Below are 56973 nucleotides of genomic sequence, written 5' to 3' on the forward strand. Positions count from 1 at the left end.
CCTGCTGGTGGCTGAACTTGCCGGCCAGCGCAACCGCTTCGACATTGCCCTGGCCAACTATGTCGACCAGGCACAGAAAACCCAGGACCCGGCCGTCTCCGAGCGTGCCTACCGCATCGCCGAGTACCTCGGGGCCGATGAACCGGCCCTCGACACCGCGCTGATCTGGGCCCGCAACGACCCGCAGAACCTCGACGCCCAGCGCGCCGCGGCGATCCAGCTGGCCCGCTCCGGCCGCTACGACGACGCCATGGCCTACATGGAGAAAGTGCTCCAGGGCCAGGGCGATACCCACTTCGACTTCCTCGCCCTGTCTGCCGCCGAAACCGACCAGAGCACCCGCGACGGGCTGATGCAAAGCTTCGACCGCCTGCTGGTCAAGTACCCGGACAACAGCCAACTGGTCTTCGGCAAGGCCCTGCTGCTCAACCAGGACGGCAAGACCGAACAGGCACTCGAACTGCTCGAAAGCCATCCGCCACGCAATGGCGAAGTCGCGCCGATCCTGCTGCGCGCGCGCCTGCTCCAGGCCCTGGACCGTGGCGGCGAAGCACTGCCACTGCTGCGCGGGGCGATTCGCGACAATCCGGACGACAAGCGCCTGCGCATCACGTATGCCCGCACGCTGGTCGAACAGGACCGCATCACCGACGCCAAGGCCGAGTTCGAAAGCCTGCTGCAACAGTACCCGGATGACGACGAACTGCGTTATTCGCTGGCGCTGGTGAGCATGGAGAACAAGAACTGGGACGAGGCCGAAGGCTACCTGCAAGAGATGGTCGAGCGCGACAGCAACGTCGACGCCGCGCACCTGAACCTCGGGCGCATTCGCGAAGAACGCGGCCTCCCGGCAGCGGCCCTGCGCGAATACGCGCTGGTCGGCCCAGGCCCGGACTACCTGGCCGCGCAATTGCGCCAAGCCGATATCCTGATCGCCAACGGCCGCAGCGCCGAGGCCTCGCGCCACCTGGCCGAAGCCCGCGAAGCACAGCCCGACTATGCGATCCAGCTCTACCTCATCGAGGCCGAAACCCTGGGCAACAATGGCAAGGAAGCCCAGGCCGACCAGGTACTGCAGCAGGCCATCAAGCGTTACCCCGACGATCTCAACCTGCTCTACACCCGCGCCATGCTGGCTGAAAAGCGCGACGACCTGCCGCAGATGGAAAAAGACCTGCGCGCCATCATCGCCCGCGAACCGGAAAACGCGATGGCCCTCAACGCCCTGGGCTACACCCTGGCCGACCGCACCACACGCTATGGCGAAGCAAAAGCACTGATCGACAAAGCCCACCAGCTCACCCCGGACGATCCAGCAGTGCTCGACAGCCTGGGCTGGGTCAATTATCGCCTGGGCAACCTGGACGAGGCCGAGCGCCTGTTGCGCCAGGCGCTCGAGCGCTTCCCCGACCATGAAGTCGCCGCCCACCTCGGCGAGGTGCTGTGGGCCAACGGCAAGCGCCGCGAAGCGCGCCAGGTCTGGGCCAAGGCCTTCGCCGAACAACCCGACAGCCCTATCCTGCGCAAGACCGTCCTGCGCCTGACCGGATCCGAGAACCTTTAAATCATGCGTTTGCGTCATCTCATCACCTTCACCCTGATCGCCCTGCTCACCGGCTGCGCCGGTTTCGGCACCCGTGAAGCCGTCCAAGGCAAGGGCAGCCCGCAACAGTGGCGCGAGCACAAGCAACAGCTGAGCACCCTCGACGGCTGGCAGATCAACGGCAAGGTCGGCATCCGCGCCCCGCGTGACTCGGGCAGCGGCACGCTGTTCTGGCTGCAGCGCCAGGACTACTACGACATTCGCCTGGCTGGGCCCCTGGGTCGCGGCGCCGCACGCCTGACCGGCCGCCCCGGCGGCGTGGTGCTGGAAGTGGCCAATCAGGGCCGTTACGAGGCAGCGACCCCCGAAGCCATGCTCGAAGAGCAGCTCGGTTGGCGCCTGCCGGTATCGCATCTGGTCTGGTGGGTGCGCGGTCTTCCGGCCCCGGACAGCAAGAGCCAACTGACCCTCGACGGCGACAGCCGCCTGGCCCGCCTCACCCAGGACGGCTGGGAAGTCGAATACCTGAGCTACATCGAACAGAACGGCTACTGGCTGCCCGAGCGCCTGAAGCTGCACGGCGAAAACCTCGACGTCACCCTGGTGGTCAAGGACTGGCAACCCCGCCAGCTGGGACACTGATCCGATGCAAAGGCTCACCCTGCCCGCCCCGGCCAAGCTCAACCTGTGGCTGCACATTACCGGCCGACGCGACGACGGCTATCACGAGCTGGAAACCGTGTTTCAGTTCCTCGACCACGCCGACCAGCTGAGCTTCGAGCTGCGTGACGATGGCCTGATCCGCCTGAACACCGAGATCGCCGATGTCCCCCACGACAGCAACCTGATCGTGCGCGCAGCGCGCAAGCTGCAGGAACAGTCCGGCGCACAGCTGGGTGTCGACATCTGGCTCGACAAGGTCCTGCCCATGGGCGGCGGTATCGGTGGCGGCAGTTCCGATGCGGCCACTACCCTGCTCGCCCTGGATCATCTGTGGCAGCTCGACTGGCCGGTCGACCGCCTGGCTGCGCTGGGGCTGACACTGGGGGCCGATGTGCCGGTGTTCGTACGTGGTCATGCCGCCTTCGCCCAAGGCGTGGGCGAACAGCTGACCCCGGTCGATCCGGAAGAACCCTGGTATGTCGTGCTGGTGCCGCAAGTGTCTGTCAGCACAGCGGAAATTTTTTCGCATCCAGAGTTGACACGTGATTCCCTCCCCCTTAAGATGCGCCCCGTTCCCGAGGGAAACAGTCGAAATGACTGCCAACCGGTGGTAGAGCAACGTTATCCAGAAGTTCGCAATGCGCTGAATTCGCTGGGTAAATTTACGGAAGCTCGAATGACCGGCACTGGAAGTTGCGTGTTTGGGGCCTTCCCAAGCAAAGCCGAAGCTGATAGAGTTCTGGCCCTTCTTTCAGAGACCCAAGCAGGGTTTGTGGCAAAAGGAAGCAATGTTTCGATGTTGCATCGCAAGCTGCAAAGTCTGATCAAGAAGTCGAGCGCATAAGCGTTCGCAGCAACAGATACAGGGGCGTCGCCAAGCGGTAAGGCAGCAGGTTTTGATCCTGCCATGCGTTGGTTCGAATCCAGCCGCCCCTGCCATTTTCCTTATACTCATCCAGGTTACCCTCAGCCTTCAGGTACTGCGCGTGTCCAAGATGATGGTCTTCACGGGGAATGCCAACCCCGATCTGGCTCGGCGTGTCGTACGTCAGCTGCATATCCCACTGGGTGATGTTTCTGTCGGTAAATTCTCCGACGGCGAAATCAGCACTGAGATTAATGAAAACGTCCGCGGTAAAGACGTCTTTATCATTCAGCCGACCTGCGCTCCGACCAACGATAATCTGATGGAACTGGTAGTGATGGCCGACGCCTTCCGCCGCTCCTCAGCTTCCCGAATCACCGCCGTGATTCCTTACTTCGGATACGCCCGCCAGGATCGCCGTCCGCGTTCGGCACGTGTAGCCATCAGCGCCAAAGTCGTCGCTGACATGCTCACTGTCGTGGGTATCGACCGTGTTCTCACCGTCGACCTGCACGCTGACCAGATCCAGGGTTTCTTCGATATTCCTGTCGACAACATCTACGGTTCGCCCGTACTGGTCGACGATATCGAAGACCAGCGTTTCGATAATCTCATGATCGTCTCCCCCGACATCGGTGGTGTGGTGCGTGCACGCGCCGTCGCCAAGTCGCTGGGTGTCGACCTGGGTATCATCGACAAACGCCGCGAGAAAGCGAACCACTCCGAGGTGATGCATATCATCGGCGACGTCGAAGGGCGCACCTGCATCCTGGTAGACGACATGGTCGACACCGCCGGCACCCTGTGCCACGCGGCCAAGGCCCTGAAAGACCACGGCGCTGCCAAGGTCTACGCCTATTGCACTCACCCGGTTCTGTCGGGTCGTGCGATCGAGAACATCGAGAAGTCGGTGCTCGACGAGCTGGTGGTGACCAACACCATCCCGCTGTCCGCCGCTGCTCAAGCCTGTGACCGTATCCGCCAACTGGATATAGCACCGGTAGTCGCTGAAGCGGTCCGCCGCATCAGCAACGAAGAATCGATCAGCGCGATGTTCCGCTAAGCGGAACGCACGCTGACGAAAAGCGCCCCGCCCCGGCATCGATGTCGGGGCGGGGCTTTTTTGCCATCCCCGTCCGGCGCTGGTCGCAAACGCCCTCGGGGGGCTATTTTGGAGAAACAAAATGACTGATTTCACCCTGAACGCCCAAGCGCGTACTGACCTGGGGAAAGGTGCGAGCCGCCGCCTGCGTCACTCGCTGAACATCCCTGCCGTTGTCTACGGTGGTAACAAGGACGCCGAGTCCCTGACCATCCTGGCCAAGGAAATCACCAAGCTGTTCGAAAACGAAGCTGCCTTCAGCCACGTTCTGGAACTGAACGTCGACGGCAAGAAGCAGAACGTCATCGTCAAGGCCCTGCAGCGCCACCCGGCCAAAGGCTTCATCATGCACGCCGACTTCGTTCGCGTCGTTGCTGGCCAGAAGCTGACCGCCAAGGTTCCGGTTCACTTCGTTGGTGAAGAAGCCCCGGTCAAGAAAGGCGGCGAGATCTCCCACGTAGAATCCGAGATCGAAGTTTCCTGCGAAGCCAAGGACCTGCCTGAGTTCATCGAAGTCGACCTGTCCAAGGCCGAAATCGGCACCATCATCCACCTGTCGGACCTGAAAGCTCCGAAAGGCGTAGAGTTCGTCGCTCTGGCCCACGGTGATGACAAAGCCGTTGCCAACGTTCACGCTCCACGCGTGTCCGCTGAAGCTGCTGAAGAAGGCGCTGCCGAGTAATCCACTCGCACGCCGGCGTTGATCGGGTTACAGTGCCGCGCGCACCGTAACCCACCAACTCCAAGGAAAGAGCCCCTGACGTGACCGCCATCCAGTTGATCGTCGGCCTGGGTAACCCCGGCCCCGAATACGAACAGACCCGGCATAACGCAGGGGCTCTTTTCGTTGAACGCATTGCCAGCGCCCAGCGCGTTTCGCTGTCCGCTGACAAAAAGTATTTTGGCCTGACGGCTAAGTTCAGCCATCAGGGCAACGATGTTCGCCTGCTGATTCCCACCACCTACATGAACCGCAGCGGCCAGTCCGTGGCGGCATTGGCCAATTTCTTCCGTATCAAGCCGGAAGCGATCCTGGTGGCACATGACGAACTCGACCTGCCTCCCGGCGTCGCCAAGCTCAAGCGTGGCGGCGGGCATGGCGGGCATAACGGCCTGCGCGACATCATCGCGCAGCTCGGTAACCAGAACGACTTCCACCGCCTGCGGCTTGGCATTGGCCACCCGGGCGACGCCAAACTGGTCTCCAACTTCGTCCTGGGCCGCGCGCCGCGCGCCGAGCAGGAGAAGCTCGACGCCAGCATCGATTTTGCCCTCGGCGTGCTGCCGGACGTGCTGGCCGGCGACTTCGCCAAGGCCATGCGCGAACTGCACAGCCAGAAGGCCTGACTTTCTAGAAAGGGGAATTCCCATGGGTTTCAATTGCGGCATCGTCGGCCTGCCCAACGTCGGCAAGTCCACCCTGTTCAACGCCCTGACCAAATCCGGTATCGCGGCGGAGAACTTCCCCTTCTGCACCATCGAGCCGAACAGCGGCATCGTGCCAATGCCCGACGCACGCCTGGCGGCGCTGGCCGAGATCGTCAAGCCGAACCGCATCCTGCCGACCACCATGGAATTCGTCGACATCGCGGGCTTGGTCGCCGGCGCCTCCAAGGGTGAAGGCCTGGGCAACAAGTTCCTCGCCAACATCCGCGAGACCGACGCCATCGCCCACGTGGTGCGCTGCTTCGAAGACGAGAACGTGATCCACGTCTCCAACAGCGTCGACCCCAAGCGCGACATCGAGATCATCGACCTCGAACTGATCTTCGCCGACCTCGACAGCTGCGAAAAGCAACTGCAGAAGGTCGCTCGCAACGCCAAGGGCGGCGACAAGGAGGCCCTGGCACAGAAGGCCTTGCTGGAAAAGCTGATCCCGCACTTCACCGAAGGCAAGCCTGCGCGCAGCCTGATGAAGCACATGGCTGACGATGAAAAGGCCGCGATCCGTGGCTTCCACCTGCTGACCAGCAAGCCGGTCATGTACATCGCCAACGTTGCCGAGGACGGCTTCGACAACAACCCGCACCTGGACGTGGTGAAAGCCATCGCCGAGGAAGAAGGCGCGGTCGTGGTGCCGGTGTGCAACAAGATCGAAGCGGAGATTGCCGAGCTGGAAGACGGTGAGGAGAAGGACATGTTCCTCGAGGCCCTGGGCCTTGAAGAGCCTGGCCTGAACCGCGTGATCCGCGCCGGCTACGAGCTGCTCAACCTGCAGACCTACTTCACCGCCGGTGTACAGGAAGTCCGCGCCTGGACCGTCCGCGTTGGCGCCACCGCCCCGCAAGCGGCCGGTGTCATCCACACCGACTTCGAGAAGGGCTTCATCCGCGCCGAAGTGGTCGCCTATGACGACTTCATCCAGTTCAAGGGTGAAAGCGGAGCCAAGGAAGCCGGCAAGTGGCGCCTGGAAGGCAAGGACTACATCGTCAAGGACGGCGATGTGATGCACTTCCGCTTCAACGTCTGATCGCGCTGCAGGAGCATTCGGTACGCCGTCTCACTCCGAGCCAATAAAAAACCGCGCCCTTGCGCGGTTTTTTATTGGCTGTGCAAGCCTTAATAGTCAACGGGTGCCGGCTGACTGAACATCATGGCCACTGTTAATGCAACTGGAATTGACAAGTCCAATCCAACCTCTTTATCCCGCCCACATCAACCACCATCATCGACATACGGTGTGCCCCACGGCCTCAAGGACCCGCTCATGTCGATAACAAAAACCCTCAGCCCTGCCCTGCTTGCCATGTCGCTGGTCACGGCAAAGCCCGCTTCGGCAAGCGACACCGCGATTCAGCCCGTCACCTCGCCTCTGCAACTGTTCGTGACCCTGCCGGTCAAGCCCGACCACCTCGAACGCTTCCTGGCCACCATGCACAAGGAAGTGGCCGGTGCGCGCTCCGAAGCGGGCAACGTCGCGTTCGATGTCTACGAAGACGCGCAGCATCCCAGCCGCCTGTACCTGTTCGAGCATTGGCACACTGCCGAGTCGTTGGCCTCGCATACCAAGCAGCCTTACTACAAGGCGATCCGCGCCCAGGAGGCCGATGACCTGGGCGGCACGGTCGAGGAACGCAAACTGCGGGAGCTCTCCCCCGCCGCGCCTGCACGGTCTAAGGCCCCCGCCCAGTACAGCGTGTTGAGCACACTGCATCTGGCGCCAGGCAAGTTCGAACAACTCGCCACCCAGTTCGCGGCTCAGGCTGGGGCGATTCGCAGCGCCAAGGGTAATCTGGGGCTGGCGCTCTATCAGGATGAGGAAAAGCCCGATGAGCTGCTGCTGATCGAACGCTGGAGCGACCGCACCGCCCATGACGCCAGCGCCTCTTCGCCGGCCGCTCGACGGCTCCTGGCCTCGCTGAACGAGGTGACTGACACGCAGGTGCTGCAATTGCGCCTGATCGATCGCTCCACTGCCGACCATTGACGCAAGCAACGCTGCGAGGGCCCGAACATGACCAGCATTCCCCGCGACACCCCGTCATCCGCCCGCAATCTTCAGGCACGCCTGGAGCCGGTGTTCTACGCCCTGCTGCGCGGTGTACTGGGCATCGTCATGTTCACCCACGGGCTGCCCAAGCTGCAGGGTGACTCACATGGCTCGATGGCCGATCCGATGGCCAGCTCGACCCACCTCATCGGCAACGTGATGGGCCTGCCGTTCGCTACCGAACTGGCGTTTCTGGTGATGCTGCTGGAAACCGTCGGCGCGCTGATGCTCGTCGTCGGCGTGCTGACCCGGCCCGTTGCCCTGGCCATGGCCGCGGAGATGGTCGGGATCAGCTACGCCCTCGGTCCAACCTGGCCGTGGGTGGACCGGGGCATCGAATACCCGGTCATTCTCGGCAGCCTGGCGTTGTACATGGCCATCCGGGGCGGCGGACGCTTTGCCTTGGACCACAAGTTGTGGCACGGGCGCTAAGTGCAACGCGGCCCGTTCAGGCAACGCTCGCCCCCCCACCTGGCGCCTGGTCCACCGCCTGCAACAACTCGATGAACGCCTCGGCCTGGGGCGACAGCACATGACGGCGCAGGCTCACCACGCCGTCACGAATCTGCAGGGCTTCAAGGTCCGGTGAGATGTCCACCGGCTTGAGCTGATGCAATCTAGCCCCCTCCTCTGCCGCCAGACTCAGTTGCAGCTGTGATGCACAGCCGATGGCATCGGACTGCAGGACGATATCCAGCAACGGCCGCCCGTTCTCGCACTCCACCGCCGGCAGGTAATCACGACGCCCCGAGTACTGCAGCACGAGGCTGCGCACACCGAAGGAGCACACCATCGGGAAGACGAGCAGTTGCTCGCGGGTAACACCTTCCTGGGTTGCCAGTGGATGGTCGTGACGGCAGAAAAAGCACCAGCTGCGCGGCTGCAACTGACGGATGCGGTAGTTGGGGTCGAGCTCGAAGCTTTGCGAACTGGCGATGAAAAACTCGATTTCTTCGGCCATCAAGCGCCTGTTGAGGTTTTCACGGGTATCGACGACGAAATGCGCGTTGACCTGCGGTTGCAAGGCGATGAAGCGCGCCAGCGTGCGCGGCACCAGGCCGGCAGCCGGTGCCGGAGCGCAGCCGAAGTACAGCATGTCGCGATCAGCGCTGTTGAGACGGCTGATCTTCTCACCGAGCTCTTGCGCCTTGCCGAGGATGTCCAGTGCATACGACAGCAGCAGTTGCCCCTGTGCTGTCGGCGGCAATCCCTTTTGCTCGCGCTCTAACAGCTTGCAGCCGGCCTGATGCTCGAGGGCCTGGATGCTGCGGCTGAAGGCCGGCTGCGAGAGGCTCACGGCCTGTGCCGCGAGGGAAAAACTCCGGTGATTCATCAAGGCAACGAAATGCCGGAGATTCCTCAGCTCGTAATGCATTTGATGCATGACCTCTTTTGCAAAAAGCAATTGTGTATGCGGGTGGGGGATCTTAGTCTTAAAGAACCAAAACAAACAAATATTTATATTTTAATAACTTTCTGGAATATTAACTGCCGTTACTCCGGATGCAGCAGGACAGCCACCATGAGTATTGCGAAAGAAGACACTTCAGCAACTGAACGCGAATACAGCGCCGATGTGCTGGTAATCGGTGGCGGCCCAGCCGGCGCGTGGGCGGCGATCGGCGCTGCCGCAAAGGGCGCCAAGGTCATTCTGGTCGACAAAGGCTATTGCGGCGCCTCCGGGGCTACTGCGCCCTCCGGCACTGCCGTGTGGTGTGTGGCGCCAGAGGCCGAAGCCCGCAGGGTCGCCAAAGCCAGCCGCTATGCCATGGGCGGCGAGCTGGCCGAGCCGCAGTGGATGGATCGCGTCCTGGAGCAGACCTGGCGCAATCTGGAGTTGCTCGCCGAATGGGGCTATCCGTTTCCGGTGGACGAACAGGGCCGCCAGCGTTGGGTATCGCTGCAGGGCCCCGAGTACATGCGCCTGATGCGCAAGCGGGTCAAGCAGGCGGGTGGGCGCATTCTCGATCACAGCCCGGCGCTGGAACTGCTGGTCGATGAGCACGGCCAGGTCAGCGGCGCCACCGGCATCAGCCGGCAGAAGCAGCAGCGCTGGAGCGTGCGTGCCGGGGCAGTAGTGCTGGCCACCGGCGGCGTGGCTTTTCTCAGCAAGGCGCTGGGCTGCAATGTGCTGACGGGCGACGGCCACCTGATGGCTGCCGAAGCAGGCGCGGAGTTTTCCGGGATGGAGTTCTCCAATGCCTACGGCCTGGGGCCAGCCTTCGCCTCGGTGACCAAGTCGGCGCTGTACTCCTGGGCCACGTTCTACCATGCCGATGGACGTGAGATCGAAGGGGCAGGCTCGGCGCGTGGTCGCGGCGTGATCGCCAAGACCTTGATGAACGAGCCGGTGTTCGCCTGCATCGACCGCGCCGATGCCTCTACCCGCCAATGGATGCGCTCGGCGCAACCGAACTTCTTCCTGCCCTTCCAACGCATGGGGCTCGATCCGTTCAGCGATCGCTTCCCGGTGACCTTGCGCCTGGAAGGCACCGTGCGCGGCACCGGCGGCCTGCGTATCTGCAACGACCAGTGCGCCACCTCGGTACCCGGGCTGTATGCCGCTGGCGATGCTGCAACTCGCGAACTCATCTGCGGCGCCTTCACCGGCGGCGGCAGCCGTAACGCCGCCTGGGCGCTGTCCTCCGGGCTATGGGCCGGGGCCGGGGCCGCCGAATTCGCCCGCGACCAGCGCAGCAGCGCCATGCGCCGCCTGCTACAGTCCGGTACGGTCGGGCTGCGAGGGCAAGGCAAGCATGCCTTCGACCCGGAAGCGACGATCCGCGCCGTCCAGGCCGAAGTCTTCCCGTACGAACGCAACTGGTTCCGCCAGGGCGAGCGACTCGACGCTTCGCTTGGCCGCCTCGACCCGCTGTGGCAGCAGCTGCGCCAGGCCGCGCCCGCCAGCCCCGAACACCTGCTGCGCGCCCGTGAAGCGGCCGCCCTGCTCGCCACCTCACGCTGGATGTACCGCAGCGCTTTGGCACGCACCGAAAGCCGGGGCATGCACCGGCGCGACGATCATCCCCGGCTCGACCCCGAGCAGCGTCACCGCCTCATCAGCGGCGGCCTCGACGAGGTCTGGACCGCTCGCGAAACACTCGGCCCCGCCGACCACAGCCTGCTGCCGGAGAAAGCCGCATGATCGAACTGATCAGTGCCGACCGCTGCACCGGCTGCAACATCTGCGTCCTGGTATGCCCGACCGACGTGTTCGAAGCGGTGCCCGGCCAGGCACCGCTGATCGCGCGGCAATCCGAGTGCCAGACCTGCTTCATGTGCGAGGTCTACTGCCCGGAAGATGCGCTGTTCGTCTCGCCACTGGCCGATGAACAGGCCGCAGTGGACGAACAGCAACTGACCGCACAGGGCTTGCTCGGCGGTTACCGCGAAGCACTCGGCTGGGGCAAGGGACGTCACTCGACCGCTGCCCTCGACGAAAGCTACCAGTTCATCAAAGGCATCTAGAGGCTGTCGCCGCGGGATCACCTGCGCCGTTTCAGGCCGTCCATGCCGGCGGGCAACTGGGCATCGGGGAAGTGCGTCGAGAGCGTCGTCTCGCGCCACTGCTCCAGCTCTTCGGCACGCGCGCGCTCGTCGAGCCCATAAACGTACAACGCATCGCCGCCGAGCAGCAGGCGCAACGGCAGGTCGTCGCGGCGCGACAACTGCACGATCAGTTCGGCGATCTTCTGCGGGTCACCCACTTCGTTGCCACCGTAGCCCGCCAGCAGGCGCAGCACATGGCCGACGGTCACATCGTAGCCTTCCAGCATGCCCTCGAGCGGACGCTTGGCCTCGCTCGCCCAGTCGGTGCGCATGCCACCGGGCTCGAGGGTGCAGACCTGTATGCCCAGCGGCGTGACTTCCTTGGCCACCACATCGCTGAAACCGCCCACCGCCCACTTGGCCGCCTGGTAGGCCGAAAGGCCGGGCGTCGAGGTGCGCCCCCCCACTGAAGACACCTGGAAGATATGGCCGCTACGCTGCTTGCGCATCACCGGCAGAACTGCACGCGTCAGGTTGACGACACCGAACAGGTTGGTCTCGACCTGCGCACGAAAGTCATCCGCAGCCATCTGCTCGAACGGCACGGTATGGCCATAACCCGCATTGTTGACCAGCACATCGAGGCGGCCAAAGGCATCGAGCGCAAGTTGCACCGCCTCCTGCGCGGCCTGCTCGTCGGTGACGTCCAGGGCGACGACCCGCACCTGCTGCTCGCCGTACTGCGCCACCAGATCGTCCAGGCGCCGTGGGTCACGGGCGCCAGCGACCAGAACATCGCCGTTGCGCAGTACTGCTTCACTGATGGAGCGACCCAGGCCACGGGCCGCACCGGTTACAAGCCAGACTTTGGACATGATTCGACTCCTTCGTCGATGCGTATGAGTGATTAATCACTCATTTAAAAGGTATAAAAAAACCTGTCAGCGCCCTCCTAGGGCCGCCCACAGGGCATTGAATCCAGCCGTACGATAAGCCTCGGCCTGATCGGGTGACTGCTTGATGAACTCCATGGCTGTCTCGGCCATGGACACGAACATCGCGCCATAGAACGCCTGTGCCTGCTCTGCCGGCAACCCGCTGGAAGCGGTGCGCTCGCGCAGCAGTGCCCCCACCTCATCGAAACCCTCGCTGCCTGCGGCACGGTGCTCGGCATCGATGCGTCCGCTGACACTCAACTGGCGCAGAGCCTCGCGTGCCGCAGGGCTACCGATACCCCAGTCGACGTAACCGTTCCAGGCATGTCGAATAGCGGCTTCGGCCGTCGCGTTACGGGGAAAGTCAGCCATCATGGCCAGGCGCAGACCGGCCTTCAGCTCCAGGTACAAGGCGTTGAGCAACACATCCTTGTTTTCGAAGTAGGTGAACACTGTCCCCTCGGCCACACCCGCCAGCCGCGCAATGCGCGCGGTAGTGGCACTCAGGCCATCCTCGGCGAGCGCCTGGCTGGCGGCGGCGAGGATGGCGTTGCGCTTGTCGTGACTGCGGGGACGGGCCATGGCGATGCGGACACTTAACTGAGTGAGCGCTCAATCATATTCGTATTCGCCTCGAACGCAAGCCCTCCCGACCTGCGGTACCCTTGCCGACCCAGCGCAAAGAGTACCGCAGCGTCATCGATCAGCCGTTGCGGAACAGGAAGCTGTAGGCGTTGAGCGCCGGCACGCCGCCCAGGTGCGCATACAGTACCCGCGAACCCTCGGGGAACTCCCCATCACGCACCCTACCGATCATCCCCGCCATCGACTTGCCTTCGTACACAGGGTCGGTCAGCACACCCTCCAGTCGACCACACAGGCGGATCGCCTCCAGCGTGCCCTCGTTCGGCAGCCCATATTCGGGATAGGCATAGCGGGTATCGAGCACTACATCGTCCTCGGTGATCTCGCGGCCCAGGTCCACCAGCTCGGCGGTGTGACGAGCGATGCGCAGGATCTGTGCCTTGGTCTGCTCCGGCTTGGCTGACGCGTCGATGCCGATCACCCGCTGCGAGCGGCCATCGGCGGCAAAACCGACCACCATGCCCGCCTGGGTGCTGCCGGTGACCGAACAGACCACGATGTAGTCGAACTTGAAGCCCAGCTCCGCCTCCTGCTGGCGCACCTCTTCGGCAAAGCCGACAAAGCCCAGCCCGCCGTAGGGATGCTCGGAGCACCCTGCCGGAATCGGGAACGGCTTGCCGCCCTTGGCGCGAACATCAGCCATTGCCTGCTCCCAGCTGGGGCGGATACCGATGTCGAAGCCCGCGCTGTCGAGCCGCACATCGGCGCCCATGATGCGCGACATCTCGATATTGCCGACGCGGTCATACACAGCGTCGGAGTAGTTCACCCAGTTTTCCTGCACCAGCACGCACTTCATGCCCAGGTGCGCTGCCACTGCGGCGACCTGACGCGTCTGGTTCGACTGGATGCCGCCGATCGACACCAAGGTGTCACAGCCTTGTGCGAGCGCTTCAGGGATCAGGTATTCGAGCTTGCGTGTCTTGTTGCCACCAAAAGCCAGGCCGCTGTTGCAATCCTCGCGCTTGGCATAGAGCTCGACCTTGCCGCCCAAGTGGGCACTCAAGCGCTTGAGCGGGGTGATTGGGGAGGGTCCGAAGGTCAGCGGATAACGCGTGTAGCGACTCAGATTCATGGCTGTGCTCCCAATTGCGAAACGCGCGGATCGCGGGCTCCGATAGCGTCAATGCTAGGGAGGTTGGCCAAAAAACGGGTTGCAAGTTTTCCCTGAATTTCAAGCTATTGTTTTATTGAAAAATGATTTCACATCACTTTGTTGTGAGGCTCAAGCATTGAAAGCAACAAATGAACGCGAGCAAAAAAAGCCGTCACTGTCCGGCCCGCCACAGCTAGACCGTATCGACCGCGCGATCCTGCGCGCCCTGCAGCAGGACGCCTCGATCGCCAACGTGGCCTTGGCCGACAAGGTCAAGCTCAGCGCCCCGGCCTGCCTGCGACGGGTCGAACGCTTGAAGCAGGCGGGGTTGATCAAGGGCATCGTCGCCCTACTGGACAGCGAACGTCTCGATGCTGGGATGGTGGTACTGATCGGCGTGGTGCTCGACCGCTCCACCCCGGAATCCTTCGCCGCGTTCGAAGCGGCCGCGCAGAAGGTCTCCGGGTGCATGGAGTGCCATGTGGTGACGGGGGAGTTCGACTACTTCATGTTGCTGCGCACACGCGACAGCCAAAGCTTCAACCGCCTGCACGCCGAACAGTTGCTGTACCTGCCAGGAGTACGCCAGATCCGTTCGTTCATGGGCTTGCGCCAGGTGCTCTCGACGACACGAATCGTGTTGTAGAGGGGAGATTGCGCTGTTCTTTTCGCCCGCAAGCCCGCGAAGAGAACAGCGCAATCGGTGATCAACACGCCCAAGGCACTGGCGCCTCAGCCTCGATGCCATAGCGCGCGATGGCCTCGGCACACCGCTGGCGTTGCAACACACCTTCATCGGCCAGGCTCGAAAGCGCCGCCAGCACGATCTGGCGGCTGTCGACCTCGAAGAAGCCACGCAGTTGCTCACGACTGTCGCTGCGCCCGAAGCCATCGGTGCCCAAGGCAACGAAACGATCCTGCACATACGGCGCAACCAGGTGCGGCCAGGCGCAGACATAATCGGTCGCGGCGATCACCGGCGCGCCCTTGGGCAGGCACTGCACCAAGTGACTGGCCCGCGCCGGCTCCTGCGGATGCAGCCGGTTCCAGCGCTCCACCTCCCGTGCCTCGCGCGCCAGCTCGCTGAAACTGGTGGCGCTGAACACTTCGCAGGCCACGCCCCAGTCCTGCGCCAACAGGCGTGCCGCCGCCTGCACCTCGCGCAGGATCGTGCCTGAGCCCAGCAACCGTACCTTGCCAGTAGCCCCCTCCGGCATGTGTTGCTCCAGTCGGTAGAGCCCCCGGATGATGTCGCCTTCGACCCCGTCCGGCAGGCTTGGCTGTGGATAACTTTCGTTCATCAGGGTCACGTAGTAGAACGCGTCTTCCTGCGCTTCGAGCATGCGCCGCATGCCGTGGTCGAGGATCACCGCGAACTCACCGGCAAACGCCGGATCGTAGGCACGGCAGTTGGGCACGGTCGAGGCGATCAGCAGGCTGTGGCCGTCCTGGTGCTGCAGCCCTTCGCCACCCAGGGTGGTACGCCCAGCGGTAGCGCCCAGCAGGAAACCACGGGCGCGCTGGTCGGCGGCAGCCCAGATCAGGTCGCCGATGCGCTGGAAGCCGAACATCGAGTAGTAGATGTAGAACGGCAGCATCGGCAGGCCATGGGCGGAATAACTGGTGGCCGCCGCCACCCACGAGCTGATCGCCCCCGCCTCGCTGATGCCTTCTTCAAGGATCTGCCCGTCCAGCGCCTCGCGGTAGCAGAGGATCGAACCGATGTCTTCGGGCTCGTAGCGCTGGCCGACGCTGGAATAGATACCGATCTGCTTGAACAGGTTGGCCATGCCGAAGGTACGCGCCTCGTCGGCGACGATAGGCACTACCCGCGGCCCGAGCTGGCGGTCCTTGAGCAGCCCGCCGAGCATGCGCACGAAGGCCATGGTGGTGGACATTTCCTTGCCATCGGCCTGGGTGGCGAACGCCGCGTAGCTGGCCAGCGCCGGCACCGGCAGCCCCTCGGCCTGGCGTGGTCGCGACGGCAGGTAACCGCCCAGTGCCTGGCGACGTGCATGCAGGTAGCGCATCTCGTGGCTGTCGTCGGCGGGCTTGTAGAAGGCCAGGGACTCGGTCTGCTCATCGCTCAATGGCAGGTTGAAGCGATCGCGGAAGGCCATGAGTGCCTCGCGGTCGAGCTTCTTCTGCTGGTGCGTGGTCATCTTGCCCTGCCCCGCCTCACCCATGCCGTAGCCTTTCTTGGTCTGCGCCAATACCACGGTCGGGCGACCATCGCCTTGCTGGGCGGCATGGTAGGCGGCGTGGATCTTCACCATGTCGTGCCCCCCGCGCTTGAGCCGGTCGATCTGCTCGTCGCTCATGCCCTGGGCCATCCGGGCCAGCGCCTCGCTCTGGCCGAAGAAATGTTCGCGGTTGTAGCGCCCATCCTTGGCGGCGAAGGTCTGAAACTGCCCATCGACGGTAGCCGACAGCGTGCGCTCCAGCTCGCCGCTTGCGTCGCGGGCGAACAGGCCATCCCAATCCGATCCCCAGACCAGCTTGATCACCCGCCAGCCAGCACCGCTGAACAATGCCTCCAGTTCATCGATGATGCGCCCGTTACCACGTACCGGGCCGTCCAGGCGTTGCAGGTTGCAGTTGACCACCCACACCAGGTTGTCCAGGCGCTCGCGCGCCGCAAGAGTGAGCGCCGACATGCTTTCCGGTTCATCCATCTCGCCGTCGCCGAATACCCCCCACACGCGCCGCCCAGCGCCCTGACGCAGGCCCCGGTGTTCCAGGTAGCGCATGAAGCGCGCCTGGTAGATCGAACTGATCGGCCCGATGCCCATGGAGCCGGTGGGAAACTGCCAGAAATCAGGCATCAGCCAGGGATGTGGATAACTCGACAGGCCCTGCACATCGCGGCGCCGTGCAGTGATTTCCTGTCGATAGTGCTCCAGCTGCTCAACCTGCAAGCGGCCCTCGAGGAAGGCCCGGGCGTAGACACCCGGCGCCGAGTGCGGCTGGAAGAACACCAGGTCGCCAGTGCCCGGCGTATCGCCGCCACGGAAGAAGTGGTTGAAGCCGACCTCGAACAAGTCGGCAGCACTGGCGTAGCTTGCAATATGACCGCCCAGCTCACCGTAGGCCTGGTTGGCGCGCACCACCATGGCCAGCGCGTTCCAGCGCATGATCGAGGCCAGACGTTCCTCGGTCGCCAGATCGCCCGGAAAGGCCGGCTGCTGCTCGACGCCGATGCTGTTGATATAGGGCGTGCCATGCCCTGGCTGCCAGCCGACGGCATGATGCCGCGCCAGGGCCGCAAGCCTGTCGAGCAGAGCCCGCGTGCGCGGCGCGCCTTCGTGTTCGAGCAGCGACAGTAACGCGTCGCGCCACTCATCCAGGCCCTGGGTGTCGATGTCGTCCTCGGCGGACGGCTCGCGCAACGATCCTGCAGCGTGATGGATGCTCATGACAGCACTTGCACCTCGGTGTACTTGTTGGAGGGGGACGGTTTCAGACCGCCAGGAAGCGTTCCTCGAGAATTCGCTTGACCAGCATCCGCGCGACATCGACGACCTGCTCGACCTGTGTCACGGGCGAGCCCTGGCGATTGATCGCGGGATCGAGCTGCAGGCAGCGCAGCTCATGGCCACACACTGAGCCTAGCCATGCCAGGCGCACCTGCCCGTCGCTCTCGAGGTCCAGCAGGTAGCAACGCTTGGAGACCGCTCGCAACAGGGCGCTGGCCTCGCACGCCGACTCGGCGGCAAGCGTGCGCTGCCCATCACCTGCTGCCAGCCAGTTGGCCTGCAGGCCGTCCATGTCCTGCACGTGCAGATGGGCAACTTCGTTCCAGCCCTCAAGCGCAGCGTGCAACCCGATGCCCAGCATTTCTGGCGACGCTGCGCTGGACACCACCACCACCGCTACGTCCTGCGATGGCGCCTTCACCCACCTTGCGAATCTGGAAATCGCCAGCATGGCCTGCTCCCTCTCGTCGGGTCTGTGCGCATGAAACCTGCTCCAAAACGATACTCAGCGCACGATTGAATTTCATACCTATTCTTACCCTTGAACAGGAACAACCTTCCAAGCTTCAACCCCCAACTGAAGGCTATCCCGTCATGGCTTCGTAAAGCAGGCAATCATCCCGGCAGCCGCACAGACCTGACGGCAAGCGGGCTACATACCAGACCGAGGAAACGCGATGAAAGAGCCCGCCAAGCCCATCGAGGTCAACACCCACGAACGCAAGATCCTGCGTGCACTACAAGCCAACGGCCGAATCAGCAACGCGGAACTGGCGAAGAAAGTCGGGCTGAGCACCACCGCGTGCTGGAACCACACCAAACGGCTGTTCGATGCGGGCGTGATCAAGGGGGTGCATGCCCACGTCGATCCGAACGTGCTGCAGCAGGGCACCGTGGTGCTCATCGGCGTGGTGCTGGATCGCTCCACCCCCGAGAGCTTCGCCGCGTTCGAAGCGGCCGCGCGCAACCTGCAGCAAGTGCTGGAATGCTGGCTGGTGGCGGGGGATGTGGACTACTTCCTGAAGATCCGCGTGCGTGACCTGCCGGCCTTCAACCACCTGCACAATACGCAGATCATCGCCCTGCCTGGGGTGCGCCAAGTGCGCACGTTCTTCGTGCTCAACGAGGTAAAGTCCGGCGGTCTCATCTCGATCTGAGGCAACGCCACCCGCCTTGGTAAACCGTCCCAGGCGTGCATCCATTCCTTCTTTTTCGAGCTGTGCCCCGACGCTCTAATGCCGGGAGCGGTGCGTCGAAGACGCTCCGCTTCCCCCAGGAACGGAGCGTCCCATGCCACTCATCAACGCGTTCATGCAATTGCCAGGTCTGGCGGTGGCCTTGCTGTATACCGGGCTCGCCAGCGCACAGCCAGCCGACCCGCAGACCGAGACCCTGCAACTGGAAAGTCGTGCGGCACAGTGCGCACCACATCTGGAGAGTCTGGAGCGGCTGCTCGTCGACAGGATTAATGGCCTGGAGCCCGCGATGGGTGAAAGGCTACGGCAGATTCCCGAAATCGAACGTCGTATAGCACGCCTACGCCAGCAGCTGGACCAAGAGCGCCAGGACTACGAAAAACTGCCGTGGCGCCCAGAGCACCGCATACGTCTGGAAGCGCTTGAAAACGAAATCTGGAGCAACCAGAGCGCCATCCGTTCGACCCAGCTCGACGAGCGCAACCTGACGGTGATGAAACCGGCACTCAGCAGCACCCGCCAGCAACAGAGCGCCCTAATCCTGCAACTGGACGCATTCGCCGCCGCACGCCATGACTGTGAACACCCCCAACACAGCCCTCAGTGCTACGCAGAGGAGGTCGCACCGCTGCACCCTCTGCTGAAGTCGGCACTCGACGACACCCATGCGCTGCTCGAAACGCTCTGGTCACCGCTCAGCGACGTTGTCTTCTATTCGATGGCATGGATAGACGACTGCGCTGCAACAGCCCCCCCGGGATTCGGCCAACAGCCATCCCTCTAGTTCCACGCCCCCGCTGGATAGTTCCCCAAATCTCAGAAGAGGTCCACCATGTCTGAACTCACCCCATTCATCAGCCGCAGAGCCCTGATCGAAAAAAACATCCGTCAGGAACTGACAACCCATGGCGCATCCCAACCGTTGAGCCTGCCAACTGTCGACAGCCCGCTCGTGGCTCACTACGTGAACAGGATCGAAGGCTCCTATGACTCATCACGCGCGAAAATCGATACGGACCACGCCATCGAGCTGCTCTACATCGCCTACAACACCACGCCCCAGCGCAACGGCGAAATCCGCGTCAAGATCAACAGCATCATGGACAAGCTGCTCAAAGCACAGCAGGACAGCGAACGCCAGATCAGGGCCGCCAGTACTGCCGCCAGCCGTCTCACCCGAAAGCTCAACCGCGGCCTGACCGGCTGGACCGCCGCCAAGGAAACCGGTGACATCGCGCAGATCAAGCGCTTCGTAAACAAAGAACTGATGGACATGGCCAACGAGATCAAAAACTCGGCCATGGCGGTCAACGCGAGCCTGCAAACCATCGTCGACCGCTACGATGGCATCATCGATGACACCCACGAAGTGACCGCCAGCAGCGAGATGGCCTTGAGCACAACACTTGAGGCCAACGAAAAAGTTCGCCAGGAAATTCTTCAGCACAAGGCTCGCAGCAAACAACTGGAATCGCTGATAGCCGACATGCAACAACAGGTCAAGCGCTACGAGTCCCTCGCCCGCGACTATGCAGATCAAGCCAAGTCTTCCGAGGAGCGCGCCTTCTGGGCAGGCATGCTGCGTGGTGCTGCGCAGGTGATATCGGCCGCCATGCCACTGGCGGCCATGGCTGCCAGCGGCGGCAGCTCGTCTCTGGTCGCCGCGGCCTCAGTCGCCGCAGGCGTCGGAAAAGGCGCCAACGGTGCCCAGGGCAACGCCACTGGCGACCTCATCCGCCTGAAGAAAGAGCGCTCCGAGCATCGCGCCGAACTGGCGTTGATACAGGAGGAGGTGGACAAACTGCAGACGTCGATCTCAGGTTATCAGGCGCAGAAAGGCAAGGTGGCCGACACCGGCAAACTCAAGGTGCTGGAGAACCGGATCACCGAAGCCGAAGGGCTTCTGGTCAAGGCCAAGGCCAAGTACCAGGAGGCCAAGGAGCACCTTGGATCACTGGAGTCCGCGCTCCAGACTCTGGCCTCGGCAGCCGGTGATATCAGCGATGCCAGCCGGGCACAGGCCAACAACCTGCGCCAGATGCAGCTGCAGATGCTCGATAATGCCGACAAGTACGAGACCGCCAGGCGCGAACAGGCAGCCGAACTGCTGGAAGTTTCCGTGCTGATGGCAGGCAAAGGCAGCGAGCAGGAGATCATCGAGCTGGCGATCAGGTCACTGAACCTGAGCGTGAGCGCCCTCAAGCGCACCCGTGAAATCGTCGTGGAAATAGCGTTCTTCTTCCGCTCGTTCTGCGACTTCATGGAGGTCATCCGCCAGGATGCCCAAGAGCAGATCGAAGAGTTCGAAGATGCCGAAGACATCGACTCGAACCGCGACTACCTCTTTTCGCAATTGTGTGAGTCCACCGACGCATTCTTCATCAGCCAGACCGGGCAGTGGATCGCCGTCGGCATTGTCTCCGATCATTTCGCCCTGACATTCAAGGACGGCTGGAGCAAGCTCAACAAACTGTCCGGAAAGTACATCACCAACGATGAACTGCCCGCCTATCTCACCGAGGCGGCGGGCAAGCTGGACATGATCGCAGCCGATCGCAATGCCGCCAGCCACGAGCGTCAGGTGTACCTGGAAAACTACCGTAACGAACTCAACGCCGATTAATGGCCGCCCGGCGGGGGCAAATAATCAGTTCAGAAAATCGTGAACTGATTATTTGCCCCCGCCGATTTTTCCCCTTGGCACGTCTCTCCAGAATCGCCTCACCACAATCACAATAACCGTGAGGCCACTCCCGTGGACCAGACCCTTCAGGTACGGCAAGCTGCCGCCGACCTCGTCGACGCCTTTGCCAGTAACGACACCGCCCGCTATTTCGCCTGTTTCAGCGAAGACGCCACCTTCCTGTTCCATACGCTGCCCCAACCGCTGCTGTCTCGGCGCGCCTATGAAGACCTTTGGGCTCAGTGGCAAGCCGACGGCTTTGCCGTGCTCGACTGCGCGTCGAGCAATGCCCACGTGAGCCTGCAGGGCGATCTGGCGATCTTCATGCACGACGTGGCCACACGCATTCGCATTGCCGAGCAGGAACAGGCGCTGAACGAGCGCGAGACCATCGTGTTCCGCCTGCAAGGCGAGCGCTGGCTGGCGTGCCATGAACACCTGTCGGTCGCCTCCTGCGCCTGACCTTCGACAACGGCCTTGCCGCACTGCCATCGCACCCACAACAAAGCCTGCCACAGGCCAACAACACTCGCGCTGGAGCATCACCATGAGCCACTCGACCGGTATCGAGACCAATGGCGTCGAACAGATCCCCGACGATCAACGCGACGCCACCCCGCTTGACCTGTTCCGCCTGATCTTCGGCGGTGCCAATACCTTCGCCACCGCCGTGCTCGGCAGCTTCCCGGTACTGTTCGGGCTGTCCTTCCAGGCGGGGCTGTGGGCGATCCTGCTCGGCGTCGGGGTCGGTTCGCTGATCCTTGCACCCATGGGGCTGTTCGGCGCACTCAACGGCACTAACAACGCCGTCTCGTCCGGTGCGCATTTTGGCGTACACGGACGCATCGTCGGCTCGTTCCTGTCGTTGCTGACCGCCGTGGCGTTCTTTTCGTTGTCGGTGTGGAGCTCGGGCGATGCCCTGATCGGAGGCGCCAAGCGCCTGGTCGGACTGCCCGAAACCGACCTCACCCTGGGTCTGGCCTATGGGCTATTCGCAGTGCTGGTGCTGGTGGTGTGCATCTTTGGTTTCCGCTTCATGCTGTGGGTCAACAAGATTGCGGTATGGGCTTCGAGCCTGCTGTTCCTGCTCGGCATCGCCGCCTTCGCCGGCCCGTTCGACGCAAGCTTCGCCGGCAGCGTCAACCTCGGCCAGCCGGGCTTCTGGGCCGCCTTCGTTGGCGCCGCGATCCTCGCCATGAGCAACCCGGTGTCCTTCGGCGCGTTCCTCGGTGACTGGTCACGCTACATCCCGCGCCAGACCCCGAAATCGCGCATCATGCTGGCGGTAATCCTGGCCCAGGCCGCGACCCTGATCCCGTTCCTGTTCGGTCTGTGCACCGCGACCCTGGTGGCCAGCCAGGCGCCGGACTACATCGCCGCCAACAACTATGTCGGCGGCCTGCTGGCGATCTCGCCGGCCTGGTTCTTCCTGCCGGTGTGCCTGATTGCCGTGATCGGCGGCATGTCCACCGGCACCACCGCGCTGTATGGCACCGGGCTGGACATGTCCAGCGTGTTCCCACGCCTGCTCAGCCGCGCGGCCGCCACCCTGCTGATCGGTGTGCTGGCGATCGCGTTCATCTTCATCGGCCGCTTCGCCTTCAACCTGGTGCAGAGCGTGTCGACCTTCGCCGTGCTGATCATCACCTGCACCAGCCCGTGGATGGTGATCATGATTCTCGGCCTGATCACCCGCCGTGGCTTCTACCACGCCGACGACCTGCAAGTGTTCACCCGCGGCCAGCGTGGCGGCCACTACTGGTTCCTGCACGGCTGGAACTGGCGCGGCATGGGCGCCTGGATCCCCAGCGCCGCCGTGGGCCTGTGTTTCGTCAACCTGCCGGGACAGTTCGTCGGCCCGCTCGGGGACCTGGCTGGCGGCATCGACCTGAGCCTGCCGGTCACCCTCGGCATCGCCGGCGTGCTGTACCTGATCCTGCTCAACCTGTTCCCCGAACCTGCCGGTGTCTACGGCCCGCGCGGCCCGCGCTGGGTACGCTGCAAAAGCGCTCCCGTGACACCCGTGACCACTGCCGAAATGGCCTGACTGGAATCCGACCATGACCACTCCCCACTACATCGACGGCCGCTGGGTCGAAGGCCAAGGCAACGACAGCATCAGCGTCTACGATCCCTCTCTGGGCGCACCTTTCGCCGAGCTGAGATCGGCCAGCAGCGCCCAGGTGGACGAGGCGGTGCAAGCCGCACGCCGTGCCCTGCCCGCCTGGAAGAGCCGCCCGGCCGCCGAGCGCGCGACCCTGCTACGCGGATTTGCCGAGCAACTCGGTGCCCGCCGCGAAGAACTGATCGCGCTGCAGATGCGCAACAATGGCAAGCCGCGGCACGAGGCCGAAATCGATCTGGACGACGCGGTGGCAACCTTCGCTTACTACGCCGAGCTCGCCGAACAACTGCCGCAGAAGAACCGCGACGTCCCCCTGGCCGCTCCAGGCTTTACCGCACGTACCCGCCTGGAAGCCGTCGGCGTGGTCGGCCTGATCGTGCCGTGGAACTTCCCGCTGGTGACCAGCGCCTGGAAGCTCGCCCCGGCCCTGGCCGCCGGCTGCACCGTGGTGCTCAAGCCTTCGGAGATCACCCCATTGATCGAACAGGCCTACGGCCAGATCGCCCAGCAGCTTGGGCTGCCGGCCGGGGTGCTGAACATCGTCAACGGCAAGGCCGAGACCGGCGCGGCGCTGAGTGGCCACAACGGCCTGGACAAGCTGTCGTTCACCGGCAGCAATGCCGTCGGCAGCCAGGTCATGCGCAGCGCCGCAGCCCAGTGCCGGCCAGTGACACTGGAGCTGGGCGGCAAGTCGGCGATCGTTGTGTTCGACGACTGCGACCCAGACCAGGCAGTGGAGTGGATTGTCGCCGGCATCACCTGGAACGCCGGGCAGATGTGCTCGGCCACCTCGCGCCTGCTGGTGCAGGACGGTATCGCCGACACGCTGCTACCACGGCTGCAGGCGGCGCTGGAGAAATTGCGCGTGGGCAACCCGCTGGTCGAGGAAGTAGAGATGGGACCGCTGACCAGCCAGGCGCAGTGGCTCAAGGTCGCCGGCTATTTCGCCACCGCGCGCGAGGAAGGGCTGAAGTGCCTGGCCGGAGGCAAGGCGTTGGACGCAGAGGGTTGGTTCGTCAGTCCGACACTGTACGTCGATGTGCCCGAGACCAGCCGCTTGTGGAGCGAAGAGATTTTCGGCCCGGTGCTGTGCGCACGCCGGTTCACCACCGAGGAACAAGCGATCGCCGAGGCCAACGACAGCCGCTTCGGCCTGGTAGCCACGGTCTGCTCGGCGGACCTCGAACGCGCCGAGCGCGTGGCCGATGCGCTGGAGGTCGGGCATGTATGGATCAATTCGGTGCAGGCGGTGTTCGTCGAAACTTCGTGGGGGGGCACCAAGGGCAGCGGGATCGGGCGCGAGCTTGGGCCTTGGGGATTGTCGGGGTATCTGTCGGTGAAGCACGTGACGCGGTGTTTAGGGTGAGTTTTTAAGCGCTCTTTCTAGGGTTCGGGGAATGAGCTGGCCTGGTAGACATCTCTTTCAAGGTATTTGCGTAGAGGCTGACAGGTGCTCGCCGAAAGTTTTGTTGGGCCTGTGAAATCGAGCGCCGCCCGCGCGGCGCTTCGCGGGCAAGCCCGCTCCTACAGTTTGTTTCGGGCCAGTCTCTCCTGAGCTATCACCGGGTCCGCCTTGGTGATCCGACGCGGTTTCGGCGCGGGCTTTGCCGCCGCTCCACATGACTCAAGACATACACCAAAGCAGGCGCCGGTACTTTCACAGGAATAATTGGCCCGAAACAAACTGTGGGAGCGGGCTTGCCCGCGAAGCGCCGCGCGGGCGGCGCTCGATTTCAAAAGCGCTAAAAAACTTTCGGCGAGCACCTGCCAGCCCTGACGCGCTCGCATGCAGAGCCCATCGCGGGACAAGCCCGATCCCACCGTCATCATGGATGACGACCTCCCCTTACCTGTCAGACATTTCCGAAACTGAAACAAGGTGCTTCAAAGCCTCTCAGCTTGGGAATTACCCTACGCGCTCTGCAGACGCTTCGGCATTGTCGATCAGCACCAGCAGGACTAACTTCCCCGGGTCGTCGTAATGACGACCGGGTGTGAGAGCCTGAGATCTGGTTTGCAGCCTCTGCGGCAGCTGTTCGCGGGCAGGATTCGTCCTGGCCGGGTTCCCAGGTCCTCGGTCTCTCACCCCGCGTCCAGCTGCCACCCAATCCTGTGAGAGGGATCAGTGTGTAGCTCCTGACTAACCTGGGAGATTCACCATGAAAAAGCTTGTCCCTGATCCGCCCACCTCGCAGCACTCTATCCATTCCTTCTTCATCATCAACCCCGACATGCCCACCACCGACGCCCTCGTCCACCTTATCCAACTGATGCACGGAATCGAGGACACCCTCGATGAATACTGCTGCGCCAATGCCGGGCTGCCTGGGAACGGGATGCTGGTGAATGCGGCGCACAGCGTGCAGATGGGCAGGCTATTGGCTGAACATGTGCTGGGGGATGGCAAACGCAGATAACAGCTTTGCCCAATACCCGTAGGAGCGGGCTGGTCAGATTTGGAACAAGACAGCCGCTCGCAGACGCATCCCTTTCAAGGGTGTTTGCGTAGAGGCTGACAGGTGCTCGCCGAAAGTTTTGTTGGGCCTGTGAAATCGAGCGCCGCGCGGGCGGCGCTCGATCTCACAGGCGCTAAAAAACTTTCTGCGAGCACCTGTCAGTCTCTACACAATCACATGCGAACACCCTCTCCCACAAACATCTGTGGAAGAGGGCCCGCTGCCTCAAACCGACTCGTCGGCCGCCCGCGTCCCTTCCTGCAGCAACACCATGCTCTGCGGCGACGACAGTGCGATGCCTTCCTCGCGCAGCCGCCCGAGAATGGCGAACAGCAGGTCGCTGCGCGCGCCCGATACCTGACGCGGCCCGGCCACGTAGCCGCTGGCGCTGAGCACCATGCCGCTGGCGGTCAAATCCTTGAAGGTTACCGACGGCGCCGGGGCATCGAGGATCGCCTCGTGGTCGTGGTAGGCCTGCAGCAACAGCTCGCGCACGTGGTTGGCGTCGGTCTCCAGTGGCAGGGTCAAGGTCACACCGACAACACCCAGGGCGTTGGCCATGGTCACGTTGCGCACGTTCTGGGAGATGAACTGCGAGTTAGGCACGATCACCGTCGAACGGTCTGACATCTGGATCTCGGTGGCGCGCACGTTGATGCGCCGGATGTCACCCTCCACCCCCGCCAGGCTGACCCAGTCACCCACCTTCACCGGGCGCTCGGTAAGCAGGATCAGGCCGGAGATAAAGTTCTGCACGATCTGCTGCAAACCGAAACCGATACCCACCGACAGCGCACTGACCACCCAGGTCAGGCTGGTCAGGTTGATGTGCAGGGTCGACATCACCAGCATGGCGAGGAACAGGAAGCCCAGGTAGCCAACCAGCGTCACCAAAGAGGCACGCATGCCAGCGTCCATGTCGGTTTCCGGCAACAGACGCTCGCTCAGCCAACGCTTGACCACACGGATCGCGAACAGCCCGCCGAAGAAGATCGCCAGCGCCAGGAAGATATCCTGGGGCACGATGTTCAGATTGCCGAGAATCTTGCCACCGCTACCATCCCAGTCGGCCAGGCTCAGCAGCAGCTCGCCGGGGCTGGTGCCCGAGGGCATGAAGGCCAGCAACGCAGCGATGAACAGCAATACGGTCCGACCGATACCGGCCAGCACCGTGCTGGCCTGGGCCTGGTGGCGCTGCTGCAGGCCTAGCGCCGAGGCCAGCGCCAGCCCACCGGGCTGACGCGGCGACAGCAAGGTTTCGCAGAGGTCGCCGAACACGGTCACCAGCAGGTAGGCGCACACCGCAACGACGCTGATCCACAGCAACTTGGCGGTCAGGAAGTAGGCCAGGGTGAGGTAGCCGGTGAGCAGCGCCAGCAGGATCGCGATGACCCACACCACCACCACGAAGGGGATCAGACCCGCCAGGCCCGCCGGGCGCTCCAGCCCATGCTGGCGGCGAGTGCGGCGATAGCGCACCAGCACAGCGACGAACAGCAGCGATACCACCAGCGCGGTCAGGCCGTTGGTGGCCAGGGTCAGTGCCAGGCTAGTGCCGATGACGCTGTTGATGCGCTCCTGGGTCAGCAGCAGCACCAAGGCCAGGGCCAGGGCCTGCGGGAACCAGCCCAGGGCGCTGGCCACTTCGTCGGGAATTGGCGGCAGGCGCCAGGACGGGCGTTGCAGCATCAGCATGGCGCGGCCCAGGCCAGAAATGAAGGCGCTGAACACCACCAGGGTAAGGACGTGGTTGGTCAGGCTGGCCAGATCCGCGCCCAGCTCGGCACTGCTTTCCAGGCCCCAGCGCAGCAGCGACACGGAGCCGGCGATGGTCGCCAGGGTGGCCAGCGCCACACTCAAGGCCAGGGCGCTGCGGCGCAAGCGGCCTTCGGGCAGCCAGCGGATCATCGCGTCGGCCAGCAGGCGCTCAAGCACCTTGCGCACCAAGGTCCAGACCAGCACGGCAGCGACCAGCGCGGTGATGAACAACCAGCGGTGCTCGGCGCTGAGGGCACTGGCCACGGCATCTGCCGCCTCGCCGCGCAGGTCGCGCAGGCGCGCCACGTCTTCATCGGTAGGACGGATCAGGCTCGACCAGAACGCCGGGCTCAGCGGGCTGGCGGCGCGGCTGGTGATCTGCGAGTTGAACAGGCTGCGGCGCAGGTTGACGATCTGCGTAGACAGGTCACGCGCCGACTGGGTGAGCTGGGTAGCTTCGGTCTGCTCGGCCACCAGGGCCTTTTTCTGCCTGTCCAGTTGCTGGCGCTGGCGCGTCAGGCTCTCGGCCTCCTCGGGCTGCACCGGCCCGAGCACATTGAGCTGATCATCCAGCCGGGCGACATCCGCCGTACGCTGCGTGGCCAGGGCATCGGCCTGGCGCTGAACCTGCAGCGCCGACTGACGCAGTTGCGAGAGCAGATCGTCATTGGCATTGCTGGTCACGCCCTGGCGGATCTGGTCGAGCCGGTCGCTCAACTGATCCAGGCTGGCATCTTCGTCCAGCACCTGCTGTTCGGCAGCGGCCAGGCTCGATACCGGCGTGGCCGGTGCGGACCAGGCAGGCGTCGCCACCCACAGCAACAATGCCAAAATTCCTACGTAAAAACGCTCAAGGCTTATACGCCTCATCGAAATCCCCTCTATACAGCTCGACAGGCGGAGGATTCTACGCTGCCGCGGCGATCAGGTGATGACCGTTTCTCGCGCCAGCAACTGACGCTTGCGTTCCACGCCCCAGCGATAGCCACTGATATCGCCGTCACGCCGTACCACTCGGTGGCAGGGAATTGCCACGGCAATGCGGTTGGCTGCGCAGGCCAGGGCTACGGCACGCACCGCCTTGGGTGCGCCGATGCGCTCGGCGATATCGCTGTAGCTGACCCGGCCGCCCGCCGGTACCTCGCGCAGCGCCTGCCAGACACGCTCCTGGAAGGCGGTGCCCTGTACATCGAGGGGCAGTTGCAGCCCCAGCGACGGCTGCTCGACAAAACCCACCACCTCGGCAACCAGGCGCTCGAAAGCAGGATCACCACCGATGAAATGGGCCTTGGGGAACTGGTCCTGCAACTGTTCGAGCAGCGTTTGCGGGTCATCGCCGAGCAGGATCGCGCAGATGCCGCGCTCGCTTTGCGCCACCAGGATCGCCCCGAGAAAGCACTGGCCAAGGGCAAAACGAATGGTCGCGCCCACGCCGCCGGCCCGGTACTCACGCGGCTGCATGCCCAGGCGCTGGCCCGCGCTGGCATAGAAGCGACTGTTGGAGTTGTAGCCTGCGTCGTAGATCGCGTCGGTGACGCTGCCGGCCTGCTCCAGCCCTTCACGCAAGCGTCGGGCACGAAAGGCCGAGGCATAGGCCTTGGGTGTGAGGCCGGTTTCGGCCTTGAACAAGCGGTGCAGGTGGAAGGGGCTGACACCCAGTTCGGCACCCAACTGCTCGAGTTGAGGCGCGCTGTCGTGGGATTCGATCAGCCGGCAGGCACGCGCAACCAGCGCGGTACGCTTGGCGCCAGGGTCGGCGAGGGTTGCCGTGCAGCGTTTGCACGGGCGGTAGCCGGCGGCTTCGGCAGCGACGGCATCATCGAAGAACTCGACGTTTTCGCGCTTGGCCATGCGCGACTTGCAGCCTGGCTGGCAATAAATGCCCGTGGTGCGCACGGCATAGACGAAGTGACCGGCAGCTTCTGGATCGCGGGCCTGGACGGCCTGCCAGCGGGCTGCATCGGTGTTGTAGGGGGTGGCTGGCATGGGCGGGGCCTCTGGGGTGATTGGTTGTCAGCGTGGCAGGTTCTGTTGGACTGGGCTCTCCGGTTCTTGCGGGGGTTATTTTGTGCCGGCCTTTTCGCGGGCAAGCCCGCTCCTACAAGAGCCAGCACACCCTTGCCCGCGAAAAGGCCCCGCCTCAAGCCCGCCACAGATACCAGGCCGCCACCGTCCGATAAGGGCTCCAGACCCCGCCCAGCGAGCGCATCTGCGCAGGCGTCGGTGCCTTCTCCAAACCCTTCAGGCGACGGTATCCCTCGCGCACCCCGAAGTCATCCACCGGCAGGATGTCCGACCGCTCGAGGCTATAGATCAGCAACATCTCCACCGTCCAGCGCCCCACGCCACGCAAGGCCACGAGGCGCTCGATCAGCGCCTCGTCCTTCATCGTCAGCGCCTCTTCGCGCCCGGGCACTGCCCCTTCGAGGCGGGCCTGAGCGATGTGCAGGATGCTCGCCAGCTTGCTCGCCGAGAAGCCACAACCGCGCAACACCTCGGGGTCAGTGGCGAGCAACTGCTCGGGCGCAGGAAACGCCACCTGCGGATATAACGCCAGCAAGCGCCCGAGTATCGCCTCGGCCGCCCGGGCATGCAGTTGCTGGTACGCCACCGCCCGCACCAGCGCCTCGAACGGCTCACGCCCAGGCGTAGCGCGGTGCAGGCACGGCCCGACCGCGGCGATATGCCGGGCCCAGTCCGGGTCCAGCCCGCTGAGGAAGTCAATCGCCTGCTGATAGGCGTGCGGCGAGAGATCGGCATGGATCATGGCACGTTACCCGTGGAATGAGCTGAAAGCCCCATGTTAGACCAACCGTTCATCGCAAGATCGCCGAATCTTGCGCGACAAATTCCTGGTATGCCATTGCTCCGACAGCATTGCCCCGCATAGAATTGAGAACTATTCACAGTCACCTCCTCACTTCTTCGCAACCAGGGCCGCAGCCACGATGCAGATGAACGACATGCTCAAGCCTGCCGAAGTCGATCTGCTCTACCAGGCTCACCACGCGTGGCTGCGCGGCTGGTTGCGGGCACGGGTCGGCTGCCGGGAACATGCCGCGGACCTCGCCCAGGACACCTTCGTACGCCTGCTGCGCGCGCGTCAGGTTTCGCCGCTGAAAGAGCCGCGCGCCTACCTCAGCAGCGTCGCCCGCGGGCTGATGATCGATCAGTTCCGGCGCCGTGCACTGGAACGCGCCTATCAGGAAAGCCTGGCCTGCCTGCCCGAAGGCGAAGCGCCCAGCGAGGAGCATCGCCTGGTGATCCTCGACACCCTCGAACGCCTCGACCGCGCCCTGCAACTGCTCAAGCCGCGGGTGCGCCAGGCGTTCCTGCTGGCCCAGCTCGATGGCCTGAGCATCCCGCAGATCGCCGCGCACCTGGAAGTGTCCCGGGCCACGGTCGAGCGCGACCTGGCCCGGGCGCTGGGCACCTGCTATCGGTTGCGCTATGCCGACGCCTGAGCGCATCCCTGCCCAGGCCCAGGTCGACGAGGCAATCGACTGGCTGGTGAAACTGCGCTTCGACGATCCATCGGCGCACCACCAGCAGCAATTCCAGCACTGGCTGCACAGCCATCCGCACAACGCCCTGGCCTGGCAGCGGGTCAACAGCCTGGGCAACGAACTGGCCGGCCTGCCTCCCGACCTGAGCCGGCGCACCCTCGAGGGCAGCCAGCGCCAACGCATGAGCCGGCGCAACAACCTCAAGCTGTTGGTCGCATTCGCCGTTGCCGGCGGGGCTCTCTGGACTGCGCGCGAGCCCCTGGGCCTGCCAGCGCTGATGGCCGACAGCCGCACCGCGACCGGCGAGCGCCGCGACTTGCAAGGCAGCGATGGCAGCCGCATCCAGCTCAACACCGCCAGCGCCATCGACCTGCGCTACAGCGCCGACCAGCGCCTGCTGACACTGATTCGCGGCGAAGTCAGCCTGGACAGCAACGCCAGCGACAACCGCACCTTTCACATCGACACCGCCATCGCCGACATGGACACCCGCAACGGCCAGTTGCTGCTGCGCGAGAACGACGACGGCCTGCTGCTGGCGGTTCGCCGTGGCGAGGTACTGCTGTTCCCCTCCTCCGCTCGCCCACGGTGGGTGAAGACCGGCGAGGTGCTGCAGGTGAGTGCCTCGGGGCAAACCGAGGTGGCGGCCCTGCATGGCGACCCGTGGGGCTGGACCGATGGCGTGCTCAGCGTGCAGCAGATGCCGTTGGGCGAGTTCGTGGCCGAACTTTCGCGGTATCGGCCGGGGCTGCTCAGGTGCGCACCGGAAGTCGCCGGGCTGAAGGTTTCCGGGACTTATCACCTGGCAGACACCGATCAGATCCTGCTGTTGATCGCACGAAGTTTGCCGGTACGCATCGACTACCGCACGCGCTACTGGGTGAGCATCGACCTGGCCTGATCCCCGGGCGTTTGGCCAGTCACCCTGTGTCATGAAAATAAATGAGGTGGAATCTCATTCTCGTTCGGCCTGAAGGAACAAAGCCCGAAAAGTGGTCTCCCCAACCTTCAGGAGCGTTTCATGATTCGCCCGTGTTCCCCCCGCAACGACAGCCTGCGCAGCGCCATCCACGCCGCTGCCTTCGGTCTGGGCTTGGTCACTGCTGCACTCTCCGCCCAAGCCCTCGCCGCTCCGGCCAGCCAGAACCAGCAGATCGCCTGGAACATCCCGGCAGGCCCGTTGGCCCCAGCGCTGGACCAGATGGCCCGCCAGGGCGGCCTGAACCTGTCGTTCGACGCGAACAGCCTCCAGGGCAAGACTACCCGTGGCGTGCAGGGCAGCTACGACAGCGCCCAGGCCCTGTCGATCCTGCTGCAGGGCAGCAACGTGCAAGTCCAGCAACAGAGCGACAAGAGCTTCATGCTGATCCCGGCGCTGGACGTCGGTGATGCACTCGAGCTTGGCGCCACCAGCATCTCCAGCGATCGCCTGGGCGAGACCACCGAGAACACCGGCTCCTACACCACCGGCGCGGTGACCATCGGCAAGACTCCGCAAAGCATCCGTCGCACCCCGCAGTCGGTGACCGTGGTCACCCGCCAGCGCATCGACGACCAGAACATCACCAACCTCACCAACCTGCTCGAACAGACGCCCGGGGTAGTGGTCAACCTGACCGACAGCGAGCGCGTGCAGTATTACTCGCGCGGCTACTCGATCGACGCCATCCAGTACGACGGCGCCACCGTGGTGCAGAGCAGCGGCGGCGGCTCGTTCATCCAGAGCGACTCGGCAATCATCGACCGCGCCGAGATCCTGCGTGGGGCCACCGGCATGCTGCGCGGGGCGGGCAACCCTTCGGGCACGGTGAACCTGGTGCGCAAGCGCCCGACCTACCAATACCAGGGCAGCGGCAGCATTACCCTGGGCACCTGGAACGCCCAGCGCTATGTCGCCGATATCTCCGGGCCATTGACCGAAACCGGCAACGTGCGCGGGCGGATCATCGCCGTGCACGACGACAAGGACCACTTCCAGGAGTCGCGCCAGGAACGCAAGGACGTGCTGTACGGCGTACTGGCCTTCGACCTGAACGACAGCACCACCCTCACCACCGGCCTTGAATGGACCAAGCTCGACGCCACCGGCGCATGGGGCAACCTGCCCGCCAACTACGACGGCTCGCCGCTGCCGTTTGGCCGCAGCACCTACCTGGGTGCCGACTGGAACCGCTGGAACCGCAGCAACCTGCAGACCTTCGCCGAGCTCGAACATCGTTTCGACAACGACTGGAAGCTCAAGCTGATGGCCCAGCGCACCCATTTCGAGTTGGCCGACGATGGTTTCAAGCAAACCTACTTCACCCGCGCCACCGGCGCCGCCAACCCCACCAACAACCCGTACCTGATGAGCTACCAGGTCACCGAAGGCGATGGCGGCGAAAGCCTGCAAAACAACCTGAGCGCGACCCTCAATGGCCCGTTCGACCTGCTGGGTCGTACCCACGAGCTGATGCTGGGCGTCGAGCGTATCCGCAACGATTCCTACGCCTCGGCCACCAACTACGTTCAGTCGGGGGTGTTCGACATCCGCAACTGGGACCCCAAGACCAGCCTGGCCAACCCGTCTATCGACATCCTCGCCCACCCGGTGCGCACCCGCACCACCCAGGAAGGCGCCTACGCCACCTGGCGCATTTCCCTGGCCGACCCGCTCACCGCGATCATCGGCGCACGCACCAATTGGTACGACTATGAGCAGGAAAACAACACCCGCTCCAACGGCAAGTTCAGCGTCGACAACGAAGTGGTGCCCTACGCGGCGCTGATCTATGACCTCAACGACAACTTCAGCACCTACGCCAGCTATACCGAGATCTTCAACCCGCAGACCGCCACCGACGCCACTGGCTCGGTGCTCGCGCCGGTCACCGGCGAGGCCTACGAGACTGGCATCAAGGGCGAGTTCTATGACGGGCGGCTGACCACCTCGCTGGCGTTCTTCCGCATCTATCAGGTCGGCAACCCGCTGGACGACATCAGCGGGCCAAATCCCTGCCCACCGAACTACACCAGTGGCTACTGCAAGGTTGCGGCTGGCAAGAACCGCAGCCAGGGCTTCGAACTGGAGATTTCCGGCGAAGTGCTGCCGGGCTGGAACGTGACCGGTGGCTATACCTACAACACCACCGAGTACCTGAAGGACACCACCAGCAACACCGGCAATGCGATTCGCACCACCGACCCCAAGCGCATGCTGCGGCTGTTCACCAGCTACCGCCTGCCGGGTGAACTGGACGCCTGGACCATTGGCGGTGGCGTGCAGGCCCAGAGCGACATCTACAACCGCAGCGGCACTGCGGTCGCCACGCAGTCGGGGTATGCGGTGTACAACGCGATGGTCCACTACCGCTTCAACGACCACTATTCGTTGCAGGTCAACGCCAACAACATCTTCGACAAGCAGTACTACCGTCAGGTGGCACCGACACCGACCGGCTACTACTGGGGCGATCCGCGCAATGTGTCGGTGACCTTGCGCGGCAGCTTCTGACCTTCCCGGTCTGAATGGGTCTGTTCGCAAGCCAGTCGCAGCGGCGGTTCGGCGCCCCACAGGCCCTCCTCCCACGGAGATACCGCTGCTGTCCACAGCGTCTGTGGGAGCGGCGGTTCGGCGTCCTGACTTGCCCGCGAAGAACCCTCACTGGCCCGGGCTGACTTCCACGCAAACCCGCCCGGCCCGCCGCCACGCCTGCCGTGCAAAGCACACGAACAACCCTGCCATCACCGCCAGCGCCATGGGCAACCCATGCGGCGCGACGTCCATTGCAGCACCGCTGACCAGCGGCCCGACCAGGCTACCTACACCCCACAACAAGCCGACACTCGCATTGGCCGTCACCAGGTCCTTGCCCTTGAAGCGCTGCCCGATCAGCACCAGCGCCAAGGTATAGATCCCTCCGGCCACCGCCCCCAGCACCACCAGCAACGGCCACAGCAGCCAGGTCATCTGCAGCAGCCACGGCAGGGCAATACCGATCGCCATCGCCACCAGCCCACACACCAGGTGCAGCCCGGTGCGCTCCACCCGGTCCGCCAGCCAACCCAGCGGCAGCTGGAACAGCATGTCGCCAGCGAACACCACCGTCACCATCAGCGCGGCCACGCCTATTGCAAAACCATGGCTGGTGGCATACACCGGCAACAACGACAGCACCACGGCGTCGAAGAACGAGAAGAACAGCACCGCCACGCACAGGGCTGGGGCAACACGGAAGAAGCCGCCCAGGGTGAAGCTCTTGTCGTCTTCCTCGCCATGCTCGACATGATCGTTCGGCACCGTGAACAGGATGCATAGCAACGCCAAGCCATAGCAGGCGGTGACCACCCCCGTCACCCAGGGGCTGTTGGCACCGACCAGCGCCAGCATCGCCGGGCCCAGCACCTGGAAGCCTGTGAAACTGGTGGCGTACAGGGCCATGATCTTGCCGCGGTTGTGCTCCGGGCACAGCTCGTTGACCCACGACTCGCCCAGGATGATCGCGATGCCCATGCCGACCCCTAGTGCCAGGCGCAGCAGCGCCAGCAGCCAGATCGACGCGAACGACCACTCCAGCAGGCCGATGCTCAGGGCACAGAGACTGAAGCACAACAGGTAGATGGTGCGCCGGGTGAGGAGCCGGCAGCAGGCGTCGACCATGAACGCCGAAAGCATCATGCCCGCAGCGGGAATGGCCGAGACGATGCCGATTTCCAGGGTGCCAGCCCCCGCCTCGTGCAGACGCAACGACACCAGCGGCAGGCTGGCCCCCAGGCTGAAGCCCACCACCGACACGGCGAACAGAAGGCCCGCCAGCAAACGCATGTTCATGTACCACTCCAGACAACTGAAAAAGACGTGCAAACGCAGGCGCCCACGGCCACGCCGAGGCGGCGCAGCAGACAGGGGCGCAGATCAGTTCAGTGCGTGGTGTGTGGCGAGAAGGTGAAGGCGAACAGGACGCTGCGCCGGCGCTTGAGCACCGTGTCGCTCGGCCACGCGCGACGCGCTGTCGGGGGGACAGGCAGGCATGTGTGGCTGAGGGAGGGTGAGCGGCGCATTGCTTGAATCGCAGGGAAAAATGAAGGAGGCGGCACTCTAGGCCAGGGCTGATCGTTCAGTCAACTGGGCGGCCCCTTTCGCGGACGAACCCGCGAAAGGGGCGCAACACGCGCCCTGGTGTCTCAACGCTTGCCGGTGGAAGGCAGGAACACCGCCAGCAAACCGAACAGCGGCAGGAACGAACACAGCCCGTATACGTACTCGATCCCGCGCAGGTCCGCCAGATAGCCCAGCAGCGCCGCGCCGATGCCACCGAAGCCGAACATCAGCCCGAAGAAAATGCCCGCGATCATGCCGACGTTCCCCGGCACCAGCTCCTGGGCATATACCACGATCGCCGAGAACGCCGAGGCGAGGATGAAGCCGATCACCAGGCTCAGCACCGTGGTCCAGAACAGATCGGCGTAGGGCAGCGCCAAGGTGAACGGTGCCACGCCCAGGATCGAGAACCAGATCACTGCCTTGCGCCCGATGCGGTCACCGATAGGCCCACCGAAGAAGGTGCCCGCCGCCACCGCGCCGAGGAACAGGAACAGGTGCAGTTGCGAGCTGGCCACCGACAGGTCGAACTTCTCGATCAGGTAGAACGTGAAGTAGCTGGTGAAGCTGGCCATGTAGAAGTACTTGGAGAACACCAGCAGCCCCAGCACGATCAGCGCGGCGAGCACACGCTGGCGCGACAGGCCATGGGTGGCGGCACCGGCCTTGCGCGCCTTGAACTGGTTGAGGTGATCCTTGTACCAGCGGCGCAGCAGCAAGGTCACTCCAAAGAAGAACAACGCCGCCAGGCCGAACCAGGCGACGTGGGTCTGACCGAACGGGATGACGATCGCCGCCGCCAGCAGCGGGCCGAAGGCCGAGCCGGCGTTGCCCCCCACCTGGAAGGTCGACTGCGCCAGGCCGAAGCGTCCGCCGGAGGCCAGGCGGGCGATGCGCGAGGTTTCCGGGTGGAAGGTCGAAGAGCCGATCCCCACCAGCGCCGAGGCCAGCAGGATCATCGGGAAGCTGCCGACGAACGCCAGCATGACGATACCCACCAAGGTACACAGCGTGCCCAGCGGCAGCAGGTTCGGCGTCGGCCGCTTGTCGGTATAGAAACCGACCCATGGCTGCAGCAGCGAGGCGGTGACCTGGAAAGTCAGGGTGATCAGGCCGATCTGGGCGAAGCTCAGGTCGTAGTTGGCCTTGAGCATCGGATAGATCGCCGGCAACACCGACTGGATCAGGTCGTTGATCAGGTGTGCAAGTGCGCAGAAGGTGATGATCCGCATCACCAGCGGGCTGCTGCCGGAAGTCGGCGTTGCGCTGCTGGTCGCGGAGCTGGACGAGGTACTGCTGATGGCCATGGGCTCGACATCCGTGCTCAGGTTGGGATCCGATTATTAGAAACATCTCGATACGAAGCCACCCTTAATTTGTTTTTTCTGTGCTGGATGTTGGCTTTGGTCCAGGAGTGCTCGTCGAAAGTTTTTTAGTGCCTGTGAGATCGAGCGCCGCCCCCGCGGCGCTTCGCGGGTAAACCCGCTCCTACAGTTTGTTTCGGGCCAGTTATGCCTGTGCCGCAGGCGCGCGACCGCCTGGTGTGTACGACTCGGTACCGCGCCGTGCGCCAAGGGGACGCGCGAAAATGCCATAGGATTCATTGGCCCGAAACAAATGTAGGAGCGGGCTTGCCCGCGAAGCGCCGCGCGGGCGGCGCTCGATCTCACAGGCACTAAAAAACTTTCGGCAAGCACCTGTCAGCCCTCACGTAATCACATGCGAACACCTTGGAAAACACGCCTGTAAAAGCGCAAAGCCGCTCAAACCACAACACCACCCATCGCTCACACACTTGCAAATGGTTCTCACTATATTTAGCATCCTCAACCAATTCCCCCGTAGATACAGGGCCAAACCGCCCTTCTCGCGAGCAGACCGATCCCATGAACCCGATGCCCGCCGTGCAGTTCGATCACGATCCCCAACGCGAAGCACTGGAATGGTTCGCCCGCCTGCGCCAGCCGGGCGGTGATGAGCGGCAGCGCAAGGCCTTCGCCCTGTGGTGCCAGGATCCGGACAATGCCCGCGCTTTTGCGGCGCTGGAAAGCCGCTGGCAACAATTGCAGAGCCCGCCTGCGCGGCTGCGGCCACGGGAGGTGGCGGTACGTCGCAGTCACTGGGGCAAGGCGCTGGGGGCGTTGTTCCTTTTGCTGCTGGCCGCGCTCGTCTATCTCTACTGGCCATTGATGCAGCGCCTGGGCAGCGAATTGCACACCGCTGCGGGCGAGCGCCGTAGCCTGCGCCTGGCGGACGGTTCGACCCTGCATCTGGACAGCGCCAGCGCCATGAACGTCGACCTGCGCAGCCGCACCCGCCAACTGCAGTTGGTGCAGGGCCAGGTGTACCTTGAAGTGATGCTTGATGGGCGCGCGCTGGAAGTGCACGTGGACGATGCACGGATCCAGGTGTTCGGCACCCGCCTGATGATCGCTCGCCACAGCGACTACGACGAACTGGTGGTGCTCAGCGGCAAGGCCATGGTCAGCCAGGGCGGCGACCAGCGCATGGTGTCGGCGGGCGAGCGGGTCAGGTTCAACCCGGTGCGTATCGACGCGGTGGAAAAGGCCGACCTCAAGACGGCCGATGCCTGGCGTAGCGGTCAGCTGGCCGCCCGGGACATGCCCTTGCAGCAGGTGCTGGAACGGCTTGCCAGCTACCAAGGGCAGCGGGTGTGGCTGATGGGCGAGCAAACCGCTTATCGGCGCATCAGCGGTGATTTCAACCTCGACCGCGCAGGCGAAACCCTCGACAGCCTCGCCGCCGCCCAACAACTGCGGGTCAACAACCTGCTCGGGCAGTGGCTGATCGTCCGCTGAAGCGGGCCTTCCGGCTAAGTTTTTGAAAGCGTGCAGATTTTTTTTGAAATGAGTGTTGACAGAGGGTCATCACAAGAGAATAATGCGCGCCATTGGCTACATAGCTCAGTTGGTTAGAGCATAGCATTCATAATGCTGGGGTCCGGGGTTCAAGTCCCTGTGTAGCCACCAAATACGAAAAGGGCTTACCGCAAGGTAAGCCCTTTTTCTTTGCCCTCGAGAATCCCCTTCAGCGTATTCCCGCCATGGCGACGGCCACCCCCAGGCCAATCAATGCCACTCCGATCACCCGATCCACCACGACCTGTCGTTCGATCATCGCCTTGCGCAGCCCGGCGCTGGAGAAAAACACCGCCACTAGGCTGAACCACGCCCAATGGGCCAACGACATGAAGGCACCATAGGCCAGATTTATCGCCAGTCCGCTGCCCGGCTTTACCACCTGCGTGTAGGCGCTGATCACGAACAGCATGGTCTTGGGGTTCAGTGCGTTGGTGAGAAACCCCGTGCGCAGGGCCGCGAATGTGCCCGCCGCACTGACCGGCTCCTGGCTGTCGAGACGGATGCGTTGGGTATTGGTCAGCGACCGGTATCCCAGATAGACCAGATACCCCGCCCCCAGCGTTTTCATCAGCACGAACAGCGTCGGGCTGCGGCTGATGAGCACAGCGATGCCGAACAATGTGTACAGCACGTGCACCTGAACCCCCAGGGCGATCCCCAAAGCTGCCGCCAGCCCAGCTCGACGCCCTTGTGCATAACTGCTGCGGGTGACCATGGCGAAGTCCGCGCCGGGGCTGATGACAGCCAGGAGGGTGAACAGGGCAATGGCGATCAGTTCGGTCATGCGAGAAGCCTCGATAGGTGACGTCAGAACACAGGAATCACGATTATCGAAGGCGCTGATGCGGGAAAAAATCGATTTTGCCGCTACTCTATCTGCTAGTTTTCATCACCTAGCTTTTGTCGCGCATGGCGTCTTCCCACTACTGCAGCCCAGAACAGACAGCGAACGCCCCATGAAACTCCCCCACCTCACCGCCCTGCGCTACTTCGACAGCGCTGCGCGCAGCGAAAGCTTCGTGCGCGCCGCCGAGCAACTGCACGTCACCCATGGCGCGGTCAGCCGCCAGGTCCGTCTGCTCGAAGAGGGCCTGGGGATCGAACTGTTCGAGCGCCGCAACCGCGCAGTCTTCCTCACCGCGGCCGGGCGAACCCTCTTCGACACCACCCAAACGATTTTCGAACAGCTCGCCAGCACGGTGCAGCGCCTGCAGGAACACGCACAGGACAACGTCCTGGTGCTGTCGTGCGAGCCCACCCTCGCCATGCGCTGGCTGATCCCGCGCCTGCCGGACTTCCATGCCCACCAGCCGGACCTGCAACTGCACCTGGTGGCCGCGGGCGGCCCGGTCGACTTCACCCGCGGCGGTATCGACCTGGCTTTGCGCCGAGACGACTTCCGCTGGGATCGCCAACTGCACAGCCTGATGATCTGCGAGGAATGGATCGGCCCTGTCGCCCGCGCGGGCGCGCCCGCCACGCTCGACGGCCAGCGCCTGCTGCACAGCCACACCCGCACCACAGCGTGGAACACCTGGCTGAGCCTGAGCGGCCACAGCGCCACCGGCACAGAACGCAGCGACTACGAGCATTTCTATCTGTCGATCCAGGCCGCCAGTGCCGGGCTGGGCATGGCCATCGCCTCGGCGCTGATGGTTGGCGATGAACTACGCAGCGGCCAGTTGCAGGCGCCCTACGGGTTTCTGCGCGACGGCTCGGCCTATCATCTGCTCAGCCCCCAGCCCCTGGACGATGACAGCAAGCGCCAGCGCTTCGCCGAATGGGTCTTGCACCAGTGCCAGGGCAGCCTCGATCACCTGGGCCTGGCACAGAACGACGACCCCGCACTGCCGTCGCCACCCCAGGTGCGATAGCCCGCGGTATCGAGATGGATCCGGCCTGACGGATAGCGCCCCAGCCCCATGTTCCAAGCCTGTCCCTGCTGCTGCCAAAAGGTGCACAGCGGATTGGGATCGGCCCAGTCGGGCAGCAACAGGTCGACAGCGAAGGCGCGGGTATGGGCGCTGCCCACTGCGCCCCCGGCACAGGCGTTGAGCTTGGGCTCGCGGTAGGCGGACACCACCTCGAACTGGCGCAGGATGCCCTGCTGCTCGAGGGTGCGGATCAGTGCCAGGGTCGAGCGCACGGCCGGCCATTGCGCGCTCGGCGCCACGGCGAACGGCGAGGCGCGGCACAGACGCCAGTCCGATGCCGAACGCAGCAACTGATGGATCGGCACCACCCCGTACAGCCGCGCATCCACCAGCATCTGGCGAAACGCGCGGGTCTCGTGGTTCCCCGCCCAATGCGCGAACATCCGCACATCACGCTCATCGGCGCAGACCCCTGTCATCGCCAGAAGCGACGTCGCCAACAGCCATGTTCCGACGCTTTTCATCCCCCACCTCTTCATCCAGTATGAGCAGCCCGCCGACCCTGGCGGCCACTGACAAGGAGTTAAGCATGCAAAAGATGGCTGTATCGGGCCTGGCCGCCCTCGCCTTCAGCGGCCTGGCACTGGCGGATGCACAGATCGACCTGGGCGATGCGCAACGGGTCACCCGCTTGTTCGCCTTCCCCAACAACTGCCACGTGATCTGCTTTCGCGACTGGACGCTGGAGCAGACCGTCGAGCACTACCTGACCCAGAGCGTACGCCGCGACGGCTATGCCGACGCCCAGGTGCAGGTGCGTCGCGACAACGACAGGCTGCATGCCCATATCAGCGCCGTTCCAGCCAGCTATGCCGAGCCGTTGCGCAAGCTACTCGACAGCGGCGAACTGGCCTACCAGGGCGCTACCCGTCTGAACAACGATGGCAAGTGGGCCTACGACTGGTACCTGTTCCTGCCACTGGGCATGGCCCTGGAAAATCGCCGCAGCATCGAGCTGCTGCACTTCCCGCCGGATTATTCGCTGACCCAGGCCCAGGACTACCTGCGCTCCAACACCACCGATCGCTGGGCGCAGCTGCTGACCTTCAACGGTGTCGAGGCCAGCCAGACCCCGGCCTACCAGACCATCGTCGACATCGCCCCGATCGCTGCGCCCGCCAGCGCCGGCAAGGACCTGGAAGGCACCTACAGCTACTTCGCCGACTATCAGACGCGCATGGTCAAGGAGATGACCCTGCGCCACGACGCCAAGCCCCTGCCGATGGTGGCTTTCGGCGCACCGGTGCGCAGCTGGATCCAGCAGCAGTACGGGCCGAAGGTCAATGTGCTGGGGCTGGTCAGCATCAGCCCGGAAGCGGGCACCCAAGTGCCGGTGCTGGGCTCCAACCACCCGAGCGCGATCTGGTATGCGGCCGACAAGAACAACACCGGCGGGGATCAGGACAAGGCGGACGCCGCAGGCCTGAAGATGATGGGCCAGGACCTGACCGCCGCCTGCTGGCAGGCCGGCATGGGCCGCAACCCGCAGGCGGACGCCAAGCTGACACTGGAGGCCTGCTCGGCCAAGTGGCAGGTGACCCAGAAAAAACAGACCTGCGAACTGTTCTACCGCACCATCCGCGACATGACCCCGGAGCAGGCGGCGGCCAAGTGCAACACCGGCACCGTGACCCGCAGCCTGAGGGATCTGCGCAAACCCGTGGAGATCACAGCGCCGCAGGGCTGACAGGGGCCATCTAGACTCTAAAGGCCCCGATCAGCCGCTTCAGCTCCACTACCTGGCTCGACAGCGCGCGGCTGGCGTCCTCCGTCTGGCAGGCGCCCTGCGTGGTGTCCTGCGCCGCGCGGTTGATCGCCACGATGTTCTGGTCGATGTCATGGGCCACGGCCGTCTGCTGCTCGACGGCCGCGGCGATCTGCTGGTTCTGCTCGACGATACCGCCCACCGCGCCCAGGATATTGGCCAGCGCCTGCTGCACCTGCCGCGCTTCATCCACGGTACCCGCCGCCATCTGGTGGCTGCTGCCCATGGCTCGCACGGCAGCACCAACCCCTTCCTGCAGGCGCTGGATCATCTGCGCGATCTCCTCGGTGGAGTCCTGGGTGCGGCGTGCAAGGGTACGTACTTCATCGGCAACCACGGCAAAGCCCCTACCCTGCTCGCCCGCACGCGCCGCCTCGATGGCTGCGTTCAGTGCCAGCAGGTTGGTCTGCTCGGCAATACTGCGGATCACTTCCAGCACCCGGCCGATGGCCTGGCTGTCGCCGACCAGCTGGTTGACCGCAACCACCGTCTGGTCGATCTCGCCGGCCAGGCGAGCAATGCTGTCCTGCTGGTGCGCCACCAGGCTGCGCCCGTTGGCACTCTCGCGGTTGACCTGCTGCGCGCCATCGGCGGCCAGCGCCGCGCTGCGGGCCACCTCTAGGGCGGTGGCGCTCATCTGGTTCATCGCCGTGGCCACCTGCTCGATCTGTTCGCGCTGGCCACTCACGGCCTGGTTGCTGCGTGTCGACACCGAAAGCACCTGCTCGGCCTGCTCCTCGACGGTCGCCACGGTACGCCCCACCTGCTCGATCAGCACGCGGATGCGCCGCACGGTCTCATTGAAACCCTGGCCCAACTCGCCCAGCTCATCCTGGCTGCGCACCTCGAAGCTGACCGTCATGTCGCCACCGGCCACCCTGTCCATGGCCGCACCGAGGTTGCCGAGGGTACGCCGGGTCGACACATAGAAACCGCTGTAGAGGTAGAGGATCGACAGAAACACGATGGCCAGCGCCGCGACCAGCGCCAGCATGTGCAGGCGGTGCTCGCCCAGGCGTGCCTGCAACTGCTGCTGCAGGTGGGCGATCACTGCATCGTTGAGGCGGTAGGTTTCGCCCATCAGGGCACTGACCTGCTCGTAGAAGGCAGGCCAGGGCGCATCGAGGGTCTCGGCCACCACGACCTGGTCCTCGAACAGCGCCGCAGCCCGGCGCACCGTCGCCTGGCTGGCCTGGGCCTGCGCACCGAGGCTGGCCTTGGCCTGGGCATCGGCAGCCAGCGCATCCTCCACACGCAGGGCGTAGTCGGCCGACAGACGCTCCAGGCGTTGCAGCAAGTCTTCGAACCGCGCACTCCCCGCCGAATCGATGAAACCGCGCCCCAGGGCAACAGCGCCGATGGCCCGTCCTTCGCCGAGCATCTGGGTGACCTGGGCGGTGCTGGCACCGATCAGGTCGCTCAACTGGCGTACCGACGCCTGATTGTCCTGGCTCAAGCCCGCCTGGCTGGCCACCAGCTTGCCCAGCACCTGAGCCTGGGCCAGCAGCTTGTCGAACAGCGCGGTCTTGTTTTGCAGGGAGGTTTCGGCGCGAGCCTTGGCGAAGGCGTCGGCCAGCTCGACGCGCTTGGCTTCGAGTTGCGGATCCTGGCTCGCCAGGGCCTGGAGCTGGGCCTGGACCTTGTCCTCGAGGGCATCGATACGCGCTTCGACATCCCCGGCCTGGCCCGACTGGCCGAGCACGGCGTTGATCTGCAGAAGATTGCCCAGGCTTTCGAGGTCGCCACGCAGGGCCAGGCTGCCAGCCACAGGGCCAAGGCCGCTCAGCTCGACGCCTGTGACATGGAACTGGCGATAGGCATCGCGAACCAGATAGAAGCTGGTGACCAGCATGGGCAGGAAGAACAGGACGCTGATCAGGCTGAACTTCATGCCGAAGCTCAGCCGGTTCATCAACGCGATGGCCGGATGGAGCAGGCGCTTCATGGGTCACCTCCTTGGATTTTTATTGTTCTGCGGGGTAGCACAAGGCCATAACTGGCCGAGGCTCTGTATAGCGCAGAATCAATCCAAGGTTTGTAACTTAAGGTTAAGCGGCTTCGGCGTTCAGTTCACAGCAGCACCGTCCACAGCGCAAACACCGCGTACCACAGCACCGCGCTGCGCAGCAGCAGTTCCCACAGGCTGTCCAGGCGCGCCAGCGCACTCTGCGCCTCTTCTTCCTCGGGAATGTCATCGGCCACCCGCCCGACACGGGCGATCAACTGCCCCGCGCTGATGTGCCAGTTGAGCACCTCGTGCAGCATCACCCGGGCCACCGAAACGAAGTTGCCGACCAGCGCGAAGCTCAATGCCAACACCCGCACCGGCAACCAGTCCATGGCATGGCGCAGCTGCGCCGCGCGCTCCTTGAGCGCTGGTTGAAGGCTGTTTGCTGCACTCAGCGCCAGCAAGCGATACCCCAGTGCTGCGGCCGGGCCGAGCAGGAAATACCAGAAGATCACGGCAAAGAAGCTCTGGTACGCCTGCCACACCAGGTTGCCCTGCACCCGCGCCAGCAGGTCACGCGGATCGTCTGCAGCCAGGCCCAGATCGCGCTCGGCCACATGCAGCGCCGCCTGTTCATCACCCCGACGCCAGGCGTCGCGGAACGGACCGAGCGCCGCCTTGGCATCTCCGCGCCCAAGGCTGTAGATCAGCACCAGCAGGTGCACTGGCAGCGCCAGCAAGCCGTAGGCCACCGGCTGCAACACATGCAGCAGCAACGCCAGCACCAGCACCGGTGCCAGCACCAGGATCGCCAGGCTCCACCAGGGGTGCACCTTGCCGCTGCGCTCCAGACGCACCAGCTCACCGAGGAAGAACCCGTCACGCTGCAAGCGATGGCGCAGGGACGAGAACTGCTCGACCCACAACACCAGTACCAACACCAGGAAACTCATGCCTTGTCCTCGTTCAGCGCGGCGCGGTAGCGGGGCCAGTCGAAAGCTGGCCCGGGATCGGTCTTGCGTCCCGGCGCGATATCGTCGTGACCCTTGATGCGTTCGGGGCCGATCGCAGGCCAGAGGCTGCGGATCTGCCGCGTCAGCTGTTGCAGGGCCGTGTACTGGGCATCGGTGTAGGGCATATCGTCGGTGCCTTCGAGCTCGATGCCGATGGAAAAATCGTTGCATCCCTCACGCCCGTCGAAGCACGACACCCCGGCATGCCAGGCGCGGTCGAGCAACGACACGAACTGGGTGACCGCACCATCGCGCTCGACGAACAGGTGCGCCGACACGGTCAGGTGCTGGATGCTTTCGAAGTAGGGATGCTCTGCCGGGTCAAGCCGGTTCTGGAAGAACTGCTGAACCTTGCCCGTACCGAAACAGGCTGGCGGCAGGCTGATGTTGTGGATCACCAGCAGGGAAATCGCCTCGCCTTCGGGGCGGGCGTTGAAGTTCGGCGAGGGGCAGTGGGTGACACCGGAGAACCAGCCAGTGGCGCGGTCCAATTGCATGGGCAGATCCTGAAAAACGCCGGATACGAGGCTTCAGTATGCCCCGCCGACAGCGCGCTTGCATGTAAATGATTGTGGGTACCTCAACGTGCCTGGGCAATGCGCAGGCTGTCGAGCACCGCATCGAGGGCGCGCTCGAACAGCAGCCCGTCGTCCAGCACCCGTGCCTCGCCACGATGCAGGGCAAGGGCCAGGCCAATGCTGTTCCACTCGCGCACCTTCATGCCGGTGCGGTTGGCGAAGACCAGCCGATCACTGCTGTCGATACGCGCCACCAGCTTGCAGCGCAGCGGCTCGTCATCGTCGCTGAGCTCGATCCAGGTGCCCAGGCGCAGGCGCTGAACCTGGCGCAATTGCGGGCTGTGCTCGTCCAGGACCGGCGCCCGGCCACCTGCCGACTCCTCGGCGACGGCCAGGACGATATCCGTCTCCACCCGCACATCGTCAGCCTCGTCCTGCCATTGGCCGGGCTCGGCACAGGCGCGCAAGTGCAGACGCTCCAGTTGCAGGAAGAATTCGCGCAGCGCAGCCGAATCCAGTGCCACACCCGCCAGCCCATCACGCAAAGCCTTGAGCAGCCCCGGCACCTGTTCGAGCAGGGCCTGGCGCGCTTGCGGCCCCGGGTGCGGGGCGATGCTGTCCAGCAGCGCGTCCATGGTCGCCAGGCCATCGATCCAGGCCGCGGACGCCTCGCCCTGCTTGAGCCAGGCGAGCAGCAGCACCTGGCTCCAGGAGTCCACCAGCATCTGCACCACCACCCGCGGCAATACGCGCCCGCGCAGGCGTTGGTTGAGCGCGTGCTGGACCTGCTGGCGTGCCTGCAGCGTCCGCGCCCGCCCCTCTTCGGCATCGCGGGTGCGCTGCTCCAGCAGCTCGTTGCGCCGACGCTCTTCGGTGCTGAAAAGCAGGAACTCCTCGAGCACCTCGGCGAACAGCCGAGCATCGTCGGTGAAATCGCTGAGCAGCCGCAGGACGATACGCTCAACCCGCGCCTGCAACCCTTCACCCGCTCCTTCCCAACCGATGGCCATGGCAGCGATCTCGTTGAGCAGGCGGCGCGCTGGATGACTGGCACGGCTGAACAGGCTCTTGTCGAGCAAGGCGACCTTGAGCAGTGGGATGTGCAAGCGTCCAAGCAGGGCGCGCAGGGGCGGGGGCAGGTTATCGTCGTGCTGGATGTGGTCGAACAGCAGGTCGACCAGGTTGATCATGTCTTCGTCGGCAGTGGCCAGGCGGCGGCGCGTGCCACTGCGAACGCTGACCCGCAGCAACAGTTGTTCGAGCTGCTGGCCGAGGTCGAAATCGTCGGCCTCGAACGGCCCGGGCACGTAATGCTGCAGGTGAGTGAGCAAGCGCAACAGGTCGGCGCTACCGATCGGCTGCGCCGCCGAGACACTCTGCAAGCGCGGCGCCAGCCTGCCGCGTACCGGTGCCAGCAAGCCTTCCAGAGAGGCGAAATACGCCTGGCCAGCGCTGTCCGCACCAATGTCTTCACCCGCGATCAACGAGGCAGGGGTGCGTCGTGCGGCCAGACCACGATCCTCGGCACGCCGACGCGGAGCGGGGGCAAGTTCGCCCAGCACGCCCGCCGCGGCCAGCAACTGGTTGGCCTCGCCATAGAGCAGGTCGACGTCGCGCAGCACATAACGCTCGAACAGCTTGAGCAGGACCAGCTTGACCTTGAGGTCTACCCCCAGGCTGCGTCCGGCGTCCAGAAAGTAGCCACACAGGCACGCAGGCCCCAGCGGATTGCACCGCACATCCAGGGGGATTTCGAGCAGGGCGGAAAAGCGCTGGCCGAGTTGCTCGAGGGCAAAGACGTCGCGCGCCAGCACGCGCTCGACCATGGCACCGACCGCCAGGGTTCGCTCGCGCTGGGCCTTGCCGACGGGCAGGTCGATAGTGCCCAGCGACCCTAGCGGGTCGGCCTGGCCGATGCGGCTGAAGGTTTCATGAAAGATATCGAGAAAGGCACGTTCAATGCTCTTGCGCTTGAGACGCAAGTCGCGCATGGCTTCGAAATAGAGATGTTGCTGATCGCCCGCACAAGCCTTGTCGGCCATTTCGAAGAGCGTGTCGTCAGCGTTGTCGAACAGGGCACGCAGCCCTTGGCGCAAGTGCAGTGCCGCTTTGTCACGTACTTGCAGGAGCACGACGGGAAGGCAAGGCAAGGGCGTGCGCACCCCTCTGTCGATGGCGGCCACCAAGGGCCCCATCTTGCCTTCTTCATGCATCCCGAACTCCTTGCAGGGTATTGGTCGACTGGCGAGGAAACATCGTCAAAGCTATGACGCCAAATACAAGGCGCCATTATCAGTGAAAAAGATGACAGCTGCCAACACGCCATTTACAAGACGCGACCAGACGCACACTTCCCGCCTGCAGGGTCGAAGGCTGTAAACCGCGCCCCCCTGCCCTATAATCGCCGGCATCTAGCTTGTGGAGCCGACCATGCCGAACCTACGTCTCGCCGATCTCACCGCCGAAATCGAATCCAACGTGCGCCGCGCACTGCTGGAAGACGTCGGCAGCGGCGACATCACCGCCCAGCTGATTCCGGCCGAGCGCCTGGCCAAGGCCACCATCATCACCCGCGAAGACTGCGTGATCGCCGGCACCGCCTGGGTCGATGCCGTGTTCCGCCAGCTCGACCCGCGGGTGGCCGTGCACTGGCAGGTGGCCGATGGCGAACGCGCCACCGCCAACCAGGTGCTGTTCCACCTCGAAGGCCCGGCCCGTTCGCTGCTCACCGGCGAGCGCTCGGCATTGAACTTCCTGCAGATGCTGTCGGGCGTGGCCACCCGCGCACGCTTTCTTGCCGACCTGGTCGAGGGCACCCAGGTGCGCTTGCTCGATACCCGCAAGACCCTGCCGGGCCTGCGCCTTGCGCAGAAGTACGCGGTCACCTGCGGCGGCTGCCACAATCACCGCATCGGCCTGTATGACGCCTTCCTGATCAAAGAGAACCACATCGCTGCCAGCGGCGGCGTGGCCGAAGCCGTCGCCGCCGCGCACCGCATCGCGCCGGGCAAGCCGGTGGAAATCGAAGTGGAAAGTCTGGACGAACTGGGCCAGGCTCTGGCGGCTGGTGCAGATATCGTCATGCTCGACGAACTGACCCTGGACGAGATGCGCGAAGCGGTGCACATCACCGCAGGCAAGGCCAAGCTCGAAGCCAGCGGCGGGGTCAACGAAACCACCCTGCGGGTCATCGCCGAAACCGGTGTGGACTACATCTCCATCGGCGCGATGACCAAGGATGTGAAGGCCGTCGACCTGTCGATGCGCCTGAGCCTCTGATCCCGCTGCCCGTCAGCCGACCAGCCCGAGGCTGACCAGGCTGCGGGCGGTCGCGACGATCGCCTCCTCACGTGAGCGCGGTGACCAGCCAAGCAGGCGTCGCGCCTTCTCGCTGGTGCAGTTCATGTTCACGTCCAGCAACGGCGCCATCGACTTCATGTTCGGGTTGCTGCGCGCAGCCAGGCGCACCAACCAGTTGGGCAGCTCACGGGTCGAGACCTTGCTGGCCACCTCGCCCATGTGATGGCGCAGCACCTTGGCGACATCGGTCATCCACATGCTTTCACCGGCAATCGCCAGGAAGCGCTCGCCCTTGGCTGCAGAGTGGGTCATCGCCAGCAGATGCAGGTCGGCAAGGTCGCGCACATCGACGAAGCCCGAGTTGATCCGTGGGCAACCGGCCTGCCCCTGGAGCAGGCTGACGATGATGCGGATGGAGTGGGAATAATCGGCCCCCAAAGCAGGCCCGAGCACCGCCACCGGGTTGATCGCCGACAGCTCAAGATCACCGCCTTCACGTTCGATGAAGTCCCAGGCGGCACGCTCGGACAGGGTTTTCGATTTCTGGTAGGGCGCGACATTGCCACTCAGGTCGCTCCAGTCGGTTTCATCGAAGGGGCGTCGATATTCGGGGCTGTGCCCAACGCCCACCGCACCAAAGGCGGAGGTCAGCACCACACGCTTGACCCGGGCATCACGCGCCGCACGCAGTACCCGCAGGTTGCCGTCAACGGCTGGCCTGACCCAGTCCTCTTCGCGCTGCTGATCGCCCGAAGGGGTGGGTGAGGCGCCGTGCAGCACATAGCAGCAACCCTCGCACGCCTGGGCCCAGTCGGCATCGTCGGCCAGGTCGGCGACGACGAACTGCAAGCGTTCGCCCGCCTCGACACCGCCAACCTTCAGATAGTCGCGCACCTCGTTTTCACGGGTGGCCGAACGGATCGTGGTGCGCACCCGGTAGCCCTCGTTCAGCAGGGCGATGATGCAATGCTGGGCGATAAAGCCGGTGCCGCCGGTGACCAGAACCCAGGGTTCGCTCATGTTGCCTTCCTCTCTCGATTGGTCGCGCCAAGCGCGAATACAGGAAAGGTTAAGGCGCACACTGCGTACTGTTAATGCTTGAACGTGCGCATTAGTTGCGCGAGAGTACGGCGATGAACATCGACCCTTTCTCCGAGATTCTGCGCCTCACCAACGCCACTTCACTGACCACCGGCGGCTTCAGCGCGGGCGGGCATTGGGCGCTGCGCTTTCCGCCGCCCGACAAGATCAAGTTCTTCGCCGTGGTCAAGGGCAGTTGCTGGGTACAGATCGATGGCGAACCCCAGGCCGTGCAGTTCAATACCGGGGACGTCGGCCTGCTGACTGCCAAGCGCGGCTTCGTCCTGGCCAGCGACCTGGATACCGAACCTGTCGATGCGATGAGCGTGTTCAGCGCCTCCGGGCAGTCGCCGGTGGTGCTCGGCGACGGCAACGATTTCACCCATATTGGTGGGCATGTGCTGCTTGATCCCGGCAGCGGACGCCTGCTGGCCGATGTCCTGCCGGGGTGGATTCACGTACCGGCAGCGTCCAAGCAGGCGAGCAACTTTCGCTGGTTGCTCGATCAACTGGTCGCCGAGCGCAGCACCGGGCAACCGGGCGCACAGCTCGCTTCGGCGCAGTTGTCACAGCTGCTGTTCATCCAGATCCTGCGGGCTCACCTGCAGACCGCCGCGCCCATGCCGGCCAGTTGGTTGCGCGCACTCGGCGCACCACGCCTGGCCCCGGCATTGCGCCTGATGCATGGCGATCCGGCGCGGGCCTGGCATCTCGACGAACTGGCCCAAGCCTGCGCCATGTCGCGCACCACCTTTGCCCTGCATTTCAGGACGGTGGCGGGCGTGGCGCCGCTGACCTACCTCACCGAATGGCGCATGCGCCTGGCCGAGCGCGCCCTGCGTGAAGAGAGCACGACACTGGCAGTGCTGGCAGGCTCGCTGGGCTATGGTTCGGAAAGCGCCTTCAGCAATGCCTTCAAGCGCGTGACCGGGCTCTCGCCGACGGCGTTTCGCAGTGCAGCGCCGGCACGCTGAAACGAAAGAACCGGCCAAAGGGCCGGTTCTTTCGTGATCAGGCAGCGACTCAGAACGAGGCGTTGGCCAAGCCGTCCAGGTAGCGCTCGACGTCCAGTGCTGCCATGCAGCCGGCACCGGCCGAGGTGATCGCCTGGCGGTAGACGTGGTCGGCCACGTCACCGGCAGCGAACACACCTTCGACGTTGGTGGCGGTGGCATTGCCTTCACGGCCGCCGTTGACCACCAGGTAGCCGTCTTTCAAGGTCAGCTGGCCTTCGAACAGCGAGGTGTTCGGGGTGTGACCGATGGCGATGAACACGCCGTCGACCTTGATCTCGTCGCTGCTGCCATCGTTGTTCTTCAGGCGCGCACCGGTCACGCCCATGTTGTCACCGAGCACTTCGTCCAGGGTGGCGTTGAGCTTGAGCTCGATCTTGCCTTCGGCGACACGGGCATTGAGCTTGTCGATCAGGATCTTCTCGGCGCGGAAGGTATCGCGACGGTGCACCAGGGTCACCTTGCTGGCGATGTTGGCCAGGTACAGCGCCTCTTCCACGGCGGTGTTGCCACCACCGACCACGGCAACCGGCTTGTTGCGGTAGAAGAAGCCGTCGCAGGTGGCGCAGGCCGACACGCCCTTGCCCATGAACGCTTCTTCCGACGGCAGGCCCAGGTAACGGGCGCTGGCACCGGTGGCGACGATCAGCGCATCGCAGGTGTAGGTGCCGCTGTCGCCGGTCAGGGTGAACGGCTTGCTGGCCAGGTCGACGGCATTGATGTGGTCGAAGACGATCTCGGTCTCGAAGCGCTCGGCGTGTTCCTGCATGCGCTGCATCAGTGCCGGGCCGGTCAGGCCATGGGGGTCGCCCGGCCAGTTGTCGACTTCGGTCGTGGTGGTCAGCTGGCCACCAGCCTGCAGGCCGGTGATCAGCAGCGGCTTGAGGTTGGCACGGGCAGCGTAGACCGCGGCGCTGTAACCGGCAGGGCCGGAACCGAGGATGATGACCCGGGAATGACGAACTTCGGACATGTCGTGCTCCTGTCGAGCCGGCCACATGAGGCCGACATCGGTGTGCCGGCGACGCCGGCTGGAAAATAAAAAGGACCTGCGCAGCACTTGGGGAAGGCTACAACGCACAGGTCCGAAAACCTGGGGGCCACCTCCCACTGAGGGCTCGCGGCGTTTCACGGCGTTCAGAAATTGAACGCACTGTAGCGAGGTGGCAAAGATTAAGGAAATATCCTTCGACAATCCACCTTATAGACAGGCTCTATCCAGGGACGAAACCGATCTGTGATTGTCCCTATGCTTTGTTACAGCCGGTGTCGCGCCTTTCGTCGGCGCCGCAAACTCGGTAAGGTCAGCCCGTTTTCCTTTTGTGGAGCATCCCGATGCAAGCCCCCGTCCTGTCCGGCCCCCAGTACCTGCGCGAGGGCCTGAAGCTGGTCCTGAGCCCGAACCTGCGGTTGTTCGTGCTGTTGCCGCTGGCAGTCAACGTGCTGCTGTTTGGCGGTCTGATCTATTTCGCCGGCCACCAGTTCAGCCTGTGGGTCGATGCGCTGATGCCGACCCTGCCCAGCTGGCTGAGTTTTCTCACCTACATTCTGTGGCCACTGTTCGTCGCCCTGGTGGTGCTGATGGTGTTCTTCACCTTCACCCTGTTCGCCAACATCATCGCCGCGCCGTTCAACGGTTTTCTCGCTGAGAAGGTCGAGGTGGTGGTGCGCGGTGAAGACACCTTCCCGGCGTTCAGCTGGGGCGAACTGGCGGCGATGGTACCGCGCACCTTCAGCCGCGAGATGCGCAAGCTCGGCTACTTCCTGCCACGCGCCATCGGCTTGTTCATCCTGTCGTTCATTCCGGTGGTGAACGTGGTGGCTGCGCCGCTGTGGCTGGTCTTCGGCATCTGGATGATGGCTATCCAGTACATCGACTACCCGGCCGACAACAACAAGATGAGCTGGCAGGACATGCTCGCCTGGCTGCGCAGCAAGCGCTGGCAGTCGATGGGCTTTGGCGGGATCACCTACCTGGCGCTGCTGATCCCGGGGGTGAACGTGCTGATGATGCCGGCGGCGGTGGCGGGGGCTACGTTGTTCTGGGTGCGGGAGCGCAACTGAGACATCCGGGCTCTTGTGCCGAAACTGAGACCCCGTTGGATGGCCCCGGCCATGCCGGTGATCGCGGGACCAGCCCGCTCCCACAGGAATTGGGCTGGCCTTGGATTTTGAACAAGACAGTTGCTTGTAGGGTAAGACCTGAAGGGAAAGGGCAGCGCAAGGCACCGCCCGTCAGTCAGTGACTCAACTGGCTGGAGAATTGCCCCACCGCATTGACCACCTTCTTCGCCCCGTCCTGGATCTCGACGATCACGCTGCCGGTTTCCCCGGCCAGCGTCAGGCCCTGCTCGGCCTGGCGCTTGCTGGTGTCGATGATGTCCACCGCCGCCTGGGCCAGTTGCTCGTTCTGCTGCACCACCCGGGCAATCTCCTCGGTAGCACTGCTGGTACGCGAGGCGAGCTGGCGCACTTCGTCGGCAACCACTGCGAAGCCCCTGCCCTGCTCGCCCGCCCGGGCGGCTTCGATCGCGGCATTGAGCGCCAGCAGGTTGGTCTGCCCGGCAATGTCGCTGATGGTCTTGATGATCGAGCCGATCACCTTGGATTGCTTGTCCAGCGCCTGGATGCCCTCGGCCGCCTCCTGCATCGAACTTTCCAGGCCACGCATCACCTCGACCGTCTGGGTGACCACGTCGGTGGCCTTGCGGGCGCTGGCGTCGGTGTCCTGCGAGGTGCTGTAGGCGATATCGGCGGCCTGGGCCACGGCGATTTCCTGATTGACCTGGTCAGTGATCACAGTGGCGAACTTCACCACTTTGTAGAGCACGTCATGGGCATCGATGATCGGGTTGTACGAAGCCTCCAGCCAGACGACTCGGCCATGTGAATCAATGCGCTTGAAGCGCTCGGCCACGTATTCTCCGCGGCGCAACTTCTCCCAGAACTGCTGGTAACCTGCCGAGCTGGTTTCCTCAGGGTCGCAGAACATGCGGTGATGCTTGCCGCGCACCTGCTCCAGGCTGTAGCCCATGGTGTGCAGGAAGCGGTCGTTGGCGGTCAGCACCTGCCCGTCAAGGTTGAACTCGATCACGGCCGTGGAGCGCATCAGCGCCTTGATCAGGCTTTCATGCTCGCGGGAGGTCTCGATGGTGCGGGTCAGGTCGCTCGAGTGCAGGGTGAAGTACTTGATCCGCCCGTCGACACCTTTGACCGGTTGCAGGATCGAGCGCAGCCAGGCTTCTTCGCCATTGCCCCGCAGCAGGCGGAATGCGCCGTTGAGGTGCTCGCCACGGGCGATCGCAGCCTTCATGCGCAGGCAGAAATCCAGCTTCTTCACGTGCTCCGGGACGATCTCTTCGATGTTGCGGCCGATCAGACGATCGCTGCTGTAGAGCATTTCTTTTTCGAAATTGGCATTGGCGGACTCGATGCGCCCCTGGGGATCGAGTTGCAGCACGAGCATTTCGCTATCGAGGCTGTTCTTCACCTGCTCGATGGATTGCAGTTCCTCGCGCAATTGCTGGATTTCTTTTTTCAGTTTGCTGTTGAACATCACCGCTCTCCCGGAGCGCAATCCACCCGTCGAATGCTTCTGCATCGGCTGAGGACAGGTGGTTCTTGAGGACCCGACGAGGAAATATTCGAGTGACAGACAAACCTGGAAAACACACGTCACCAGGGGATCATTTTCATGTCACATAACGGCAACCAAGCAGGCGGAAACTTTTTGACATGAATACGCCGCCTCTACGCATCACCCTCGTCAGCGAAACCTTCCCGCCGGAGATCAATGGTGTGGCCAATACCCTTGGCCGCCTCAGTGAAGGCTTGCGCGTGCGCGGGCATCAAGTGGAAGTGGTGCGCCCACGCCAAGCCAGCGATGCACCGGGCAATAGCGACGACTCGCTGCTGCTCTGTCGCGGTTGGCCACTGCCCGGATATCCCGGCCTGCAGTGGGGTGAGGTATCGATGCACAAACTGTGGCGCCGCTGGCGTCGATTGCGCCCTGATGTGCTGTACATCGCCACCGAAGGCCCGCTCGGGCTCAGCGCCCTGCGCGCCGCACGGCGCCTGGGGATTGCCGTGGTCAGTGGTTTTCACACCAATTTCCCGCAGTATTCCGGCCAGTACGGCCTGGGTCTGCTGGCACGCCTGCTCACCCACTACCTGCGCTGGTTCCACCGCCGCACCGCGACCACCCTGGTCCCCAGCGCCAGCCAGCGCCTGGAGCTGGAGCGACGTGGTTTCGAACGCCTGGCACTGATGGCGCGTGGCGTCGATGCGCAACTGTTCAACCCGGCACGGCGCAGCCAGGCGCTGCGTGAGCAGTGGGGCCTTGGCCCGGATGACATCGCGGTGCTGCACGTCGGACGCCTGGCGGCGGAGAAGAACCTCGCGCTGCTGCTGCCTTGCATGCAGGCGCTGCAAAAGACTTATCCACAGCGGCGCCTGCGCCTGGTCGTGGTCGGCGACGGGCCACTGCGTACCCAGATGCAGCAGCAGTTCCCCGATGCGATGTTCTGTGGCGTGCAACGCGGCGAAGCCCTGGCCGAACATTACGCCTGTGGCGACCTGTTCCTGTTCCCCAGCCTCACCGAAACCTTCGGCAACGTGGTGCTCGAAGCACTGGCCTCGGGCCTTGCGGTAGTGGCGTACGACGAGGCCGCCGCCGCCCAGCATATTCGCCACGGACACAGCGGCGCGCTAGCCATGCCGGGGGATCAGCCAGCGTTCATCGACGCCGCATGCTGGCTGCTCGAGGACGCCGAGACCCTGCGCAGGGTGCGTCTCAATGCCCGCCAGCACGCCAGCCGCCAGGGCTGGCAAGCGATCGTCGAAGAGTTCGAGGCGCACTTGTACAGCGCCTGTCGGCAGACCGCCGCCCAGAGTAAGCGCGCGGCCACGCCGCTGACGATCAAGTCAGGCTCGACAGCGCCTCGCGGCTGAACGGCAGAATCTCTTCCTCACGCCCCTCGCGGACTTTCTGCGCCCACTGGGCATCCACCAGCAACGCACGACCGACCGCCACCAGGTCGAACTCATCATCGCCCAGGCGCTGCAGCAGGCCCTCCAGGCTGGCCGGCTTGGCCACCTTGTCGGTGTCGACCATGAACTGCAGGAACTCGCCATCCAGACCAACGCTGCCAACGGTGATGGTCGGCTTGCCGGTGAGCTTGCGGGTCCAACCGGCCAGGTTCAGCGGCGAGCCGTCGAACTCCGGCTCCCAGAAACGGCGGGTGGAGCAGTGGAAGATATCCACACCGGCGTCGGCCAGCGGCTGCAGGAAGGCTGCCAATGCCTCGGGCGTTTCGACCAGGCGCGCGCTGTAGTCCTGCTGCTTCCATTGGGAGAAGCGGAAGATGATCGGGAAATCCGGCCCCACCGCAGCACGCACGGCCTGGACCAGCT

At 64.0% G+C, this 56973-nt stretch carries 50 protein-coding genes, 2 tRNA genes and 2 pseudogenes (2 of these 54 only partly in view); 31 read left to right on the forward strand and 23 right to left on the reverse strand.

Features of this window, described 5'->3' with window-relative positions; translation table 11 throughout:
* The 10 genes from F6X62_RS02345 to F6X62_RS02390 all read left to right on the forward strand — a co-directional run.
* Positions 1 to 1564, forward strand: partial view of a tetratricopeptide repeat protein gene (locus tag F6X62_RS02345; RefSeq protein WP_153772582.1) — the 3' portion only. It extends 164 nt beyond the left edge of the window; only the last 1564 of its 1728 coding nucleotides appear in the window; its start codon lies beyond the left edge, outside the window; the stop codon is at positions 1562 to 1564.
* A 3-nt stretch (positions 1565 to 1567) separates the two neighbouring features.
* Entirely contained in the window at positions 1568 to 2185 is a 618-nt protein-coding gene (lolB, locus tag F6X62_RS02350; RefSeq protein ID WP_153772583.1) for a lipoprotein insertase outer membrane protein LolB, read from the forward strand.
* Between the two features lie 4 nt (positions 2186 to 2189).
* Entirely contained in the window at positions 2190 to 3050 is an 861-nt protein-coding gene (gene ispE, locus F6X62_RS02355) for a 4-(cytidine 5'-diphospho)-2-C-methyl-D-erythritol kinase (RefSeq protein WP_153772584.1), read from the forward strand.
* A 20-nt stretch (positions 3051 to 3070) separates the two neighbouring features.
* Positions 3071 to 3145 (forward strand) — tRNA-Gln (locus F6X62_RS02360).
* Positions 3146 to 3192: 47 nt separating this feature from the next.
* Entirely contained in the window at positions 3193 to 4134 is a 942-nt protein-coding gene (locus F6X62_RS02365; RefSeq protein ID WP_029614333.1) for a ribose-phosphate pyrophosphokinase, read from the forward strand.
* 121 nt (positions 4135 to 4255) lie between these two features.
* Positions 4256 to 4855, forward strand: a complete 600-nt coding sequence (locus F6X62_RS02370; RefSeq protein WP_054894615.1) for a 50S ribosomal protein L25/general stress protein Ctc — start codon at positions 4256 to 4258, stop codon at positions 4853 to 4855.
* A gap of 80 nt (positions 4856 to 4935) precedes the next feature.
* A complete protein-coding gene (gene pth, locus F6X62_RS02375) occupies positions 4936 to 5520 on the forward strand; it encodes an aminoacyl-tRNA hydrolase (protein WP_054894616.1) in 585 nt (194 codons plus the stop codon).
* A 22-nt stretch (positions 5521 to 5542) separates the two neighbouring features.
* Entirely contained in the window at positions 5543 to 6643 is a 1101-nt protein-coding gene (gene ychF / locus F6X62_RS02380; RefSeq protein WP_054894617.1) for a redox-regulated ATPase YchF, read from the forward strand.
* A gap of 237 nt (positions 6644 to 6880) precedes the next feature.
* Positions 6881 to 7600 carry a putative quinol monooxygenase gene (locus tag F6X62_RS02385; RefSeq protein WP_178117512.1) on the forward strand — a complete coding sequence of 240 codons (720 nt, stop codon included), beginning with the start codon at positions 6881 to 6883 and terminating at the stop codon, positions 7598 to 7600.
* Between the two features lie 27 nt (positions 7601 to 7627).
* Positions 7628 to 8095, forward strand: a complete 468-nt coding sequence (locus F6X62_RS02390; RefSeq protein ID WP_153772586.1) for a DoxX family protein — start codon at positions 7628 to 7630, stop codon at positions 8093 to 8095.
* A gap of 16 nt (positions 8096 to 8111) precedes the next feature.
* Here F6X62_RS02390 and F6X62_RS02395 read toward each other — a convergent pair whose 3' ends face one another.
* Positions 8112 to 9047: a LysR family transcriptional regulator gene (locus F6X62_RS02395; RefSeq protein ID WP_306109875.1), complete on the reverse strand. Its 936-nt coding sequence runs from the start codon at positions 9045 to 9047 to the stop codon at positions 8112 to 8114.
* A 138-nt stretch (positions 9048 to 9185) separates the two neighbouring features.
* Here F6X62_RS02395 and F6X62_RS02400 point away from each other — a divergent pair, with 138 nt between their 5' ends.
* Both F6X62_RS02400 and F6X62_RS02405 read left to right on the forward strand, forming a co-directional pair.
* Positions 9186 to 10808 (forward strand): FAD-dependent oxidoreductase, encoded by a 1623-nt coding sequence (locus F6X62_RS02400; RefSeq protein ID WP_153772587.1) that lies wholly within the window; start codon positions 9186 to 9188, stop codon positions 10806 to 10808.
* Complete coding sequence (locus tag F6X62_RS02405) at positions 10805 to 11131, forward strand: ferredoxin family protein (protein WP_054895487.1); 327 nt, start codon at positions 10805 to 10807, stop codon at positions 11129 to 11131. The genes F6X62_RS02400 and F6X62_RS02405 overlap by 4 nt, the downstream gene beginning before the upstream one ends.
* A 17-nt stretch (positions 11132 to 11148) precedes the next feature.
* Here F6X62_RS02405 and F6X62_RS02410 read toward each other — a convergent pair whose 3' ends face one another.
* The 3 genes from F6X62_RS02410 to F6X62_RS02420 all read right to left on the reverse strand — a co-directional run bounded on the left by F6X62_RS02410 (position 11149) and on the right by F6X62_RS02420 (position 13807).
* Positions 11149 to 12027 carry an SDR family NAD(P)-dependent oxidoreductase gene (locus F6X62_RS02410; RefSeq protein ID WP_153772588.1) on the reverse strand — a complete coding sequence of 293 codons (879 nt, stop codon included), beginning with the start codon at positions 12025 to 12027 and terminating at the stop codon, positions 11149 to 11151.
* Between the two features lie 66 nt (positions 12028 to 12093).
* Positions 12094 to 12669 (reverse strand): TetR/AcrR family transcriptional regulator, encoded by a 576-nt coding sequence (locus tag F6X62_RS02415; protein WP_054895485.1) that lies wholly within the window; start codon positions 12667 to 12669, stop codon positions 12094 to 12096.
* Positions 12670 to 12790: 121 nt separating this feature from the next.
* On the reverse strand, positions 12791 to 13807 hold the full coding sequence (locus F6X62_RS02420; RefSeq protein WP_063542893.1) for a 1-aminocyclopropane-1-carboxylate deaminase: 1017 nt from the start codon (positions 13805 to 13807) through the stop codon (positions 12791 to 12793).
* 157 nt (positions 13808 to 13964) lie between these two features.
* On the opposite strand from F6X62_RS02420, the gene F6X62_RS02425 reads away from it, so the two are divergent.
* The gene (locus tag F6X62_RS02425) at positions 13965 to 14474 is read left to right on the forward strand and encodes an Lrp/AsnC family transcriptional regulator (RefSeq protein WP_153772589.1); all 510 of its coding nucleotides are present in this window, start codon (positions 13965 to 13967) and stop codon (positions 14472 to 14474) included.
* 61 nt (positions 14475 to 14535) lie between these two features.
* Here the strand turns inward: F6X62_RS02425 and mdeB are convergent, their stop codons facing one another.
* Entirely contained in the window at positions 14536 to 17244 is a 2709-nt protein-coding gene (gene mdeB, locus F6X62_RS02430) for an alpha-ketoglutarate dehydrogenase (RefSeq protein ID WP_153772590.1), read from the reverse strand.
* Positions 17245 to 17287: 43 nt separating this feature from the next.
* Positions 17288 to 17755: a transketolase gene (locus F6X62_RS02435; protein ID WP_153772591.1), complete on the reverse strand. Its 468-nt coding sequence runs from the start codon at positions 17753 to 17755 to the stop codon at positions 17288 to 17290.
* A 226-nt stretch (positions 17756 to 17981) separates the two neighbouring features.
* Between F6X62_RS02435 and F6X62_RS02440 the strand changes: the two genes are divergently transcribed.
* The 7 genes from F6X62_RS02440 (at position 17982) to F6X62_RS02470 (ending at position 25725) form a co-directional block, all read left to right on the forward strand.
* The gene (locus F6X62_RS02440; protein ID WP_063542886.1) at positions 17982 to 18461 is read left to right on the forward strand and encodes an Lrp/AsnC family transcriptional regulator; all 480 of its coding nucleotides are present in this window, start codon (positions 17982 to 17984) and stop codon (positions 18459 to 18461) included.
* Between the two features lie 133 nt (positions 18462 to 18594).
* Positions 18595 to 19284 carry a hypothetical protein gene (locus F6X62_RS02445; RefSeq protein ID WP_153772592.1) on the forward strand — a complete coding sequence of 230 codons (690 nt, stop codon included), beginning with the start codon at positions 18595 to 18597 and terminating at the stop codon, positions 19282 to 19284.
* Positions 19285 to 19332: 48 nt separating this feature from the next.
* The gene (locus tag F6X62_RS02450; RefSeq protein WP_153772593.1) at positions 19333 to 21123 is read left to right on the forward strand and encodes a hypothetical protein; all 1791 of its coding nucleotides are present in this window, start codon (positions 19333 to 19335) and stop codon (positions 21121 to 21123) included.
* Positions 21124 to 21255: 132 nt separating this feature from the next.
* The gene (locus tag F6X62_RS02455; RefSeq protein ID WP_153772594.1) at positions 21256 to 21645 is read left to right on the forward strand and encodes a nuclear transport factor 2 family protein; all 390 of its coding nucleotides are present in this window, start codon (positions 21256 to 21258) and stop codon (positions 21643 to 21645) included.
* 85 nt (positions 21646 to 21730) lie between these two features.
* A complete protein-coding gene (locus F6X62_RS02460) occupies positions 21731 to 23230 on the forward strand; it encodes a cytosine permease (protein ID WP_054895476.1) in 1500 nt (499 codons plus the stop codon).
* A gap of 13 nt (positions 23231 to 23243) precedes the next feature.
* A complete protein-coding gene (locus F6X62_RS02465) occupies positions 23244 to 24674 on the forward strand; it encodes an aldehyde dehydrogenase family protein (RefSeq protein WP_153772595.1) in 1431 nt (476 codons plus the stop codon).
* Between the two features lie 793 nt (positions 24675 to 25467).
* Positions 25468 to 25725 carry a hypothetical protein gene (locus F6X62_RS02470; protein ID WP_153772596.1) on the forward strand — a complete coding sequence of 86 codons (258 nt, stop codon included), beginning with the start codon at positions 25468 to 25470 and terminating at the stop codon, positions 25723 to 25725.
* A 264-nt stretch (positions 25726 to 25989) separates the two neighbouring features.
* Here F6X62_RS02470 and F6X62_RS02475 read toward each other — a convergent pair whose 3' ends face one another.
* The 3 genes from F6X62_RS02475 to F6X62_RS02485 all read right to left on the reverse strand — a co-directional run bounded on the left by F6X62_RS02475 (position 25990) and on the right by F6X62_RS02485 (position 30289).
* The gene (locus tag F6X62_RS02475) at positions 25990 to 28392 is read right to left on the reverse strand and encodes a DUF3772 domain-containing protein (protein ID WP_153772597.1); all 2403 of its coding nucleotides are present in this window, start codon (positions 28390 to 28392) and stop codon (positions 25990 to 25992) included.
* Positions 28393 to 28446: 54 nt separating this feature from the next.
* A complete protein-coding gene (ada, locus tag F6X62_RS02480) occupies positions 28447 to 29508 on the reverse strand; it encodes a bifunctional DNA-binding transcriptional regulator/O6-methylguanine-DNA methyltransferase Ada (RefSeq protein ID WP_153772598.1) in 1062 nt (353 codons plus the stop codon).
* A 154-nt stretch (positions 29509 to 29662) separates the two neighbouring features.
* Positions 29663 to 30289: a DNA-3-methyladenine glycosylase gene (locus F6X62_RS02485; protein ID WP_063542870.1), complete on the reverse strand. Its 627-nt coding sequence runs from the start codon at positions 30287 to 30289 to the stop codon at positions 29663 to 29665.
* Positions 30290 to 30470: 181 nt separating this feature from the next.
* On the opposite strand from F6X62_RS02485, the gene F6X62_RS02490 reads away from it, so the two are divergent.
* The 3 genes from F6X62_RS02490 to F6X62_RS02500 all read left to right on the forward strand — a co-directional run bounded on the left by F6X62_RS02490 (position 30471) and on the right by F6X62_RS02500 (position 34521).
* Positions 30471 to 30986, forward strand: a complete 516-nt coding sequence (locus F6X62_RS02490; RefSeq protein WP_063542868.1) for a sigma-70 family RNA polymerase sigma factor — start codon at positions 30471 to 30473, stop codon at positions 30984 to 30986.
* Positions 30973 to 31929, forward strand: a complete 957-nt coding sequence (locus tag F6X62_RS02495; RefSeq protein WP_153772599.1) for a FecR domain-containing protein — start codon at positions 30973 to 30975, stop codon at positions 31927 to 31929. The genes F6X62_RS02490 and F6X62_RS02495 overlap by 14 nt, the downstream gene beginning before the upstream one ends.
* A gap of 120 nt (positions 31930 to 32049) precedes the next feature.
* Complete coding sequence (locus F6X62_RS02500) at positions 32050 to 34521, forward strand: TonB-dependent receptor (protein WP_153772600.1); 2472 nt, start codon at positions 32050 to 32052, stop codon at positions 34519 to 34521.
* A gap of 147 nt (positions 34522 to 34668) precedes the next feature.
* Here F6X62_RS02500 and F6X62_RS02505 read toward each other — a convergent pair whose 3' ends face one another.
* Entirely contained in the window at positions 34669 to 35838 is a 1170-nt protein-coding gene (locus F6X62_RS02505) for an MFS transporter (RefSeq protein ID WP_153772601.1), read from the reverse strand.
* 353 nt (positions 35839 to 36191) lie between these two features.
* A complete protein-coding gene (locus tag F6X62_RS02510; protein WP_065864907.1) occupies positions 36192 to 37415 on the reverse strand; it encodes an MFS transporter in 1224 nt (407 codons plus the stop codon).
* Between the two features lie 579 nt (positions 37416 to 37994).
* Between F6X62_RS02510 and F6X62_RS02515 the strand changes: the two genes are divergently transcribed.
* On the forward strand, positions 37995 to 38927 hold the full coding sequence (locus F6X62_RS02515) for a FecR domain-containing protein (protein ID WP_153772602.1): 933 nt from the start codon (positions 37995 to 37997) through the stop codon (positions 38925 to 38927).
* A 94-nt stretch (positions 38928 to 39021) separates the two neighbouring features.
* Positions 39022 to 39098 (forward strand) — tRNA-Met (locus tag F6X62_RS02520).
* Between the two features lie 58 nt (positions 39099 to 39156).
* Here the strand turns inward: F6X62_RS02520 and F6X62_RS02525 are convergent.
* Positions 39157 to 39774, reverse strand: coding sequence for a LysE family translocator (locus F6X62_RS02525; RefSeq protein WP_153772603.1), 618 nt, complete (start codon positions 39772 to 39774; stop codon positions 39157 to 39159).
* A gap of 172 nt (positions 39775 to 39946) precedes the next feature.
* Here F6X62_RS02525 and F6X62_RS02530 point away from each other — a divergent pair, with 172 nt between their 5' ends.
* Positions 39947 to 40864 (forward strand): LysR substrate-binding domain-containing protein, encoded by a 918-nt coding sequence (locus tag F6X62_RS02530; RefSeq protein ID WP_153772604.1) that lies wholly within the window; start codon positions 39947 to 39949, stop codon positions 40862 to 40864.
* Here F6X62_RS02530 and F6X62_RS02535 read toward each other — a convergent pair.
* Positions 40804 to 41388 (reverse strand): D-Ala-D-Ala carboxypeptidase family metallohydrolase, encoded by a 585-nt coding sequence (locus F6X62_RS02535; protein ID WP_178117513.1) that lies wholly within the window; start codon positions 41386 to 41388, stop codon positions 40804 to 40806. The two genes, F6X62_RS02530 and F6X62_RS02535, sit on opposite strands and share 61 nt — an antisense overlap.
* 65 nt (positions 41389 to 41453) lie before the next feature.
* Here F6X62_RS02535 and F6X62_RS02540 point away from each other — a divergent pair, with 65 nt between their 5' ends.
* Entirely contained in the window at positions 41454 to 42611 is a 1158-nt protein-coding gene (locus F6X62_RS02540) for a hypothetical protein (RefSeq protein ID WP_153772605.1), read from the forward strand.
* A gap of 10 nt (positions 42612 to 42621) precedes the next feature.
* On the opposite strand, the gene F6X62_RS25560 is transcribed toward F6X62_RS02540, so the two are convergent.
* From F6X62_RS25560 to F6X62_RS02560, 5 genes and pseudogenes are all read right to left on the reverse strand, one after another.
* A complete protein-coding gene (locus F6X62_RS25560; protein ID WP_371105624.1) occupies positions 42622 to 43335 on the reverse strand; it encodes a methyl-accepting chemotaxis protein in 714 nt (237 codons plus the stop codon).
* Between the two features lie 144 nt (positions 43336 to 43479).
* Positions 43480 to 44634: pseudogene (locus F6X62_RS25565) on the reverse strand (HAMP domain-containing protein); the annotation flags it as partial.
* 125 nt (positions 44635 to 44759) lie between these two features.
* Positions 44760 to 45590, reverse strand: a complete 831-nt coding sequence (gene ampE, locus F6X62_RS02550) for a regulatory signaling modulator protein AmpE (RefSeq protein ID WP_153772607.1) — start codon at positions 45588 to 45590, stop codon at positions 44760 to 44762.
* Positions 45587 to 46147, reverse strand: coding sequence for a 1,6-anhydro-N-acetylmuramyl-L-alanine amidase AmpD (ampD, locus tag F6X62_RS02555; protein WP_054895216.1), 561 nt, complete (start codon positions 46145 to 46147; stop codon positions 45587 to 45589). Before ampD ends, ampE begins: the two co-directional genes overlap by 4 nt.
* Before the next feature lie 83 nt (positions 46148 to 46230).
* Entirely contained in the window at positions 46231 to 48381 is a 2151-nt protein-coding gene (locus F6X62_RS02560) for a DUF1631 domain-containing protein (protein ID WP_153772608.1), read from the reverse strand.
* Positions 48382 to 48598: 217 nt separating this feature from the next.
* Here F6X62_RS02560 and nadC point away from each other — a divergent pair, with 217 nt between their 5' ends.
* Positions 48599 to 49447, forward strand: a complete 849-nt coding sequence (nadC, locus tag F6X62_RS02565; RefSeq protein ID WP_153772609.1) for a carboxylating nicotinate-nucleotide diphosphorylase — start codon at positions 48599 to 48601, stop codon at positions 49445 to 49447.
* A gap of 12 nt (positions 49448 to 49459) precedes the next feature.
* Here the strand turns inward: nadC and F6X62_RS02570 are convergent, their stop codons facing one another.
* A complete protein-coding gene (locus F6X62_RS02570) occupies positions 49460 to 50488 on the reverse strand; it encodes an aldehyde reductase (protein WP_153772610.1) in 1029 nt (342 codons plus the stop codon).
* Positions 50489 to 50601: 113 nt separating this feature from the next.
* Here F6X62_RS02570 and F6X62_RS02575 point away from each other — a divergent pair, with 113 nt between their 5' ends.
* On the forward strand, positions 50602 to 51522 hold the full coding sequence (locus F6X62_RS02575) for an AraC family transcriptional regulator (protein WP_153772611.1): 921 nt from the start codon (positions 50602 to 50604) through the stop codon (positions 51520 to 51522).
* A gap of 49 nt (positions 51523 to 51571) precedes the next feature.
* On the opposite strand, the gene trxB is transcribed toward F6X62_RS02575, so the two are convergent.
* Complete coding sequence (gene trxB / locus F6X62_RS02580) at positions 51572 to 52534, reverse strand: thioredoxin-disulfide reductase (RefSeq protein ID WP_054895213.1); 963 nt, start codon at positions 52532 to 52534, stop codon at positions 51572 to 51574.
* Between the two features lie 362 nt (positions 52535 to 52896).
* Between trxB and cysZ the strand changes: the two genes are divergently transcribed.
* Positions 52897 to 53625 (forward strand): sulfate transporter CysZ, encoded by a 729-nt coding sequence (gene cysZ, locus F6X62_RS02585; protein WP_153772612.1) that lies wholly within the window; start codon positions 52897 to 52899, stop codon positions 53623 to 53625.
* Positions 53626 to 53800: 175 nt separating this feature from the next.
* Here the strand turns inward: cysZ and F6X62_RS25570 are convergent, their stop codons facing one another.
* Positions 53801 to 54391: a methyl-accepting chemotaxis protein gene (locus tag F6X62_RS25570; protein ID WP_253781990.1), complete on the reverse strand. Its 591-nt coding sequence runs from the start codon at positions 54389 to 54391 to the stop codon at positions 53801 to 53803.
* Between the two features lie 3 nt (positions 54392 to 54394).
* Positions 54395 to 55162: pseudogene (locus F6X62_RS25575) on the reverse strand (PAS domain-containing protein); the annotation flags it as partial.
* A gap of 134 nt (positions 55163 to 55296) precedes the next feature.
* Here F6X62_RS25575 and F6X62_RS02595 point away from each other — a divergent pair.
* Positions 55297 to 56511, forward strand: coding sequence for a glycosyltransferase family 1 protein (locus tag F6X62_RS02595; RefSeq protein WP_153772613.1), 1215 nt, complete (start codon positions 55297 to 55299; stop codon positions 56509 to 56511).
* Here F6X62_RS02595 and F6X62_RS02600 read toward each other — a convergent pair.
* On the reverse strand, positions 56480 to 56973 hold the end of the coding sequence (locus tag F6X62_RS02600; protein ID WP_153772614.1) for an NADH:flavin oxidoreductase. Its footprint extends 610 nt past the window's final position; 494 of the gene's 1104 nt are visible here — the last part of the coding sequence; its start codon lies beyond the right edge, outside the window; it ends in the stop codon at positions 56480 to 56482. The two genes, F6X62_RS02595 and F6X62_RS02600, sit on opposite strands and share 32 nt — an antisense overlap.

The sequence above is a fragment of the Pseudomonas sp. MNR3A genome, assembly GCF_009650575.1.
GTDB lineage: Bacteria > Pseudomonadota > Gammaproteobacteria > Pseudomonadales > Pseudomonadaceae > Aquipseudomonas > Aquipseudomonas machongensis.

Excerpts from the sequence above, each read along its gene's own strand:
- cysZ (WP_153772612.1), top strand. The coding sequence starts at position 52,897 with ATGCAAGCCCCCGTCCTGTCCGGCCCCCAGTACCTGCGCGAGGGCCTG.
- ispE (WP_153772584.1), top strand. The coding sequence starts at position 2,190 with ATGCAAAGGCTCACCCTGCCCGCCCCGGCCAAGCTCAACCTGTGGCTG.
- ada (WP_153772598.1), bottom strand. The coding sequence starts at position 29,508 with ATGCCAGCCACCCCCTACAACACCGATGCAGCCCGCTGGCAGGCCGTC.
- F6X62_RS02570 (WP_153772610.1), bottom strand. The coding sequence starts at position 50,488 with ATGAGCGAACCCTGGGTTCTGGTCACCGGCGGCACCGGCTTTATCGCC.
- F6X62_RS02415 (WP_054895485.1), bottom strand. The coding sequence starts at position 12,669 with ATGGCCCGTCCCCGCAGTCACGACAAGCGCAACGCCATCCTCGCCGCC.
- F6X62_RS02370 (WP_054894615.1), top strand. The coding sequence starts at position 4,256 with ATGACTGATTTCACCCTGAACGCCCAAGCGCGTACTGACCTGGGGAAA.
- F6X62_RS02420 (WP_063542893.1), bottom strand. The coding sequence starts at position 13,807 with ATGAATCTGAGTCGCTACACGCGTTATCCGCTGACCTTCGGACCCTCC.
- F6X62_RS02575 (WP_153772611.1), top strand. The coding sequence starts at position 50,602 with ATGAACATCGACCCTTTCTCCGAGATTCTGCGCCTCACCAACGCCACT.
- F6X62_RS02400 (WP_153772587.1), top strand. The coding sequence starts at position 9,186 with ATGAGTATTGCGAAAGAAGACACTTCAGCAACTGAACGCGAATACAGC.
- F6X62_RS02470 (WP_153772596.1), top strand. The coding sequence starts at position 25,468 with ATGAAAAAGCTTGTCCCTGATCCGCCCACCTCGCAGCACTCTATCCAT.
- nadC (WP_153772609.1), top strand. The coding sequence starts at position 48,599 with ATGCCGAACCTACGTCTCGCCGATCTCACCGCCGAAATCGAATCCAAC.
- F6X62_RS02495 (WP_153772599.1), top strand. The coding sequence starts at position 30,973 with ATGCCGACGCCTGAGCGCATCCCTGCCCAGGCCCAGGTCGACGAGGCA.
- F6X62_RS02460 (WP_054895476.1), top strand. The coding sequence starts at position 21,731 with ATGAGCCACTCGACCGGTATCGAGACCAATGGCGTCGAACAGATCCCC.
- F6X62_RS02390 (WP_153772586.1), top strand. The coding sequence starts at position 7,628 with ATGACCAGCATTCCCCGCGACACCCCGTCATCCGCCCGCAATCTTCAG.
- F6X62_RS02595 (WP_153772613.1), top strand. The coding sequence starts at position 55,297 with ATGAATACGCCGCCTCTACGCATCACCCTCGTCAGCGAAACCTTCCCG.
- F6X62_RS02395 (WP_306109875.1), bottom strand. The coding sequence starts at position 9,047 with ATGCATCAAATGCATTACGAGCTGAGGAATCTCCGGCATTTCGTTGCC.
- F6X62_RS02535 (WP_178117513.1), bottom strand. The coding sequence starts at position 41,388 with ATGAAAAGCGTCGGAACATGGCTGTTGGCGACGTCGCTTCTGGCGATG.
- F6X62_RS02500 (WP_153772600.1), top strand. The coding sequence starts at position 32,050 with ATGATTCGCCCGTGTTCCCCCCGCAACGACAGCCTGCGCAGCGCCATC.
- F6X62_RS02405 (WP_054895487.1), top strand. The coding sequence starts at position 10,805 with ATGATCGAACTGATCAGTGCCGACCGCTGCACCGGCTGCAACATCTGC.
- F6X62_RS02560 (WP_153772608.1), bottom strand. The coding sequence starts at position 48,381 with ATGCATGAAGAAGGCAAGATGGGGCCCTTGGTGGCCGCCATCGACAGA.
- F6X62_RS02510 (WP_065864907.1), bottom strand. The coding sequence starts at position 37,415 with ATGGCCATCAGCAGTACCTCGTCCAGCTCCGCGACCAGCAGCGCAACG.
- F6X62_RS02475 (WP_153772597.1), bottom strand. The coding sequence starts at position 28,392 with ATGAGGCGTATAAGCCTTGAGCGTTTTTACGTAGGAATTTTGGCATTG.
- F6X62_RS02505 (WP_153772601.1), bottom strand. The coding sequence starts at position 35,838 with ATGAACATGCGTTTGCTGGCGGGCCTTCTGTTCGCCGTGTCGGTGGTG.
- F6X62_RS02465 (WP_153772595.1), top strand. The coding sequence starts at position 23,244 with ATGACCACTCCCCACTACATCGACGGCCGCTGGGTCGAAGGCCAAGGC.
- F6X62_RS02515 (WP_153772602.1), top strand. The coding sequence starts at position 37,995 with ATGAACCCGATGCCCGCCGTGCAGTTCGATCACGATCCCCAACGCGAA.
- F6X62_RS02530 (WP_153772604.1), top strand. The coding sequence starts at position 39,947 with ATGAAACTCCCCCACCTCACCGCCCTGCGCTACTTCGACAGCGCTGCG.
- F6X62_RS02440 (WP_063542886.1), top strand. The coding sequence starts at position 17,982 with ATGAAAGAGCCCGCCAAGCCCATCGAGGTCAACACCCACGAACGCAAG.
- F6X62_RS25560 (WP_371105624.1), bottom strand. The coding sequence starts at position 43,335 with ATGAACCAGATGAGCGCCACCGCCCTAGAGGTGGCCCGCAGCGCGGCG.
- lolB (WP_153772583.1), top strand. The coding sequence starts at position 1,568 with ATGCGTTTGCGTCATCTCATCACCTTCACCCTGATCGCCCTGCTCACC.
- F6X62_RS02540 (WP_153772605.1), top strand. The coding sequence starts at position 41,454 with ATGCAAAAGATGGCTGTATCGGGCCTGGCCGCCCTCGCCTTCAGCGGC.
- ampD (WP_054895216.1), bottom strand. The coding sequence starts at position 46,147 with ATGCAATTGGACCGCGCCACTGGCTGGTTCTCCGGTGTCACCCACTGC.
- trxB (WP_054895213.1), bottom strand. The coding sequence starts at position 52,534 with ATGTCCGAAGTTCGTCATTCCCGGGTCATCATCCTCGGTTCCGGCCCT.
- F6X62_RS02410 (WP_153772588.1), bottom strand. The coding sequence starts at position 12,027 with ATGTCCAAAGTCTGGCTTGTAACCGGTGCGGCCCGTGGCCTGGGTCGC.
- ampE (WP_153772607.1), bottom strand. The coding sequence starts at position 45,590 with ATGAGTTTCCTGGTGTTGGTACTGGTGTTGTGGGTCGAGCAGTTCTCG.
- F6X62_RS02435 (WP_153772591.1), bottom strand. The coding sequence starts at position 17,755 with ATGCTGGCGATTTCCAGATTCGCAAGGTGGGTGAAGGCGCCATCGCAG.
- F6X62_RS02450 (WP_153772593.1), top strand. The coding sequence starts at position 19,333 with ATGTCTGAACTCACCCCATTCATCAGCCGCAGAGCCCTGATCGAAAAA.
- F6X62_RS02490 (WP_063542868.1), top strand. The coding sequence starts at position 30,471 with ATGCAGATGAACGACATGCTCAAGCCTGCCGAAGTCGATCTGCTCTAC.
- F6X62_RS02385 (WP_178117512.1), top strand. The coding sequence starts at position 6,881 with ATGTCGATAACAAAAACCCTCAGCCCTGCCCTGCTTGCCATGTCGCTG.
- F6X62_RS02445 (WP_153772592.1), top strand. The coding sequence starts at position 18,595 with ATGCCACTCATCAACGCGTTCATGCAATTGCCAGGTCTGGCGGTGGCC.
- mdeB (WP_153772590.1), bottom strand. The coding sequence starts at position 17,244 with ATGAGCATCCATCACGCTGCAGGATCGTTGCGCGAGCCGTCCGCCGAG.
- F6X62_RS02525 (WP_153772603.1), bottom strand. The coding sequence starts at position 39,774 with ATGACCGAACTGATCGCCATTGCCCTGTTCACCCTCCTGGCTGTCATC.
- ychF (WP_054894617.1), top strand. The coding sequence starts at position 5,543 with ATGGGTTTCAATTGCGGCATCGTCGGCCTGCCCAACGTCGGCAAGTCC.
- F6X62_RS02485 (WP_063542870.1), bottom strand. The coding sequence starts at position 30,289 with ATGATCCATGCCGATCTCTCGCCGCACGCCTATCAGCAGGCGATTGAC.